The sequence below is a fragment of the Streptomyces sp. NPDC041068 genome, from assembly GCF_040647455.1.
Taxonomy (GTDB): Bacteria; Actinomycetota; Actinomycetes; order Streptomycetales; family Streptomycetaceae; genus Streptomyces.
Map to the genome: position 1 here is coordinate 277,334 of NZ_JBEZCG010000008.1, position 57,305 is coordinate 334,638.

Annotated in this window: 52 protein-coding genes (1 of these 52 cut by a window edge); 35 read left to right on the forward strand and 17 right to left on the reverse strand. The window is 70.8% G+C overall.

The genetic code is table 11. The annotated features are described in order from the left end of the window. The first annotated feature begins 103 nt into the window (after positions 1–103). Positions 104–811 (forward strand): alpha/beta hydrolase, encoded by a 708-nt coding sequence (locus tag AB0B50_RS20655; protein ID WP_362333523.1) that lies wholly within the window; start codon positions 104–106, stop codon positions 809–811. A 39-nt stretch (positions 812–850) separates the two neighbouring features. Here the strand turns inward: AB0B50_RS20655 and AB0B50_RS20660 are convergent, their stop codons facing one another. The 6 genes from AB0B50_RS20660 to AB0B50_RS20685 form a co-directional block, all read right to left on the reverse strand. Then, positions 851–2,962, reverse strand: coding sequence for a DNA topoisomerase IV subunit B (locus tag AB0B50_RS20660; RefSeq protein ID WP_362333525.1), 2,112 nt, complete (start codon positions 2,960–2,962; stop codon positions 851–853). A gap of 108 nt (positions 2,963–3,070) precedes the next feature. Further along, positions 3,071–5,083, reverse strand: a complete 2,013-nt coding sequence (gene gyrB, locus AB0B50_RS20665; RefSeq protein WP_362333959.1) for a DNA topoisomerase (ATP-hydrolyzing) subunit B — start codon at positions 5,081–5,083, stop codon at positions 3,071–3,073. A 406-nt stretch (positions 5,084–5,489) separates the two neighbouring features. Then, positions 5,490–6,257, reverse strand: a complete 768-nt coding sequence (ubiG, locus tag AB0B50_RS20670) for a bifunctional 2-polyprenyl-6-hydroxyphenol methylase/3-demethylubiquinol 3-O-methyltransferase UbiG (RefSeq protein ID WP_362333528.1) — start codon at positions 6,255–6,257, stop codon at positions 5,490–5,492. After that, on the reverse strand, positions 6,238–7,500 hold the full coding sequence (locus AB0B50_RS20675) for an FAD-dependent monooxygenase (protein ID WP_362333531.1): 1,263 nt from the start codon (positions 7,498–7,500) through the stop codon (positions 6,238–6,240). The genes ubiG and AB0B50_RS20675 overlap by 20 nt, the downstream gene beginning before the upstream one ends. A gap of 149 nt (positions 7,501–7,649) precedes the next feature. Next, on the reverse strand, positions 7,650–9,317 hold the full coding sequence (locus AB0B50_RS20680) for a tryptophan 7-halogenase (protein WP_362333534.1): 1,668 nt from the start codon (positions 9,315–9,317) through the stop codon (positions 7,650–7,652). Further along, positions 9,314–9,901, reverse strand: coding sequence for a flavin reductase family protein (locus AB0B50_RS20685; RefSeq protein ID WP_362333537.1), 588 nt, complete (start codon positions 9,899–9,901; stop codon positions 9,314–9,316). The genes AB0B50_RS20680 and AB0B50_RS20685 overlap by 4 nt, the downstream gene beginning before the upstream one ends. Positions 9,902–10,528: 627 nt before the next feature. On the opposite strand from AB0B50_RS20685, the gene AB0B50_RS20690 reads away from it, so the two are divergent. Further along, positions 10,529–11,410 (forward strand): LLM class flavin-dependent oxidoreductase, encoded by an 882-nt coding sequence (locus tag AB0B50_RS20690; RefSeq protein ID WP_362333540.1) that lies wholly within the window; start codon positions 10,529–10,531, stop codon positions 11,408–11,410. Between the two features lie 10 nt (positions 11,411–11,420). Next, positions 11,421–11,600: a hypothetical protein gene (locus AB0B50_RS20695; protein ID WP_362333543.1), complete on the forward strand. Its 180-nt coding sequence runs from the start codon at positions 11,421–11,423 to the stop codon at positions 11,598–11,600. 207 nt (positions 11,601–11,807) lie between these two features. Here AB0B50_RS20695 and AB0B50_RS20700 read toward each other — a convergent pair whose 3' ends face one another. Next, on the reverse strand, positions 11,808–12,455 hold the full coding sequence (locus tag AB0B50_RS20700) for a ScbR family autoregulator-binding transcription factor (RefSeq protein WP_362333546.1): 648 nt from the start codon (positions 12,453–12,455) through the stop codon (positions 11,808–11,810). A gap of 177 nt (positions 12,456–12,632) precedes the next feature. Between AB0B50_RS20700 and AB0B50_RS20705 the strand changes: the two genes are divergently transcribed. Beyond that, positions 12,633–13,637 carry a ScbA/BarX family gamma-butyrolactone biosynthesis protein gene (locus AB0B50_RS20705; RefSeq protein ID WP_362333548.1) on the forward strand — a complete coding sequence of 335 codons (1,005 nt, stop codon included), beginning with the start codon at positions 12,633–12,635 and terminating at the stop codon, positions 13,635–13,637. Positions 13,638–13,671: 34 nt separating this feature from the next. Here AB0B50_RS20705 and AB0B50_RS20710 read toward each other — a convergent pair whose 3' ends face one another. Continuing rightward, complete coding sequence (locus tag AB0B50_RS20710) at positions 13,672–14,919, reverse strand: cytochrome P450 (protein WP_362333551.1); 1,248 nt, start codon at positions 14,917–14,919, stop codon at positions 13,672–13,674. Positions 14,920–15,086: 167 nt separating this feature from the next. Between AB0B50_RS20710 and AB0B50_RS20715 the strand changes: the two genes are divergently transcribed. Then, positions 15,087–15,851 (forward strand): SDR family oxidoreductase, encoded by a 765-nt coding sequence (locus AB0B50_RS20715; RefSeq protein WP_362333553.1) that lies wholly within the window; start codon positions 15,087–15,089, stop codon positions 15,849–15,851. A gap of 52 nt (positions 15,852–15,903) precedes the next feature. Here the strand turns inward: AB0B50_RS20715 and AB0B50_RS20720 are convergent, their stop codons facing one another. Continuing rightward, on the reverse strand, positions 15,904–16,482 hold the full coding sequence (locus tag AB0B50_RS20720; protein ID WP_362333556.1) for a TetR/AcrR family transcriptional regulator: 579 nt from the start codon (positions 16,480–16,482) through the stop codon (positions 15,904–15,906). 467 nt (positions 16,483–16,949) lie between these two features. On the opposite strand from AB0B50_RS20720, the gene AB0B50_RS20725 reads away from it, so the two are divergent. The 14 genes from AB0B50_RS20725 (at position 16,950) to AB0B50_RS20790 (ending at position 31,215) form a co-directional block, all read left to right on the forward strand. Then, positions 16,950–17,660: a response regulator transcription factor gene (locus AB0B50_RS20725; protein WP_362333962.1), complete on the forward strand. Its 711-nt coding sequence runs from the start codon at positions 16,950–16,952 to the stop codon at positions 17,658–17,660. A 346-nt stretch (positions 17,661–18,006) separates the two neighbouring features. Beyond that, positions 18,007–18,336, forward strand: a complete 330-nt coding sequence (locus AB0B50_RS20730) for a TcmI family type II polyketide cyclase (RefSeq protein WP_362333559.1) — start codon at positions 18,007–18,009, stop codon at positions 18,334–18,336. Next, a complete protein-coding gene (locus AB0B50_RS20735) occupies positions 18,333–19,628 on the forward strand; it encodes a beta-ketoacyl-[acyl-carrier-protein] synthase family protein (protein ID WP_362333562.1) in 1,296 nt (431 codons plus the stop codon). The genes AB0B50_RS20730 and AB0B50_RS20735 overlap by 4 nt, the downstream gene beginning before the upstream one ends. After that, entirely contained in the window at positions 19,625–20,839 is a 1,215-nt protein-coding gene (locus tag AB0B50_RS20740) for a ketosynthase chain-length factor (protein ID WP_362333565.1), read from the forward strand. Before AB0B50_RS20735 ends, AB0B50_RS20740 begins: the two co-directional genes overlap by 4 nt. Positions 20,840–20,902: 63 nt before the next feature. Continuing rightward, positions 20,903–21,166, forward strand: a complete 264-nt coding sequence (locus AB0B50_RS20745) for an acyl carrier protein (protein WP_362333568.1) — start codon at positions 20,903–20,905, stop codon at positions 21,164–21,166. Positions 21,167–21,199: 33 nt separating this feature from the next. Further along, positions 21,200–21,982, forward strand: a complete 783-nt coding sequence (gene fabG, locus AB0B50_RS20750; RefSeq protein WP_362333571.1) for a 3-oxoacyl-ACP reductase FabG — start codon at positions 21,200–21,202, stop codon at positions 21,980–21,982. Positions 21,983–22,088: 106 nt separating this feature from the next. Then, positions 22,089–23,039 carry an aromatase/cyclase gene (locus AB0B50_RS20755; RefSeq protein WP_362333574.1) on the forward strand — a complete coding sequence of 317 codons (951 nt, stop codon included), beginning with the start codon at positions 22,089–22,091 and terminating at the stop codon, positions 23,037–23,039. Beyond that, positions 23,036–24,571, forward strand: coding sequence for an FAD-dependent monooxygenase (locus tag AB0B50_RS20760; protein ID WP_362333576.1), 1,536 nt, complete (start codon positions 23,036–23,038; stop codon positions 24,569–24,571). Before AB0B50_RS20755 ends, AB0B50_RS20760 begins: the two co-directional genes overlap by 4 nt. Further along, positions 24,568–25,431: a glucose-1-phosphate thymidylyltransferase RfbA gene (rfbA, locus tag AB0B50_RS20765; RefSeq protein WP_362333579.1), complete on the forward strand. Its 864-nt coding sequence runs from the start codon at positions 24,568–24,570 to the stop codon at positions 25,429–25,431. The genes AB0B50_RS20760 and rfbA overlap by 4 nt, the downstream gene beginning before the upstream one ends. After that, positions 25,428–26,921, forward strand: coding sequence for an FAD-dependent monooxygenase (locus tag AB0B50_RS20770; RefSeq protein WP_362333582.1), 1,494 nt, complete (start codon positions 25,428–25,430; stop codon positions 26,919–26,921). Before rfbA ends, AB0B50_RS20770 begins: the two co-directional genes overlap by 4 nt. A gap of 115 nt (positions 26,922–27,036) precedes the next feature. Further along, on the forward strand, positions 27,037–28,158 hold the full coding sequence (locus AB0B50_RS20775) for a DegT/DnrJ/EryC1/StrS family aminotransferase (protein ID WP_362333585.1): 1,122 nt from the start codon (positions 27,037–27,039) through the stop codon (positions 28,156–28,158). A 62-nt stretch (positions 28,159–28,220) separates the two neighbouring features. Next, positions 28,221–28,823, forward strand: a complete 603-nt coding sequence (locus tag AB0B50_RS20780) for a dTDP-4-dehydrorhamnose 3,5-epimerase family protein (RefSeq protein ID WP_362333588.1) — start codon at positions 28,221–28,223, stop codon at positions 28,821–28,823. Next, on the forward strand, positions 28,814–29,827 hold the full coding sequence (locus AB0B50_RS20785) for an NAD-dependent epimerase/dehydratase family protein (RefSeq protein ID WP_362333591.1): 1,014 nt from the start codon (positions 28,814–28,816) through the stop codon (positions 29,825–29,827). Before AB0B50_RS20780 ends, AB0B50_RS20785 begins: the two co-directional genes overlap by 10 nt. Further along, positions 29,824–31,215 carry an NDP-hexose 2,3-dehydratase family protein gene (locus AB0B50_RS20790; RefSeq protein ID WP_362333593.1) on the forward strand — a complete coding sequence of 464 codons (1,392 nt, stop codon included), beginning with the start codon at positions 29,824–29,826 and terminating at the stop codon, positions 31,213–31,215. The genes AB0B50_RS20785 and AB0B50_RS20790 overlap by 4 nt, the downstream gene beginning before the upstream one ends. A gap of 135 nt (positions 31,216–31,350) precedes the next feature. Here the strand turns inward: AB0B50_RS20790 and AB0B50_RS20795 are convergent, their stop codons facing one another. The 3 genes from AB0B50_RS20795 to AB0B50_RS20805 all read right to left on the reverse strand — a co-directional run bounded on the left by AB0B50_RS20795 (position 31,351) and on the right by AB0B50_RS20805 (position 34,852). Further along, positions 31,351–32,871: an MFS transporter gene (locus AB0B50_RS20795; RefSeq protein WP_362333595.1), complete on the reverse strand. Its 1,521-nt coding sequence runs from the start codon at positions 32,869–32,871 to the stop codon at positions 31,351–31,353. Positions 32,872–32,928: 57 nt separating this feature from the next. Further along, on the reverse strand, positions 32,929–33,567 hold the full coding sequence (locus AB0B50_RS20800; RefSeq protein WP_362333597.1) for an NAD(P)H-binding protein: 639 nt from the start codon (positions 33,565–33,567) through the stop codon (positions 32,929–32,931). Positions 33,568–33,673: 106 nt separating this feature from the next. After that, entirely contained in the window at positions 33,674–34,852 is a 1,179-nt protein-coding gene (locus AB0B50_RS20805; RefSeq protein WP_362333600.1) for a nucleotide disphospho-sugar-binding domain-containing protein, read from the reverse strand. A gap of 364 nt (positions 34,853–35,216) precedes the next feature. On the opposite strand from AB0B50_RS20805, the gene AB0B50_RS20810 reads away from it, so the two are divergent. From AB0B50_RS20810 to AB0B50_RS20865, 12 genes are all read left to right on the forward strand, one after another. Continuing rightward, positions 35,217–35,705 (forward strand): PhzA/PhzB family protein, encoded by a 489-nt coding sequence (locus AB0B50_RS20810; protein ID WP_362333603.1) that lies wholly within the window; start codon positions 35,217–35,219, stop codon positions 35,703–35,705. A gap of 51 nt (positions 35,706–35,756) precedes the next feature. Further along, on the forward strand, positions 35,757–36,932 hold the full coding sequence (locus AB0B50_RS20815; protein WP_362333606.1) for a 3-deoxy-7-phosphoheptulonate synthase: 1,176 nt from the start codon (positions 35,757–35,759) through the stop codon (positions 36,930–36,932). A 51-nt stretch (positions 36,933–36,983) separates the two neighbouring features. Continuing rightward, the gene (locus tag AB0B50_RS20820; RefSeq protein WP_362333609.1) at positions 36,984–37,607 is read left to right on the forward strand and encodes an isochorismatase family protein; all 624 of its coding nucleotides are present in this window, start codon (positions 36,984–36,986) and stop codon (positions 37,605–37,607) included. Continuing rightward, positions 37,604–39,550, forward strand: coding sequence for an anthranilate synthase family protein (locus tag AB0B50_RS20825; RefSeq protein WP_362333612.1), 1,947 nt, complete (start codon positions 37,604–37,606; stop codon positions 39,548–39,550). The genes AB0B50_RS20820 and AB0B50_RS20825 overlap by 4 nt, the downstream gene beginning before the upstream one ends. Further along, a complete protein-coding gene (locus AB0B50_RS20830) occupies positions 39,547–40,446 on the forward strand; it encodes a PhzF family phenazine biosynthesis protein (RefSeq protein WP_362333615.1) in 900 nt (299 codons plus the stop codon). The genes AB0B50_RS20825 and AB0B50_RS20830 overlap by 4 nt, the downstream gene beginning before the upstream one ends. Beyond that, positions 40,443–41,093, forward strand: a complete 651-nt coding sequence (gene phzG, locus AB0B50_RS20835; protein ID WP_362333618.1) for a phenazine biosynthesis FMN-dependent oxidase PhzG — start codon at positions 40,443–40,445, stop codon at positions 41,091–41,093. Before AB0B50_RS20830 ends, phzG begins: the two co-directional genes overlap by 4 nt. Positions 41,094–41,150: 57 nt before the next feature. Continuing rightward, complete coding sequence (locus AB0B50_RS20840) at positions 41,151–42,770, forward strand: amino acid adenylation domain-containing protein (protein WP_362333621.1); 1,620 nt, start codon at positions 41,151–41,153, stop codon at positions 42,768–42,770. A gap of 86 nt (positions 42,771–42,856) precedes the next feature. Next, the gene (locus AB0B50_RS20845) at positions 42,857–43,900 is read left to right on the forward strand and encodes a 3-oxoacyl-[acyl-carrier-protein] synthase III C-terminal domain-containing protein (RefSeq protein ID WP_362333624.1); all 1,044 of its coding nucleotides are present in this window, start codon (positions 42,857–42,859) and stop codon (positions 43,898–43,900) included. A 72-nt stretch (positions 43,901–43,972) separates the two neighbouring features. Beyond that, on the forward strand, positions 43,973–44,311 hold the full coding sequence (locus AB0B50_RS20850) for a phosphopantetheine-binding protein (RefSeq protein ID WP_362333627.1): 339 nt from the start codon (positions 43,973–43,975) through the stop codon (positions 44,309–44,311). Beyond that, the gene (locus AB0B50_RS20855) at positions 44,308–45,711 is read left to right on the forward strand and encodes an FAD-binding protein (RefSeq protein WP_362333630.1); all 1,404 of its coding nucleotides are present in this window, start codon (positions 44,308–44,310) and stop codon (positions 45,709–45,711) included. Before AB0B50_RS20850 ends, AB0B50_RS20855 begins: the two co-directional genes overlap by 4 nt. After that, entirely contained in the window at positions 45,708–48,713 is a 3,006-nt protein-coding gene (locus AB0B50_RS20860; protein ID WP_362333633.1) for a LuxR C-terminal-related transcriptional regulator, read from the forward strand. The genes AB0B50_RS20855 and AB0B50_RS20860 overlap by 4 nt, the downstream gene beginning before the upstream one ends. A 291-nt stretch (positions 48,714–49,004) precedes the next feature. Then, entirely contained in the window at positions 49,005–49,436 is a 432-nt protein-coding gene (locus tag AB0B50_RS20865) for a peptidoglycan-binding domain-containing protein (RefSeq protein ID WP_362333636.1), read from the forward strand. 93 nt (positions 49,437–49,529) lie between these two features. Here AB0B50_RS20865 and AB0B50_RS20870 read toward each other — a convergent pair whose 3' ends face one another. Then, the gene (locus AB0B50_RS20870) at positions 49,530–50,534 is read right to left on the reverse strand and encodes a YafY family protein (RefSeq protein WP_362333639.1); all 1,005 of its coding nucleotides are present in this window, start codon (positions 50,532–50,534) and stop codon (positions 49,530–49,532) included. A gap of 87 nt (positions 50,535–50,621) precedes the next feature. Between AB0B50_RS20870 and AB0B50_RS20875 the strand changes: the two genes are divergently transcribed. After that, positions 50,622–52,004 (forward strand): FAD-binding oxidoreductase, encoded by a 1,383-nt coding sequence (locus AB0B50_RS20875; RefSeq protein ID WP_362333642.1) that lies wholly within the window; start codon positions 50,622–50,624, stop codon positions 52,002–52,004. 125 nt (positions 52,005–52,129) lie between these two features. After that, positions 52,130–52,594, forward strand: coding sequence for a hypothetical protein (locus tag AB0B50_RS20880; RefSeq protein WP_362333645.1), 465 nt, complete (start codon positions 52,130–52,132; stop codon positions 52,592–52,594). A gap of 725 nt (positions 52,595–53,319) precedes the next feature. Here the strand turns inward: AB0B50_RS20880 and AB0B50_RS20885 are convergent. The 4 genes from AB0B50_RS20885 to AB0B50_RS20900 all read right to left on the reverse strand — a co-directional run bounded on the left by AB0B50_RS20885 (position 53,320) and on the right by AB0B50_RS20900 (position 55,107). Further along, positions 53,320–53,745: a VOC family protein gene (locus AB0B50_RS20885; RefSeq protein ID WP_362333648.1), complete on the reverse strand. Its 426-nt coding sequence runs from the start codon at positions 53,743–53,745 to the stop codon at positions 53,320–53,322. A 55-nt stretch (positions 53,746–53,800) separates the two neighbouring features. Further along, positions 53,801–54,154 (reverse strand): TNT domain-containing protein, encoded by a 354-nt coding sequence (locus AB0B50_RS20890; RefSeq protein ID WP_362333651.1) that lies wholly within the window; start codon positions 54,152–54,154, stop codon positions 53,801–53,803. Further along, positions 54,151–54,594 carry an Imm63 family immunity protein gene (locus tag AB0B50_RS20895; protein WP_362333654.1) on the reverse strand — a complete coding sequence of 148 codons (444 nt, stop codon included), beginning with the start codon at positions 54,592–54,594 and terminating at the stop codon, positions 54,151–54,153. The genes AB0B50_RS20890 and AB0B50_RS20895 overlap by 4 nt, the downstream gene beginning before the upstream one ends. 138 nt (positions 54,595–54,732) lie before the next feature. Beyond that, the gene (locus AB0B50_RS20900; RefSeq protein ID WP_362333657.1) at positions 54,733–55,107 is read right to left on the reverse strand and encodes a hypothetical protein; all 375 of its coding nucleotides are present in this window, start codon (positions 55,105–55,107) and stop codon (positions 54,733–54,735) included. Between the two features lie 216 nt (positions 55,108–55,323). On the opposite strand from AB0B50_RS20900, the gene AB0B50_RS20905 reads away from it, so the two are divergent. Together AB0B50_RS20905 and AB0B50_RS20910 are read left to right on the forward strand one after the other, a co-directional pair. Beyond that, a complete protein-coding gene (locus AB0B50_RS20905; protein ID WP_362333660.1) occupies positions 55,324–56,427 on the forward strand; it encodes a phenazine antibiotic biosynthesis protein in 1,104 nt (367 codons plus the stop codon). Next, a protein-coding gene (locus tag AB0B50_RS20910; RefSeq protein WP_362333663.1) for an aldehyde dehydrogenase family protein crosses the window boundary here: on the forward strand, positions 56,427–57,305 show its 5' portion. The gene runs 528 nt beyond the window's last position; only the first 879 of its 1,407 coding nucleotides appear in the window; its start codon is at positions 56,427–56,429; its stop codon lies off the right edge, out of view. The genes AB0B50_RS20905 and AB0B50_RS20910 overlap by 1 nt, the downstream gene beginning before the upstream one ends.

Sequence of the window (57,305 nt, forward strand, 5' to 3'; positions counted from 1 at the left end):
GTCGGAGGCCGAGGCGCCGACGGCGGCCCGCGTCCGTGCGCGGACCCGGCCGGTCAAGGCCCCTTCAAGGGCAACGACGACCCGCCGCGCCGACACTGACGTCATGAAGCTGCACACCCACACCTGGGGCACCGGCGACCGCGTCGCGGTGCTCGTCCACGGTCTGATGTCGGACCACCGCACCTGGCACCGGCTCGGCCCCGCCCTGGCCGGCCGCGGATACCGCGTCGTCGGCGTCGACCTGCGCGGCCACGGGAACAGCCCGCGCGGCGGCTACGAACTCACCGCACTCGCCGACGACTTGACCCATGCGCTGCCCCCGGACCCGGAGCTCGCCATCGGCCACTCGCTGGGCGGCCTGCTGCTCGGCCTCGCCGCCGACCGGCTGGGTGCCAAGCGCTGCGTGTACGCCGACCCGACGTGGGCCACCGCTGCCGCCGAGCGAGCGAGGTCCACCGCCGACAAGGTGGCGGCCATGGGGCAGTTCAAAGGCGCCAACCGCAGTATCGTGCGGGGCTTCAACCGCCGCTGGGACGCGGCCGACGTACGTGTGGAGGCGGAGGCGCGAGCCGCGTGGGACCCGGAGTCGGCAGCGGTGTTCGACGTCGACGACCTGACCGCGTACGTCCCCGAGGCGGCCGTGGTGCCCTCGCTCGTGCTGGCCGCCGCGGACAATCCACTGACGCTGAGCGAGGCGGACCGCGCGGACCTGACCGCCCGCGGTTTCGAGGTCCGGGTGGTGCGCGCCAGGCACTGCATCCATTACGAGGACTTCGACGCCTTCGTGGCCACGCTCGACGACTGGCTGTGACTGGCCCGCGACTTCAAGGGCTGCGGATGCGGCGGTGGCTCACAGGTCGAGCCGGAATCGGTCGAGTCCCACGGCGGAGCGTGAGATGAACTCCTTGCGGGGCGCGACGTCGTTGCCCATCAGGAGGTCGAAGACCCGCTCGGCGGCCTCCAGATCGGTGAGGTTGACGCGGCGCAGGGTGCGGCGCCGCGGGGCCATCGTTGTCTCGGCCAGCTGATCGGCGTCCATCTCGCCGAGGCCCTTGTAGCGCTGGATGGATTCCTTGTACCGGACGCCCGTGCTCTGGAACTGCGCGAGTGTGTCCCGCAGTTCGCGGTCGGAGTAGGTGTACACGTACGTGTCCTGGTCCTTCTCGGGCCGGACGAGCTCGATGCGGTGGAGTGGAGGCACAGCGGTGAAGACCCGACCGGCCTCGACCATGGGCCGCATGTAACGGTGGAACAGGGTCAGCAGCAGGGTGCGAATGTGCGAGCCGTCCACGTCGGCGTCGGTCATCATGATGATCTTGCCGTAGCGGGCCTGGCCGAGGTCGAAGGTACGGCCGGAACCGGCCCCCATGACCTGGATGATCGCGCCGCACTCGGCGTTCTTGAGCATCTCCGTCACGGAAGCCCTCTGGACGTTGAGGATCTTGCCGCGGATCGGCAGCAGTGCCTGGAACTCGGAGTTTCTGGCGAGCTTCGCCGTGCCCAGCGCGGAGTCGCCCTCGACGATGAACAGCTCGCTGCGCGCGACGTCATCACTGCGGCAGTCGGCCAGCTTGGCGGGCAGCGAGGACGATTCCAGCGCCGTCTTACGGCGGTGGGCCTCCTTGTGCCGTCGGGCCGCGACGCGGGCGCGGGCCGCCGCCACGATCTTGTCGAGGACGGTGCGGGCCTGCTGCTTGGCGTCGCGCTTGGCGGAGGTCAAGAACGCCTTGAGCTCCTTGGCCACGACCTGCGCGACGATGCGGGAGGCGGCCGAGGTGCCCAGCACCTCCTTGGTCTGCCCCTCGAACTGCGGCTCCGCGAGCCGGACGGTGACGACCGCGGTCAGGCCCTCCATGACGTCGTCCTTGACGACGTCGTCCTCGGCGACCCGCAGCAGCCTGGTGGCGCGCAGGGCCTCGTTGACGGTCTTGGCCACCGATCGTTCGAAGCCCGCGACATGGGGGCCGCCCTTGGGGGTGGCGATGACGTTGACGAAGGACTGGACGGTGGTGTCGTAGCCGGTACCCCAGCGCATCGCGACGTCGACGCCGATTTCCCGGGTGACCTCGGTGGGGGACATCTGACCCTGCTCGTCGAGTACCGGGACGGTTTCCTTGAAGCTGCCCTGCCCGCTGAAGCGCAGGACGTCGCAGATACCTCTGTCGTCGGCCAGGTACTCGCAGAACTCATTGATGCCGCCGTCGAAGCGGAAGACCTCTGTGCCCTTGCTGCCGTTTGCGCCGAGTCCGTACTCGTCGCGGACGACGATGGTCAGCCCGGGCACCAGGAACGCGGTCTGACGAGCGCGCCGGTGCAGCGTGTCCAGAGAGAGCTCTGCTTCCTTGAGGAAGATCTGGTGGTCGGCCCAGTAGCGCACGCGTGCACCGGTACGCGACATGGGGATCTCGGCGGTTCGGCGCAGGCCCTGAGCGGGGGTGAAGGGGGCATCGGGCCCGGGGGCCGTGTAGGTGCCGGGCACGCCGTGACGGAAGCTGATGGCGTGGGTGTGTCCGTGGCGGTCGACCTCGATGTCGAGCCGGGCGGAGAGCGCGTTGACCACCGAGGCACCGACGCCGTGCAGACCGCCGGACGCGGCGTAGGAGCCGCCGCCGAACTTTCCGCCGGCGTGGAGTTTGGTGTAGGCGATCTCGACGCCGGACAGGCCGGTGCGGGGTTCGGTGTCCACGGGGATGCCCCGGCCGTTGTCGTTCACCTGCACCGACCCGTCGCTGTGGAGGACGACCTCGATACGGGTGCAGACGCCGGCCAGGGCCTCGTCGACGGCGTTGTCGACGATCTCCCACAGACAGTGCATCAGGCCGCGGCTGTCGCTGGAGCCGATGTACATGCCAGGGCGCTTGCGCACGGCCTCGAGTCCGTCGAGGACGGTCAGGTGCCGCGCGGTGTAGTCGGAGCCGTCCTGGACGCGGCTGCCGGGGGACGGGACGGGGAACGTACTCACGCAGTGCTCTCTTCGGCTGCGGGCGGGCAAGGGCGGGCCGCCCAGGCCGCGGGTGCGGCCTGGGCGAGTGGTTGGCCGGGGCGAGTGGGCGGCCGGGAATCGGCGCGATCAGATGTCGAGGAAGCGCACGTCCTTGGCGTTGCGCTGGATGAAGGAGCGCCGGGCCTCGACGTCCTCGCCCATCAGGACGGAGAAGAGAGCGTCGGCGACGGCGGCGTCGTCGAGGGTGACCTGGCCGAGGACACGGTGCTCCTGGTCCATGGTCGTGATGCGCAGCTCCTCGGCGTTCATCTCACCCAGGCCCTTGAACCGCTGGATGGAGTCGTCCTTGACCCGGCGGCCGTCCTGCCGGCCCCGTTCCAGCAGGAGGTCGCGTTCGCGGTCCGAGTACGCGTACTGGAAGTCGTCGCGGGTCCACTTGATTTTGTAGAGCGGCGGGCGGGAGAGGTAGACGTGTCCGTGCTCGATCAGCGGTCGCATGAAGCGGAACAGGAAGGTCAGCAGCAGGGTGTTGATGTGCTGGCCGTCGACGTCGGCGTCCGCCATCAAGATGATCTTGTGGTAGCGGAGCTTCTCGATGTCGAAGTCCTCGTGCACGCCCGTACCGAACGCGGAGATCATCGACTGGACCTCCTGGTTGTGCAGGATCTTGTCGATACGGGCCTTCTCGACGTTGAGGATCTTGCCGCGGATGGGAAGGATCGCCTGGTACTGCGGGTTGCGGCCGGACTTGGCCGAGCCGCCGGCGGAGTCGCCCTCGACGATGAAGATCTCGCTCTTCGCCGGATCGTTGGACTGGCAGTCGGACAGCTTGCCCGGCAGGGCCGCTGACTCCAGCAGGCCCTTGCGTCGGGTCAGGTCCCGCGCCTTGCGGGCCGCCATCCGGGCGGTGGCCGCCTGTGTCGCCTTGCGGACGATGTCGGCCGCCTCGCCGGGATTGCTGTCGAACCAGTCCGTCAGGTGCTCGTGCACGACCTTCTGCACGAACGTCCTGGCCTCGCTGTTGCCCAGCTTGGTCTTCGTCTGGCCCTCGAACTGCGGCTCGCCCAGCTTGACCGAGATGATCGCGGTCAGACCCTCGCGGATGTCCTCACCCGTGAGGTTGTCGTCCTTCTCGCGCAGCAGCTTCTTCTCGCGCGCGTACCGGTTGACGACCGTGGTCAGCGCCGTGCGGAAGCCCTCCTCATGGGTGCCGCCCTCGTGGGTGTGGATGGTGTTGGCGTACGAGTAGACGCTGTCGGCGAACTGGCTGCTCCACTGCAGGGCCACCTCCACCGACAGCAGCCGCTCGGTGTCCTCGGCGGCGATGGAGACGACGGAGGGATGGGCCGGTTCACCCTTGCGGGCGTTGAGGTAGGCGACGAAGTCGGTGATGCCGCCGTCGTAGCGGTAGGAGACCGTCTTCGCGGCCCGCTCCCCGACGGTGCCCGGACCCGCTTCGTCGGCCGCGGCCGACGCGCGGGCCGACGCGCGCTCATCGGTGAGGGTCAGGGTCAGCCCTCGGTTGAGGAAGGCCATCTCCTGGAAACGCCTGGCCAGCGTCTCGAAGGAGTACTCGGTGGTCTCGAAGACGCCGCCGTCCGCCCAGAACGTCAGGGACGTGCCCGTCTCCGAGGTGGCCTCGTGGCGGGCCAGCGGCGCTGTCGGCGCTCCGCCCTCGTACTCCTGGGTCCACCGGTGGCCGTCGGTCCGGATCTCCGCCGACAGCCTGGTCGACAGCGCGTTGACCACCGACAGGCCCACACCGTGCAGACCGCCGGAGACCGCGTACCCGCCGCCTCCGAACTTGCCGCCCGCGTGCAGCACCGTCAGGACGACTTCCACGGCCGGTTTCTTCTCCACCGGGTGCATGCCCACCGGGATGCCGCGTCCGTTGTCGACCACTCGTACGCCGCCGTCGGCCAGGATCGTCACGTCGATCCGGTCGGCGACCCCGGCCAGCGCCTCGTCGACGGAGTTGTCCACGATCTCCTGCACCAGATGGTGCAGACCTCGCTCGCCGGTGGAGCCGATGTACATGCCGGGCCGCTTGCGTACGGCGTCGAGTCCGTCCAGGACGGTGATCGCGGTGGCGTCGTACGCACCGGACCCGGCATGGCCGTTCTGCTCGGCGCCGGAGATGTCGAAGGCGGCGTGAGTGCCGGAAGTCGTCACAATGCTCTCTTTTCGGGCACGGCAAACCGCGCTCCCGCACGCCATGGTGCGAGAGCGGTCGGATCGCTGGACGGAAAACGTGTCGCGGGTAGGCCTGAGAAGGCCCTCGGGGCCCGCCGGTCCCGACGCCGGGGAGGCGGCGGGACGTTCTCCAAGATACCGAAAGTCCGACGTGAACCTAGGGCGGGAAGCCACCCGTGCGCCCGCCTCGTGGCCGTGGAGCCCTCCAGTCAATCCCCCCTGCCCGCATGTCGAGAAAACCCCTGAGAGTGGCGCATGGAGCCTTTCCGGGCGCTTTGCTGCGCCGGGTTACAGGGGCTTTCTCAGGCGTGACGCTCCGGGGCCGAAGGCGCCCTCCCGGGACTTCGCCGTGTCAGCGCCGGGCCGCGCCCATGTAGGTGCACGAGAGGTCCCGGGTCGGCACGATCCGTGCACTGCCGTCGTGGCGCTTCCCGAGGATCGCCATGCCCGACATCCGGCCGAGCGAGGTGAACCCGGCCGCTCCCAGATGACCCACCATCTCGGCCGGGGTGATGAAGTCGTGCCAGTCGTGGGTGCCCTGCGGGACCGCGCGCAGCAGCCGCTCGGGCAGCCAGATCATCATCAGCCGGGCCGCGGTGGTCCGGTTGATGGTGTCGTAGAGGAAGACTCCGCCGGGCGCGAGGACCCGGTGGACCTCCCGCACCACCTCTCCCGGACTTGCCACGTGCTCCAGCACGTCGACACAGGTGACCACGGAGAACGAGGCGTCGGGGTAGGGGAGCCGCTCGGCCCTGCCGACGGAGTAGTCGATCTTCAGGCCGGCCTGCCGGGCATGCCGATCGGCCGCGGCGACGAGGTCCGGCGAGACATCCACGCCCGAGACGTCGGCGCCGCGTTCGCCGAGGAACTCCGTGGTGAACCCGCCACCGCAGCCCACGTCGAGGACCTTCTGATCCGCCCAGTCACCGTCGACGAACTGGTCGAAGTAGGCGAAGCGCGGGGCGTTGAACGAGCGCAAGGGCGCGGTGGGGCAATCGTTCGCCCACCAGTCGTCCGCGAAGGTGGCGAAGAAGTGGTCGTGGTCGCGGACGAGTTCGCGCTCCGGCTCCCGGTCGAGTGCGCGGCCGGTCGTGGCGGAGTCAGATATGGGTCGGGGCATCGCCGGTCTCCTCGGTAGAGCGGTGGGCTTCGGACGGTGGCTGTGGTGCCGGTGCGTGCGAGCGCTGCGGGTGGGCCCATCGGGTGCCGTAGGCGATGTGGCTCCTCTCGGCGGCGGCGAAGACCCGGGTGTCCCACAGGCGCCGCATGGCCGCCTCGCGCAGACGCACCGTCCAGGGGTTCGCCCATGAATTGACCCGGCCGATCCACCGGGCCTGGCGTTGCATGGCAGCCGTACGGGCGCGGCGCTCGGACTCGTAGGCGCGCAGTGCCTCTGCCGGGGCCCAGGGGCGGCTGCCGAGGCGGTCGGCCAGTACCAGGGCGTCCTCCAATGCCTGGCAGGCGCCTTGCCCGATGTTGAACGTGATGGGGTGCGCGGCGTCCCCGAGCAGGGTCACGCGGCCGTGTCCCCAGCGCCGGTCGGGGGCGCGGTCCACTACGTCGTACCGCGTGACGTCGCTCTCCGGTGTGGCCGCCAGGAGGTCCTGGATCGGGGCGGGCCAGCCGCGGTGCCGCTCGGCGAGCACGGCCAGGACCCCCGGGGCGTCCCGGCCGCCCTGCGGCGCGTTGGCCACGCTCATCCAGTGCACGATGCCGGGCCCGACGTCGTAATACGTGAATCGGTCGCCGCGGCCGATGAGGCCGTTGAAGGTGCCGGGCGGGATCAGCTCGTGCCGGAGGCGGGCACGGCCGCGCCAGGCGACGTAGCCGGTGTAGTGCGATGCGCTGGGGCCGTGCAGCGCATCGCGGACGGTGCTGTACACACCGTCGGCCCCGATCAGTACGTCCCCGGTGGCCTCGGTGCCGTCGGCCAGTCGCACCCGTACCCCGTGCCGGTCCTGGGCGATGCCGCACACGCGGGCGCCGGTGCGCAGGGCGGTGCGGGGGAGTGCGGAGCTCAGGATGCCGTGCAGGACGGATCGTTCGACGGCCACCGTGGGCTGCCCGTAGCGCTCCGCGAACCGGCCGACGGGCCAAGCGGCGAGCACCTCGCCCGTCCAGCTGCTGAAGTGGCACACGCGCTGCGCCGGGGCTGTTTCGAGGACCTTGTCGGCGAGGCCGAGGGCGTCAAGGGCGAGCATGCCGTTGGTCCAGACGTGCAGCCCGGCCCCGCCGTCCCGCAACTCCTGCCCGCGCTCCAGGACGAGGACGTCGAACCCGCGCTGCCGCAGCGCGACAGCCGCCGCAAGACCGCCGATGCCTCCTCCCGCGATGAGTACGCGACGGACACGCGTGTCGGACATCGGCTCGCCCTCCTCTTGTCTGCCGAATCTGCCGAATCTGCGGTTCTGCGGTTCTGCCGGGTCTGCCGCGGTCCGTGGCCGCGGTGCCAGCGGAAGTCTCGGCGTGCGGTCTCGTCGTACTCCTTGATGACGACTTGAACGACGGGGCCTCAGCGCCGCGTCGCCGCAGGGCCGAAGAGCGGCTTGATCTCCTCCGGGGCCTCGTTCCTGCCCCACTCGGCGGCCTGTTCCATCAAGGCGGGGGTCGCCTCGAAGCACCGGTTGTCCGGCTCCCCGAGGCGGAACGGCGCGGGCAGGGACGGGGTCTCGCGGACCCGGGTGAGGATGTCGAGCGCTGCCTGCTTCGGCGTGACGGAGCCCGCCTCCACCTGCTGGCACAGCTCCCGCGTGTGGGTGAGCAGCGCGCTGATGTCCCGGCCGACGGGGGCGGGGAGCCCGGGGGTCTCGGTCTTCTCCAGGTCGCGCAGGTCCTGGTCGTCACGGCTCTCGAGAAAGGTGCGGTAGGCGCTTTCCAGAGTCATCGTGGGCAGGATGCTGGTCGCCTTCCACACACGGGAGACCGCGTTCCACAGGTCGTAGTCGCGGAAGCTCACAAAGGAGCTGTAGACCACGTCGTCGTGTACGTCGAACAGTCCTTGCTGCAGGGCGTCGATGTAGGCGAACCGCTCGGTGGACCAGTCGCCGTCGCGTGTCGCCTCGATCAGGCGCCAGGCAAGGGAGTTGACGACCTCGAAGGTGTTGGTCAGGCCGCGTGAGTACAGCGCGTCGATGAAGCCCGCCGCGTGCGCGGTCAGGGTGTAGCGCTCGCCGACGGTGTTCGTGGCCGAGTACTGCAGCCGTCCCGTGCCCACCCACGGCCGGACCGCCTTGGCCTTCTCGAACTGCTCGGCGATCTGCGGATAGCGGCGCAGGAAGTCGTCGAACTCCTCCTGCGGCGATATGCCGTCCGGCTTGGGGAAGACCCGCTCGTCCAGGGTCAGGCCCACACTGCACAGGGTGCTGATCGCGCCCTCGTGGTTGTCGAACGGGATCACCCAGAGCCAGCCGCCGTCGAAGACGTGGTGCAGGGTGCCGTTGTGCCAGGGGCTGGGGTTGTCGTGGGCGGCCGCGGCCTCGGTGTCGTCGAAGGGGGTCACGCCGACCATGTGGGTGAACAGGGTCCGGGAGTGGTGCCGGGCCCGCGTCGGCTGGTCGCGCAGGCCGAACTTGTCGGCGACCGGCGAGCGGAAGCCGCTGCCGTCCACCAGGTACTCGGCGTGGAACGTCTCGCCGTTGTCCGAGCGGAGCACGACCCCGTCCGGGCCGGTCTCGATGTCCTCGATGCGGGTGGCGAGCCGCGGCTCGGCGCCGTAGCCGACCGCGAGGTTGAACAGATAGGCGTCGATGTCCTGGCGGAACAAGTGGCTCTCGGTCCGCTGCCACGCGGGAATCACCAACTGGTTGATCTCCTGGGGGTCCTGCGCCTTGCCCTCCCGGTGGTAGACGAAGCCGAAGTTCTGCTTCCGGCCGCTCATCGGGGAGATCTTGTCCTGGATGCCGCGGAAGGTGGCGAGCGGGAGCAACTCGGGTACGTCGTAGCGCTCGGCGATGACCTTCGTCATGGTCGAGGTGTACGGGATGGTCGACTCGCCGACGGCGAAGCGGGGGTGGATTCCCGCGTCGATGAGGAGGACCTTCACGCCGTGGCGGGCGAGCACGGCGGCCAGGACGCCGCCGGCCATTCCGGCGCCGAGGATGGCCACGTCGTGGCGGTCGGTTTCGGTGCCGGTGCCGTCCGTGTCGGTGGCCTTGTTGTGTGCTTCAGATGCGGTGCTCATGAGTGAATACGCCCTTCGGAGTGGACAACTGGAAAGGTGTCGAGCGTGTGCGCCTCGCTGCCGCCCCGCAGGGGACCGAGCTCGCCGCGGAAGAAGACCAGCGGATCCGGGCTTTGGTCCGGCAGGCCGAGCTCCACCACCTCGCCGACGAAGATGGTGTGGTCGCCGCCGTCGACGGAGTTGACGAGACGGCAGGCCGCATGGGCGAGCGCCCCGCCGAGGAAGGGCACACCCGTCGCCGAGAGTCCGTACGGCACGTCCGCGACCCGGGCGGTCTCCTTGCCCGCGAACGCGCGGGCCAGCGGCTCCTGTCGGGCGGCGAGGAAGTTCACCGTGTACGCGCCGGTTTCCTCGACCACCGCGTGCAGCCGGGACCCGCGGTGCAGGCAGAAGAGCACGAGGGGCGGCTCCAGCGAGACCGAGGTGAAGGAGTTGACGGTGGTCCCGGCCGCGCGCTCTCCCCGCCCGCTGGTGATGACGGTCACGCCGGTCACGAAGAGCCCGCAGACGCCGCGCAGCAGGCCGGGTTCGACGGCGCCGGCGGATTGCTGCCGGTCCGGGATGTCGAGCGACGTCGCAGTCATATGCGCCCCCTGGATCGAAGTCGGTGAAAAGGGGCTCACAGCGTCGCCGGGGAGTAAGTCGTCGAGAAGGTCCGCGGGACGTGCCGCGGGTGTGCGGCAGCCGCGCGGCAGTGCCGCAAAAGGCGGATCGGAAAAGGACGGAAAGGCGGATCGGAAAGGCGGGTCAGAAAGGCGGACCACGGCGAAGAATTGCTGTTCCCCCAGGATGGGAGCCCTGCGCCAAGACTCTGCCGTCGGCGGTGTACGGGTTCAAGTCGCGCTGTGACAGAACTCTGTCAGATCTGCGCGGGTGAATGACAGCAGCCGGTCAAGGAGGTGGTGCTGAGCGATATCGGTCGAAGCGTCCTACGCCTTGGTCACGAGCGCGGTGACGAAGGCTTGCCCGCCTCGGCTGCGAAGCCGCACCTCCCCACGATCACTTACGGCACTCCAGGAACGCGGCCACGCTCAGCACCGAGTCACCGGAGTGCTGAGAATTCAGGGGCGGTGATCCGGAGGTGCGGGAGGCCCTGAACGGTGGGACGGGTTCAGATGCAGATCACGGTCTTCCCCCGCGTGCGTCCGCGCTCGGCGACCGCGTGCGTCTCCGCGATCTCGTTCTTTTTCAACCCCCTGTACGGCCAGGGGATGACCGTCGCCATTCTGGAGGCGCTGGAATTCGCGATCCGACCCCGGACAGTCCCCTGTACCAGAAGTCACCGCCGTGGTCCAAGGGCGAGTACAAGGGGGTGGGACGGCGCCACCGCGTACTTCGCCGACGCGTTGACGTACCTGGACCAGGCCAAGTTCGACTTCGAGGAACTGCTTCCCTCCGGCGACCGGGTCACCGCGTTCGGCTGGTGGAGCGGGCGCTTCAAGGAGACCGGCAACGAGTTCAACGTGCGTTTCGTGCACTTCTGGCACATCCAGGACGGGAAGGTGGGCCGGGCCGAGGGAACGGTGAAGCGGGAGACCCCGTGGCCGGGCGGCGGCGAGTTGGGACGCGATTTCTACCGCACCCTGGACCCCGTGGTGTCGCTCATCGCGGCCGCGATGGTGACCGAGCGCCTGATCCTGGGCGGAGGCGTATTCCAGGTCACCCAGCGGGACCTGATCGCCCTGGCCAAGGAGATCGCCTCGCTCGACCTGATGTCGGGAGGCCGCGTGGTCGTCGGTGTGGGCGCGGGCTGGAACCGTGAGGAGGTCCGCAACCACGGGACCGCCCCGAGGATGCGTATGTCGGTGCTGCGTGAGCATGTCCTCGCCATGAAGGCCCTCTGGACGCGGGAAGAAGCCGAGTTCCACGGCGACTTCGTCTCCTTCGACCCTGTGCTCTCCTGGCCCGAGCCCGTCCAGCGTCCGCATCCAACGATCATGGTGGGCGGCAACCCATCCGGCCGCCGTCGAGCGGGTCCTGGACTTCGGCGACGACTGGGGGCTCATCTGGCTGCCGATGATGCTGGAGGGCGCGACCGGCCTCGCGAGCCTGGTCGCCGACTTCCGGCGACGCGCCGAGGAGAAGGGCCGTGAGTATGCCCCGGTGACGGTCTATCAGGTGCCGCCGAACGCCACGGTGGTGGAGTCGATCGTCGAGGCGGGCGCGGATCGGATCCTCTTCGCCCTGGACACGGCTCCGGAGGCGGAGACGTTGCGAGGCCTGGACGCGATGGCGAAGCTGATCGGCAGGGCCGGTTCCGGTAGTTGGCACGGCGGACTGTGAAGTGGTCAGGGGCGGTCGATCGTCGGCTGCCCCTCGATCGCGTGACAACGGCGCAGGTGATGACAGCGGCGGGCGACTGCCTGGCGTCGTCGGCGTCTTCCTCGCCCAACTCGCGGTGTCGCTCCACCCGTTGGCATCGATCGTGCCTTCTCAGCTACGAAGCCAGGCCCATGGTCCGTCGTCGTGCTCGGCTGCTTCTCCGCAGGGTCAGTCGTTCGTCTCCTCCCTGGGGTGGCCCAACTCCTCGTACACCTGGCGGGCTCGCCCGGGCGAGATGTCGATGACGCCCAGGACGCCCGGAGTGGCGAGCGCGGGCATGAACATGCTGGTCCAGCGGGCGACGAGGCCGACCAGGTCGTCCGGGTCCGTGGTGGTCAGGGAGGAGAGCTGCAGTCCGGTGAAGGCGCCGACCAGGACCCGGGCGGTCTCGGCGGGGGCGATGTGCGCGAAGACCTCGCCCCGCTGCTGCGCTTCGGTGATGAGGTCCGTGAAGATCTCCTGCCACTGCCCCCAGGGGCCACCGAAGAAGGGGCCTGCGCTCTGGTCCGCCGCGAGCCGCGCGGCCCCCCGCAGCAGCGCCTCGCGGGGGAGGCGGTAGGCGAGTACGAGGCCCATGTCCACCAGGGCCTGGAGCTTGACCGACCGGTCGAACGTCTCGGTCACCGCGTACTGCAGAACTCCCTTGGCTAGAGCCTCCTTCGAGGGGAAGTGGAAGTACAGGGCGCCCTTGGTGACTCCGGAGAGGGAGAGGACCTCACTGATCGTCGTGCCTTCGTAGCCGCGCTGCGCGAACACCTCCGCCGCCGCTTCGAGCACCGCTTTGCGCGTTCTGACCGCCCGTTCCTGTCGTGCCACCGCGCGACCCTCCTACGGATTTCGGCGTTGTCACCTGACCCCCTGGAGCCCCTGTCGCCCCAAGGGATTGCAATAAAAACCGACCTGGCCGTATGTTACATCAGCTGCTACATCGGCCGGGGGGAACCGACCCTCCGATGACCGCTGCTCACTATCTATCTGTCTCTCGGGGGCAAGATGGCCAGCGCGACCACAGATGTTCAGACCGTTCGCATACCGCGCCAGGGGGTCCAGGCAGCACCATCGGCCCAGGACACCGCGGCGTTACGGCGGGGGAGGGGCAACCAGTACGGCGCCCTCGTCCCGCAGCCCGCACCTCCCGCTCCCGCCGTCCATCGCGTACGCGGTGAGGACGTGCTCGTCAGGGACTGGCGCCGCACCGGCGAGGGCGAGTTCGTCGTCGGCCTGGACTGGTCCGGCGAACACTGCTTCTTCGGGCCCGGACCGGGGTCGGCGCACCCCGAGATGCTGCTCGGGCAGACGCTCCGTCAGGTGGGGTTCCTCGTGGCCCATACGGGGCTCGGCGTCCCCCGCGACAACGAGTTCCTGATGCGCGACCTCTCGTACGAAGCAGACCCGCACCGCCCGACGGCACGTCGGGCACCCCGTGACCTGAGCGTCAAGGTGCGGATCGTCCTGGCGGCCCGCCGCACGCTCGGCCTGCGGATGAGCCTGGAGTGTGACGGCGAGCCCTTCGCCACTGGCGGGGGCACCTTCGACTGGGTTCCCCGGCAGGTCTACCGCCGTATGCGGGGGGACTTCCTGACGGCCCGTCCGGGCCCCTCGCCCGCGCCGGTGGCGCCTGCCCTCGTCGGCAGGGAGCGGCTCGACGAGGTCGCCCTTGCCCCTTCCGGGCGACCGGATAGGTGGCAACTCCGAGGCGACACAGGCCACTTGGCCTTCTTCGACCACGGCGTCGACCACATGCCGGGCCTGGTCGTCGCCGAGGCGGCTCAGCAGGCCGCGTACGCCGTGGCCGCGGACCGCGCCTTCTGCCCGGTGCGGCTCGATCTGAAGACCTGGCGTTACGTCGAGTTCGACGCCCCGTGCTGGGTCGAGGCCCATGAGGTGGCCGCGCGCACCGCACGCGCACGGGGCATCGAGGTCATCGGCCGGCAGCGCGGCGAGACCGTCTTCGAATGTCTCGTCGAAGGCGTGCGCTCCCCGCTGGTCGGCGGCTGAATCGATCAGCCGCCGACCGGCCGATCCCCGAGGGTCACGCCCCGGTCAGCACGGGGAGTCGGCGGTGGCCGTTGGAGATGAACGAGGGCAGGGGGAGCAACTCCCGCGGCGGCACGGCCAACCGCAGTCCCGGGAACCGTTCGAACAGGGCGGGCAGGGCGATCGTGGCCTCCATTCGGGCCAGCGGAGCGCCCATGCAGAAGTGCACCCCGTGACCGAACGTGAGATGGGTGTGCCGGGTCGGCCTGGTGATGTCGAAGCGGTCCGCGTCCCGGCCGTGCACCTTCGGGTCACGGCCGGCCGCGGCGACCGAGACGAGGATGGCGTCGCCCCGCCGGATGGTCGTCTCGCCCAGGGCGATGTCCTCCACGGCGAAGCGGAGCATCAGATGGGCCGCGGGTGCCTGCCAGCGCAAGGACTCCTCCACCACGTCCGACCACGACGCCCGTCCGGAGCGGGCGAGTTCGAGCTGCTCGGGATGGGTGAGCAGGGCGTGCACCGCCTGGTCGATCAGATTGACCGTGGTCTCGTACCCCGCTGACAGGAGGTGGACGAGGGTGTCACGTATCTCCAGGTCGCTGAAGCCGCCGCGGGTTTCCTGGGACTTGATCAGACGGCTCGTCAGGTCGTCTCCGGGGCGGGCGCGTTTGTCGGTGATCAATTTGCCGACCAGGGCGTGGACGCGTTCGACGAGCATGCCGGCCTCGGCACCGTCGGCCGAGGTGTCGAAGAGGCGGTGGAAGAGCAGGGACAGCTCGGGGCGCAGGGATTCCGGTACGCGGAACAGCTCGCCGATCACGGCGGCGGGAAGCGGACCCGCGAACTCCCTGCGCAGATCGAGGGGTTGGCCCGTCGGCAGAGCGCCCAGGCGGTCGATCAGCTCACCCGTGATGCGCGCGACGGCGGGGCGCAGGGCCTCGGTCCGGTGCTTGGTGAAGGAGCCGGATACGAGCTTGCGCAGGCGGGTGTGCTCGGCGCCGTACGCCGTGAACATGGAGCGGATCGTGACCCATGCCGCGAGGGGCCAGTCCGCGGGGACCGCGCCGGAGGTCCAGGCGGGCCAGTGCCTGCGCGGGTCCTTGGAGACCCGCGGGTCGGCGAGGAGCCGCCTGCCGGTTTCGAAGCCGGTCACGGACCAGGCGGGGACCGCGCCGGGGAGTTCGACCCGGACGACGTCTCCTTGCTCCCGGAGCGCGGCGACTTCGCCGAGGATGTCGCTGCCTTCCGGGTCGATGACGAACGGGCGGCTCTGATGGGGAAGTTGGTGCGTCTGCGGGCTCACGTGCTCGGCCTCCGGTCTCTCTGCGCGCAGGCATGCGCGTACGCGCGGATGGTGGGGGATGGCGAAGTCGTGCGGCTCGCGATATTTGCAGATATTCATGATCATTTGCCGTTACCGGCGGTAAAAGCAATGAATTCTATATAAAATAACGGAATGGGGAATTTCGGATGCTGGCGCTCGCGGGGAAGACCGCTCTGGTGACAGGGGCCGGACGGGGCATCGGCAGAGGCATCGCCGAACGCCTCGCCGCGGACGGGGCTCTGGTCGCGGTGCACTACGCGCGCAATGACGCGGCGGCACGGGAAACGGTCGGCGCGATCCGGGAGAGCGGCGGGCGATGCTTCGCGCTGCGGGCCGAACTGGGCGTGCCGGGCGATGTCGAGGAGCTCTACGGCGCGTTGGACGCCGGCCTTGCCGAACAGGGCGCGGGTCGCGGGCTCGACATCATCGTGAACAACGCGGCGGTGAGCTCGTCGGCGCGGATCGGATCGGTCGAGGCCGACACCTTCGACAGGATCATGGCGGTCAATGCCAAGTCGCCGCTGCTCGTCATCCAAGAGGGTCTGAACCGGCTGCGTGACGGCGGCAGGATCGTCAACGTCTCCTCGGCCGTCTCCCGGCGTGCCCTGCCCGAAACACTCGTCTACGCGATGAGCAAGGCGGCGGTGGACACGCTCACCCTCACCCTCGCCAAGGAGTTGGGCGCAAGGGGCATCACCGTGAACGCCGTGGCCCCCGGATTCGTGGCGACGGACATGAACGCAAGGCGCCGGTCAACTCCCCAAGGGGAGAAGGCACTTGCCGCGCTCTCCGTCTTCAACCGCATCGGCCGGCCCGCTGATGTCGCGGACGTGGTGGCCTTCCTCGTGAGCGACGACGCCCGATGGATCACCGGCCAGTACGTCGACGTGTCCGGCGGCAGCATGCTGTGAGGGTGCGCCGGACGGTCGCCCCCGGTACGGGCTCTGCCGCGGTGTCGCCCGCTCAGGCGGGCGGGAGGGCGCCGGGGCTCGCGGTGTCGACCAGCTCGGTCAGGAGTGCGCAAATCCCCTTCACCGTCTCCTCCTTCCACCAGTAGGGGTCGTTGTGGCCGAGGGCCTCCAGGCCGGCGGAGAGCGCGCACAGAAGATCGCTCACGGCGCGGTCACCCGCTGTGGAGGTGAAGTGCTGCTGCAGGTAGTCCAGCCATTTGGCGCGCAGCGGGGGCGGTCCGCTGAAGTCGTGCGGCCGCTTCTCGGACTCCAGTCGCAGCCCCGCGCGCAGCACGGTGTCCGTGCGCATCTCGCCGAAGAGCTCGACGAGGAACCCGGCTATGCTCGCCGCGTCCGGTTCCTTGCCGCGCAGATGACGCTCCGCCAGGCGGGAGAGTCGTTCGTGGGTCTCGCTGTGCAGCGCGTCCGCGAGGTCTTCCTTCCCGGAGAAGTGGAAGTAAAGCGCGCCCTTGCTCACCCCCGCACTGGTGTGGATCTCCACAAGTCCTGTGTCCTTGAGCCCTTTTGTGCTGATCAGCTCGGCTGCCGCGGCGATGAGCGCCTGACGGGTCTGCTCGGCGCGTAGCTGCATGGGGCGGTTCCTCTTCTTCTCTCCCGGCAGAGATGGGTGAACCCGGCGTCTTTCGGCGGTCACCGGCCGTAACTCTAATGGACGATGCAGAAACCAGCAATCCGGTCTGTTTGCTGACCTCCCAGTAATGAAAGCGCTGTATGCGGTACTTGGCGCTCCGGTTGGCGTACCCCTCCGTAGTCAACCCCCGGGATCGGGTCGCCTCCCGGGCTGTCGGGGTGAAGATCCGTGCGAAGGTTGCGTAATCGTTGACCTCCCGGACATAAAAACAGCGCGGATGGTTTGTTATGCTGACGGCGTTGACCGAGGGACACCGTCCGCTCGGCGGGGGATCGGTTCCGCATGTCGTGAACTCCCATGTGTCCTGCGCCTGTTGAGGGACGATCCAGCAAGGGGGCACCGTGATCAGCACAGCTCAGGCGGATACCTATGTGTCCGGCGTGTACGGCGGCGCGAGGACGGGGTTGATGGGTGACCCCGTCGTGGCGGCCCCCGCGCGCCCAGGGCGCGAGCCGTCCGCCGCGTGGCGGGTGCTCGTGGTCGAGAGCAACAGCGAGGATGCGGCAACTCTGGTCAGGGGGCTGCAGCGGCACGGGCACGAGGTGCAGTGCGTGGACACCGGCGTGGCCGCCCTGCGGTCGTTCGAGAGCGCCGACATTCTGCTGCTCGATCTGGAACTGCCCGATCTGGACGGCCTGGAGGTGTGCCGCAGGGTCCGTTCGGCGGGGGCCACCCCGATGATCGCGGTCACCGCCCGCGGGACCGAGCTCGACTGCGTGCTCGGGCTGCAGGCGGGTGCCGACGACTATCTCGTGAAACCCTATGGGTTCCGGGAGTTGATGGCCCGCATGGAAGCGGTGATGCGCCGGGTGCAGACACAGGTGCCCACTGCCCCCGTCATCATGCACGGCCCCTTGTGCATCGATGCCGCCGCCCGCCAGGTCCTCCTGGACGGCCGCCGGATCGAGGTCACCCGCAAGGAGTTCGACCTGCTCCACCTCCTCGCCTCCCACCCCGACACCGTCATCCCGCGCAAGCGGATCATGCAGCAGATCTGGGGCGACGTCTGGTCGCGGAGGACCATCGACACCCATGTCAGCAGCCTGCGCAGCAAGCTCGGCGCCAGTGACTGGATAGTGACGGTCCGGGGCGTCGGCTTCCAGCTGGGGCGCGTCTGACCACCGCGTATCGGAACCACGCCTCAAGGGCCCATCCGCAGTATGCGGCTGGGCCCTTGACGCATGGCCGGACAATTTCCGCGCCGTCATCCGAGCCCCGACCTTGCGGAGCGGGAATGGCCCCAACCGGATGCCGCTCCTTTGCTTTGACACTCCTCTGACCTGCCGATGACGGGTGCCGCACCCTGATGCAACGGGGCCACCGAATCTGACGGAACTTGTCCCGGGTCTGAATGAGCCTTTCTTGTGAGGCCGCCTGGACATTTGAAAACTTGTGGGCCCGGGATTCCGGACTTCTGTCTTATGGACGCGCGTCGTGACGTCGCGAGGTCACGAAGGAGAGAGAATGCCCAGCACTTTGATCGTGGCTCGAATGCACCCCACCTCCGGCGACGACGTCGCCAGGCTGTTCACCGCATTCGACGACACGGACCTGCCGCACCGGATGGGGACGCGACGTCGCCAGCTCTTCTCGTACCGGGGCCTCTATTTCCACCTCCAGGACTTCGACGACGACAACGGCGGCACCCGGATCGAGGAGGCCAAGACCGACCCGCGCTTCATCCGGGTCAGCGAAGACCTCAAGCCGTACATCGAGGCGTACGACCCCACCACCTGGCGCTCACCGTCCGATGCCATGGCCACTCGCTTCTATCACTGGGAGGCCGGGGCGTGAGCGGCAGGCGCGTCGTCATCACGGGCATGGAGGTCCTTGCTCCCGGCGGGGTGGGCACCAAGGAGTTCTGGAACCTGCTGAACGAGGGGCGCACCGCGACCCGCGACATCACGTTCTTCGACCCGGCTCCGTTCCGCTCCAAGGTCGCCGCCGAGATGGACTTCGACCCCGGGGCACACGGGCTGAGCCCGCAGGAGATCCGCCGGATGGACCGGGCCGCGCAGTTCGCGGTGGTCGCGGCGCGCGGCGCGGTCGCCGACAGCGGCATCGAACTCGGCCGCCTCGACCCCCACCGGGTGGGCGTCACGGTCGGCTCCGCGGTCGGCGCCACGATGGGCCTCGACCAGGAGTACCGGGTCGTCAGCGACGACGGACGGCTCGACCTGGTCGACCACACCTACGCCGTGCCGCACCTCTACGACCACCTGGTGCCCAGCTCCTTCGCGGCCGAAGTGGCCCGCGCCGTGGGCGCCGAGGGCGCCTGCTCCCTGGTGTCGACCGGCTGCACGTCCGGCATCGACTCCGTCGGCCACGCCACCGAGCTGATCCGCGAAGGCACCGCCGACGTCATGATCGCGGGCTCGACCGACGCCCCGATCTCCCCGATCACCATGGCCTGCTTCGACGCCATCAAGGCGACGACGCCCCGCTCGGACGACCCCGCGAGCGCCTCGCGGCCGTTCGACCACACCCGCAACGGCTTCGTTCTCGGCGAGGGATGCGCCGTCTTCGTACTCGAGGAGCTCGGCAGCGCGCGGCGCCGCGGCGCGCACATCTACGCGGAGATCGCCGGCTACGCGACACGCAGCAACGCGTACCACATGACCGGACTGCGCGCGGACGGCGCGGAGATGGCGGAGGCCATCCGGGCGGCCCTGGACGAAGCCGAGGTCGACGTCGACGCGATCGACTACGTCAACGCCCACGGCTCGGGCACCAAGCAGAACGACCGGCACGAGACCGCCGCGTTCAAGAAGAGCCTCGGCGAGCACGCCTACCGGACCCCGGTCAGCTCCATCAAGTCGATGGTCGGGCACTCCCTCGGCGCGATCGGCTCCATCGAGATCGCCGCGAGCGCCCTGGCGATGGAGCACCACGTGGTGCCGCCCACCGCGAACCTGCACACCCCGGACCCCGACTGCGATCTGGACTACGTACCGCTGATCGCCCGCGAACAGCTCACCGACACCGTCCTCACGGTCGGCAGCGGCTTCGGCGGCTACCAGAGCGCCATGGTCCTGGCCCGGCCCGACCGAGCCGTAGGAGCGGTGGAAGTGAGGGCCCACTCATGAACGCACCGGTAGTGGTGACGGGACTGGGCGTGGCCGCGCCCAACGGCCTCGGCACCCACGACTTCTGGGCCGCCACCCTCGCGGGCAAGGGGGCCATCGGCCGCATCACCCGCTTCGATCCGGCGTCCTACCCCTCCCGCCTGGCCGGCGAGATACCCGGCTTCGAGGCGGCGGCGCACCTGCCGAGCAGACTGCTGCCGCAGACCGACCGGATGACCCGCATCGCGCTCGTCGCCGCCGACTGGGCGCTCGCGGACGCCAGGGTGGATCCCGGGCAGATGCCCGCCTACGGCATGGGGGTCATCACGGCCGCCTCCTCCGGCGGCTTCGAGTTCGGCCAGAACGAACTGCGGAAGCTGTGGAGCAAGGGCAGCCAGCACGTGAGCGCGTACCAGTCCTTCGCCTGGTTCTACGCCGTCAACAGCGGCCAGATCTCCATCCGCAACGGCATGAAGGGCCCGAGCGGTGTCGTGGTGAGCGACCAGGCGGGCGGACTCGACGCCGTCGCCCAGGCACGGCGGGCCGTCCGCAAGGGCACCCCGCTGATCGTCACCGGCGCGGTCGACGCCGCGATCTGCCCCTGGGGCTGGACCGCACAGATGGCGAGCGGCCGCCTGAGCACCTGCGACGAACCCACCCGCGCGTACCTGCCGTTCGACGCGGAGGCGTCCGGATACGTGCCGGGCGAGGGCGGCGCGATCCTCGTCCTGGAGTCCGCGGCGGCGGCACGGGGCCGCGGCGCCCGCATCTACGGAGAAATCGCCGGGTACGGCACCACCTTCGACCCGGCACCGCGCACCGGACGCCCGCCGGGGCTGCGCAAGGCCATCGAACTCGCCCTGGACGACGCCGAGATGACGGCCCGCGAGGTGGACGTCGTCTTCGCCGACGGAGCCGCGGACCCCGAGCGGGACCGGGCCGAGGCCGAGGCGATCAACGGTGTCTTCGGGCCCCTGGGCGTACCCGTCACCGTGCCCAAGACGATGACCGGACGCCTGTGCTCGGGCGGGGCGCCGCTGGACCTGGGTGCGGCCCTGCTCGCGCTGCGCGACGGCGTCATCCCGCCCAGCGTGAACACCGAACCCGCCGCCACGCACGCCCTGGACCTCGTCACGCACCAGGCCCGCACCGCGCCGCTGCGCACCGCCCTGGTCGTCGCGCGCGGCCACGGGGGCTTCAACTCGGCGATGGTCGTGCGCGCGGTCGCGTAGCACCCGATCCAACCAACTCCCCAGCCCACACGGGATCTTGGGGTCGAATGAGAAGAGGGCGGCATGACCACCGGATTCACCGTGGACGACCTCAAGCGGATCCTCCGGGAAGGCGCGGGTGCCGACGAAGGGGTGGACCTCGACGGAGACATCCTCGACGCGGCCTTCGACGAGCTGGGCTACGACTCCCTGGCGCTGCTGGAGACGAGCGGCCGCATCGAGCGCGAGTACGGCATCACCCTCGACGAGTCGTTGCTCGCCGACGCGCCCACGCCGAGCGCGCTCATCGACGCGGTCAACGCGCACCTCGTCGCTGCCGCCGCCTGACCGGCTACCCCCCGAACGGAAGGAAAAGCAAGCATGTCCCAGCAGCCGCGCACCGCCGTGATCACCGGTGCCACCAGCGGCATCGGCCTCGCCGTCGCCCGCACCCTGGCCGAAGGCGGGCACCGGGTCTTCATCGGCGCCCGCGACGCCGAGAACGTCGCCCGCACGGTGAAGGAACTGACCGAGGAGGGACACGAGGCGGACGGCACCGTCCTCGACGTGTGCGAGGCCGGCAGCGTCAAGGCCTTCGTGCGGGCCGCCGTCGACCGCTTCGGGCCGGTCGACGTGCTGGTCAACAACGCGGGCCGCAGCGGTGGTGGCGCCACCGCCGACCTCACGGACGAGCTGTGGGACGACGTCATCGACACCAACCTCAACAGCGTCTTCCGGATGACCCGCGAGGTGCTCAACGCCGGCGGCATGCGGCACCGCGAGCGCGGCCGGATCATCAACATCGCCTCCACCGCGGGCAAGCAGGGCGTGGTGCTCGGCGCCCCCTACTCGGCGTCCAAGCACGGCGTCGTCGGCTTCACCAAGGCCCTGGGCAACGAGCTCGCGCCGACCGGCATCACCGTCAACGCGGTCTGCCCCGGCTACGTCGAGACCCCGATGGCCCAGCGGGTCCGGCAGGGCTACGCGGCCCACTGGAACACCTCCGAAGCGGCGGTCCTGGAGAAGTTCCAGGCCAAGATCCCGCTCGGCCGCTACACGACGCCCGACGAAGTCGCAGGACTCGTCGGCTATCTGGCCTCCGACACCGCCGCGTCCATCACCGCGCAGGCGCTCAACGTCTGCGGCGGCCTGGGCAACTTCTGACACCGCCGATGACACCGGACCGCCCGAGTCCCCGCAGTCCGGACCCCCCGAATCCCCCAGCCCGAAGAGCCCCGAGTCCCCGCAGCCCTGAAAAGAAGTGAGAGCAATGACAGCGAACGGCCCGCGTGAGGTGGAGCACGAGATCACGGTCGAGGCACCCGCACAGGAGGCCTACCGGCTGATCGCCGACGTGGGGAACTGGCCGCGCCTCTTCCCGCCCACGATCTTCGTCGACCAGGTGGCGACCGGCGCCGACCGGGAGCGCATCCGTATCTGGGCCACCGCGAACGGCAAGGCCAAGACCTGGACTTCGCTGCGCACCCTGGACCCGCGGGCCCTGCGCATCGGATTCCGCCAGGAGGTCTCCGCCCCGCCGGTCGCCTCGATGGGCGGCGCCTGGGTCATCGAGCCGCTGTCCGGGACGACCTCGCGGATCCGGCTCCTGCACCACTACACGGCCGTGGACGACGCTCCGGACGGGCTCGCCTGGATCGACCGGGCCGTCGACACCAACTCCCGGTCGGAGCTGGCAGCCCTGAAGACGAACGTCGAACTCGCCCACAGGGCCCAGGCGGTGACCTTCTCCTTCGAGGACACCGTCACCGTCCACGGCGCGGGCAAGGACGTCTACGACTTCGTCAACGAAGCCCAGCTGTGGCCCGAGCGGCTCCCGCACGTGGCGAGCGTACGGCTCACCGAGGACGAACCGGGCCTGCAGCTGCTGCGGATGGACACCCGCGCCAAGGACGGCTCGACGCACACCACCGAGTCCCACCGGGTCTGCCTGCCGCACCACAGAATCGCGTACAAGCAGGTCACGCTGCCCGCCCTGATGTCCCTGCACACCGGGTACTGGACCTTCGAAGAGACCCGGGACGGGACCGCCGCCTCCTCCCAGCACACCGTCGTCCTCAACACGGAGAACATCGAGAAGGTCCTCGGCCCCGGCGCCACCGCCCAGGACGCCCGCGGCTACGTCCAGGAGGCGCTGAGCACCAACAGCCGCGCCACCCTGGGCCACGCCAAGGCGTACGCCGAAGGAAGGCGCCGACCGTGAGCGCCCACAGCGCCCAGGTCCTGGTCGTCGGCGGCGGCCCCGTCGGGCTGATGCTCGCGGGCGAACTGCGCCTGGGCGGAGCCGACGTGGTCGTCATCGAGCGGCACCGGACGCCGACCACCGAGTCCCGGGCCTCCACCCTGCACGCCCGGACCATGGAGATACTCGACTGCCGCGGCCTGTGCGGGATGCTCGGCACCGTGCCGCGCGAGCCGCGCGGACACTTCGGCGGCATCCCCTTGGACCTGACACTGCCGAGCCCCGTTCCCGGGCAGTGGAAGGTCCCGCAGACCACCACCGCGGAACTCCTTGAACGGTGGGCGCTCTCGCTGGGCGCCGACATCCGCCGCGGCCACGACCTGCGCGCCCTGACCGTGACGGAGGACCACGTCGAGGCCGAGGCGATGGGGCCCGGCGGTGCCCCGGTCACGGTGCGGGCCGAGTACGCCGTGGCCTGCGACGGCGAGGACAGCACCGTGCGGCGCCTGACCGGAGCCGCGTTCCCCGGGCACGACGCGCGGCGAAGGCTGCTGCGCGCCGACATCGCCGGCATCGACATCGCGCCCCGCCGCTTCGAGCGCCTCGCGGACGGCTTCGCGGTCGCCGCGCGGCGACCCGACGGGGTGACCCGCGTCATGGTCCACGAGTTCGGATCCCGCTTTCAACTCGGCAGTGGGGAACCGGAGTTCGATGATGTGGTCGAGGCGTGGAAGCGGGTCACCGGCGAGGACCTCAGCCATGGCACCCCGCTGTGGATCGACGCGTTCGGCGACGCCGGACGCCAGCTGGCCCACTACCGCGACGGGCGGCTGCTGTACGCGGGCGACGCGGCGCACCAGCAGATGCCGATCGGCGGCCAGGCCCTCAACCTCGGCCTGCAGGATGCGGTCAACCTCGGCTGGAAGCTCGCCGCGACCGTACGGGGCGGGGCCCCGGCGGGGCTGCTCGACAGCTACCACGCCGAGCGGCACGCCGTCGGCAGCCGGGTCCTCGCCAACATCGAGACCCAGGCCGGGCTGCTGCTCGGTACGCACAGCGAGGCGACGCCCCATCGGACGATGCTGAGTGAGCTGATCGTGCTGGAGGACGTGCGCGCCCACCTGGCCGGGATGATCTCCGGGCTCGATGTGCGGTACGAGATGCCGGGCGCCCCTGCGCACGAGTTGCTCGGCGCGCGGATGCCGTGGGCCCGACTGGCCGTGGACAAGGGTGAGTCGAGCACCTTCGAGCTGCTGCGCGCGGGGCGAGGCGTCCTCCTCGGGCTCGATCTCGGCGTCGATCTCGGTCCCGGTCCCGGCGGACAGGACCTGGCCGCGATCGCGGCGCCCTGGGCGGACCGCGTCGAGGTGATGTCCGGCGCACTCGTCGGCGTACCGGAGGAGCGAGGGCAACTGGGCGGGGCGAGGGCCCTGCTCGTGCGCCCCGACGGACACGTGGCGTGGGCCGCCCGGGAAGGCGCCGCCGGGCTCACGGACGCGCTGAGCACCTGGTTCGGGAAGCCCTTAACGACATCAGGAGAGGCGGGAGCGTGAAAGGCATCATCCTGGCCGGAGGCCACGGCACACGGCTGCACCCCATCACCCTCGGGGTCTCCAAGCAGCTGCTGCCGGTCTACGACAAACCCATGATCTATTACCCGCTGTCGGTCCTGATGCTCGCCGGGATCACCGACATCCAGATCATCGCCGCACCCGGCGACGTCTTCGGTTTCCAGCGGCTCCTCGGCGACGGCTCCACGCTCGGCCTGACGCTCAGCTATGCCGAACAGGACGAACCGCGCGGTCTGGCCGACGCCTTCGTCATCGGCGCCGAGCACATCGGGGACGACAGCGTGGCCCTGGTGCTCGGCGACAACATCTTCCACGGGCCCGGCTTCGGAGAGCTCCTGCGGACCAGCGCCGCGCACGTCGAGGGCTGCGTGCTGTTCGGCTACCGGGTGCGTGACCCCGAGCGGTACGGCGTCGGTGAACTCGACGAGCGGGGGCGGCTTGTCTCCCTGGAGGAGAAGCCCGAGAAGCCCCGCTCCAACCTCGCTGTCACCGGCCTGTACTTCTACGACAACGACGTGGTCGACATCGCCCGCGGCCTGCGCCCCTCCGAGCGCGGCGAGTTGGAGATCACGGACATCAACCGCGTCTACCTGGAGCGCGAGCGGGTCGACTTCGTGGAGCTGGGGCGCGGCTTCGTCTGGCTGGACACCGGCACGCACAACGCCCTGACCGAGGCCGGGCAGTACGTGCAGATCCTGGAGCACCGCCAGGGCGTGCGCATCGGCTGCGTCGAGGAGATCGCCTGGCGCATGGGCTACATCGACAAGGACGCCTGCTACCGGCTCGGCCGGCGCCTGTCCAAGTCCCCCTACGGGCAGTACGTCATGGAAGTCGCGTCATGAGAAGCAGTCACGCGGTCATGGAGAGGGCGGACGTCGTCGTCATCGGCGCGGGCCCCACCGGCCTGATGCTCGCGGGCGAACTGCGCCTGGGTGGCGCGGACGTCATCGTTCTGGAGCGGCTCACCGAGCCCACCGGGCAGTCCCGAGGCCTTGGTTTCACCGCGCGGACCATGGAGGTGTTCGATCAGCGCGGCATCCTGAAGGGCTTCGGGCCCGGCCTCGAGACCAGCCCGCAAGGGCACTTCGGCGGCCTTCTCTTCGACTACTCCGTGCTGGAGGACGCCCACTTCGGGGTACGCGGCGTTCCGCAGTGCCGCACGGAGGAAGTGCTGGAGGAGTGGGCCGGCGCACTCGGCGCGGACGTCCGGCGCGGCTGGGAACTGACCGGTCTCGCCGACCGGGGCGACCGGGCCGAGGTCACCGCCCGTACCCAGGACGGCGAACGGCGGCTGTGCGCCGCGTACGTGGTGGGCTGCGACGGTGGCCAGAGCACGGTGCGTGCGGCCGCAGGGTTCAGCTTTCCCGGTACCGAGGCCCGGCGCGAGATGTATCTGGCCGACGTCGTGGGGTGCTCGATACGCCCTCGCCACCTCGGCGAGCGGCTGCCCGGCGGCATGGTCATGGCCGCACCGCTCGGCGAGGGCGTGGACCGCGTCATCGTCTGCCCCGACGGCACGCCCGCGAGTGACCGCTCCCGTCCGCCCCGCTTCACCGACGTGGCCGCGGCCTGGCTCGCGATCACGGGTGAGGACATCAGCGGCGGGAGCGCGCACTGGGTCAGCTCGTTCACGGACGCCACCCGGCAGATCACCGAGTACCGGCGAGGCCGGGTCCTGCTGGCCGGAGACGCGGCGCACATCCATCTGCCCGCCGGGGGCCAAGGGCTCAGCACCGGCGTGCAGGACGCCGCCAACCTGGGCTGGAAGCTGGCCGCCACCGTCCAGGAACGGGCCCCCGAAGGGCTGCTCGACACCTACCACGACGAGCGGCATCGGGTCGGCGCCCGGCTCCTGATGAACACACGGACCCAGGGGACGCTGTACATCGGCGGCCCGGAGACCGACTCGCTCAGGGCGCTGTTCGGTGAGCTCATCGCGTACACGGACGTACGCCGTCATCTCGCGGGCGCGGTCAGCGGGTTGGACATCCGCTATGACGTCGGGGGAGGGGAACACCCGTTGCTCGGGCGGCGGTTGCCGCCCCGCCGTCTGAGGACCGCCGCGGGCTCCGTCACCACGGCGAGCCTGCTGCACTCCGCCCAGGGCGTGCTGCTCGACCTCGGTGACGACGCCGGGGCGCGCGCGACGGCCGCCGGGTGGAAGGACCGCGTGATCGCGGTGTCCTGCGCCCTCGCCGACGCCGACGCGGACCTCGGCGGCAGCAGGGCCCTGCTCGTGCGGCCCGACGGCCACATCGTGTGGGCCGCCGAGGACGGCACGCCCCTGGAAGACGCCCTGCACCGCTGGTTCGGCGCGCCCTCGGCTCTCTGAACGCGGCCCCGCGTCAGGTCCAACCTCGCATCCACACAAGCCCGTTGCCGCATCGGACCCACTCGCGCCGGCCACAGACAGCGGAACACACGAACAGCGGAACAGAGGAGTACCCATGTCCATCAGCGTCTGGGACTACCTGCCGGAGTACGAGAAGGAGAAGGACGACCTTCTCGACGCCGTGGAGAAGGTCTTCAGCTCCGGCCGACTCGTGCTCGGCGAGAGCGTCGAGGGATTCGAGGAGGAGTTCGCGCGGTACCACGGCACAGCCCACTGCACCGGCGTCGACAACGGCACCAACGCGCTCGAGCTGGCCCTGGAGGCGCTGGGCGTCGGGCCCGGGGACGAGGTCATCACGGTCTCCAACACCGCCGCGCCCACCGTCGTCGCCATCGACGGGACCGGCGCGACCCCGGTCTTCGTCGACGTACGCGAAGAGGACTTCCTCATCGACCCCGATCTGGTCGAGGCTGCCGTCACGCCCCGCACCAAGGTCATCCTGCCGGTCCATCTGTACGGCCAGTGCGCCGACATGGCCCCGCTGGAGGCGATCGCCGCGCGGCACGGACTGAAGATCGTGGAGGACTGCGCGCAGGCCCACGGCGCCCGCCAGCAGGGACGGTTGGCCGGGACCAGGGGAGCCGCCGCCGCGTTCTCCTTCTACCCGACCAAGGTGCTCGGAGCGTACGGCGACGGCGGCGCGGTCCTCACCGACGACGAGGAGACCGACCGCGACCTGCGGCGGCTGCGCTACTACGGCATGGAGGAGACCTACCACGTCGTCAGGACACCGGGCCACAACTCCCGTCTGGACGAGGTGCAGGCCGAGATCCTGCGCCGCAAGCTGACCCGCCTCGACGCCTATATCGAGGGCCGGCGCGCCGTCGCCCGCCGCTACGAGGAGGGGCTCGGCGACCTCACGGCGACCGGCGGGCTCCAACTGCCCGTCACCAACGAGGGCAACACCCACGTCTACTACGTCTACGTCGTCCGCCACCCGAAGCGGGACCAGATCCTCGAAGCCCTCAAGGCGTACGGCATCCACCTCAACATCAGCTACCCGTGGCCGGTGCACCGGCAGTCCGGCTTCGCGCACCTGGGCTACGGCGAGGGCTCGCTCCCCGTCACCGAGAAGCTGGCGCGCGAGATCTTCTCGCTGCCGATGTACCCCTCGCTGCCCGAGACCGTCCAGGAGAAGACCGTCAGCGCGCTGCGCGAGGTGCTGGCCGCGCTGTGAGCGCCGCCTGCCGATATTGACCACCGAGCCGACACCGACCACCGACAGAAGGAGTGAGTACTGTGCAGGTGCGCAAGCTGGGCATCGAGGGTGCCTTCGAGTTCACGCCCCCCGTCCACAGGGACGACCGCGGCACGTTCTCGTCCCCGTACCAGGACAGCCCGTTCACCGAGTCCAAGGGCGCGTCGCTCTTCCCGGTGCGCGACATCAGCCACAACGTCTCCGCGCGCGGCGTGCTGCGCGGCATCCACTACACGACGACGCCACCGGGCCGCGCCAAGTACGTGTGCGCTCCCCACGGCGAGGTGCGGGACTTCCTGATCGACCTGCGGCTCGGCTCGCCCACCTTCGGGCGGTGGGAGACGACCGTGCTCAGCGGCGACACCTGCAACGCGGTGTACATCCCGGTCGGCGTCGGGCACGCCTTCCTCTCCCTCCAGGACGGCTCGATCGTCCAGTACGTGATGTCGGAGGGGTACGTTCCCGAGCACGAGCTCGTGGTCTCGGCCTTCGATCCGGAGGTCGGCCTGCCCATTCCCGAGGGCTACCCGATCGTCCTCTCGGCGCGGGATCGCACGGCGCCCACGCTGGGCGAGGCCAGAGCCCGAGGGCTGCTGCCCGAGTACGAGATGGCCAAGAAGGTGGAGGCAGCGCTGTGGGAGTAGGAACTTCGGGCGCCCGCCACCCCCTGATCGCCCTCCTCGGGGCCACCGGATTCGTGGGCTCCGCCGTCCTGCGCGAGCTGGCCGGACGCGATGTGCGAATCCGGGCCGTCGCGCGACATCGCGCGGCCGTCCCCGCCGGGGCTCGCGCCGCCATCGAGGTCATGGAGGCGGACCTGACCGAGCCGGGCGCGTCCGCGGCGGCCGTCGAGGGCGCCGACGTGATCGTCCACGCGGTCCTGTACAGCGCCGCCACGTCCACCTGGCGGGTGGAGCACGGCGACACGGCCGCCGAGCGCGTGAACGTCGGCCTGGTCCGCGACCTCGTGACGGCGCTGGAACAACGCGGCGGCCCCCTCCGCACGGTGGTCTTCGCCGGGGCCGCCTCCCAGGTCGGTCCTTGCGGCAAGGACGTGCTCGACGGGTCCGAGACCGATGCGCCGAGGGGGGAGTACGACCGGCAGAAACTCGCGGCGGAACGGCTGTTGCTCGACGCCGACCGCCGGGGGGTGCTGCACGGCGTGTCCCTGCGGCTGCCCACGGTCTTCGGCCCCGGACACGGATCGGCCGCGCGGGACCGGGGCGTCGTCTCCGCCATGGCGCGCAGGGCGCTGGCCGGGGAGCCCATCACGATGTGGCACGACGGCACGATCAGGCGTGACCTGCTGTACGTCGACGACCTCGCTCGGGCCGTGGTGGCGGCCATCGACCACGCCGAGGCGCTCGCCGGGCGCCACTGGCTGCTCGGCACCGGCGCGCGCACGCCCCTCGGGCCCGTCTTCGAGCAAGTGGCGGATCTGGTGGGCGAGCGCACCGGCAAGGAGCGGGTAGCGGTCTGCTGCGTGGCGCCGCCGGACCATGCCGAGGCCGGGGACTTCACGAGTGTGACCATCGACTCCACGGCGTTCCGTTCCGTCACCGGCTGGGCTCCTCAGGTGCCGCTCGTCGCGTCACTGCGCCGCACGGTGGACGCCCTGGCGGCCGAGACCGACAGGGGCAGGCGATGAGTACGGCTGCCCCGGCGCTGCTGCGCCCGCGCGCGGCCCCGGCCCTGCCGGCCCGCCTCGCCAGGTCGGCCGCGGTGACCGGGGCCGGACACCACATGCGTACGGACGAGGTCGTGGGGTGGCTCGCGCGGCGCACGCGCGCCCACCGCTTCCGGGTGGAGAGGGTGCCGATCACCGAGCTGGACGGGTGGTCCTTCACGCCCGGTACGGGAGATCTCGTGCACCGCAGCGGCAGGTTCTTCTCCGTGGCCGGGGTATGGGTCGATGTCCCGGGCGGGCCGACCGGACGGTGGCGGCAGCCGATCGTCCACCAGCCCGAGGTGGGCGTACTCGGCGTCCTGGCCAAGGAGTTCGACGGCGTCCTGCATTTCCTGACGCAGGCGAAGATGGAGCCGGGCAACCCGAACCTGATCCAGCTCTCGCCGACCGTCCAGGCCACGCGCTCCAACTACCTCCGCGTCCACCGGGGCGCGGAGGTGAGGTACCTGAGCCACTTCATGCGGCCCGAGCGGATCCTCACGGATTCGCTGCAGTCCGAGCACGGCTCCTGGTTCTTCCGCAAGGCCAATCGGAACATGCTGGTGGGGACGGTCGAGGACGAGGTCCTCCTGGCGGACGACTTCTGCTGGCTGACGCTGGGCCAGATCGGCGAGCTGCTGCGGCTCGACCATGTCGTCAACATGGACGCGCGGACCGTGGTCGCGTGCTTCCCCATGGCGGTCCCGGAGGCGGGCGCGCTGCACTCCGACGTGGAACTGCTCTCCTGGCTGACGGGTGAGCGAGCCCGCCACGACGTCGATGTCGCCGCCATCGGCCGGGCGGGCGTGGACGGTTGGGAGCACGACACCAAGACGCTCGGCCGCCCCTACGGCCGCTACTTCCGCATCACGGGAGTAGCCGTCGAGGCGGGCAGCCGCGAGGTGACGGGCTGGTCCCAGCCGCTCCTGGAACCGAGCGGCACGGGCATCGCGGCTTTCCTGTACCGGCACATCGGCGGGGTCCCACACGTCCTGGCACACGCGAAGGTGGAGGCCGGACACCTGAACACCGTGGAACTCGCACCGACGGTCCAGGCGACGCCCGGCAACTGGGAACACCTGCCCATCGAGAGCCGACCGCCGTTCCTGGACTCGGTGCTGACGGCGGCGGAGCGGGGCCTTGTCCGGTACGAGGCGACGCACTCGGAGGAGGGCGGAAGGTTCCTCGACGCGGACATCCGCTACATGTTCGTGCCGACCGACGAGGAAACGGCCCCGCTCACACCGCGCGCCGGCTACCAGTGGCTTACGGTCGGCCAGCTCAACTCACTGACGGCACACGGACATTACGTGAACGTCCAGGCTCGGACACTGCTGGCGTGCCTCAACTCCGGGGCTGTGCGGCTGTGACCGGCTCTGCTTGAGCTGTGCTTCGTCTCCAGGAGGACCGTCAACGTTGAGCGAAGGCGGTCCCTGGGGCGACATGCTCGATTCGAAGCGGCGTCGCAACGCGGTCAGCGACTCACCTGCACGGCCACACGCTGCTCACACAGGAATTGCGTGCGAGCCGTTCGGGTCGACGTCGACCCTTCCGCGCCGGTAGACCACGGAGCAGATGATCGCCCCCGCCGCGAACAGCGCCGCCGACCACCAGTAGGCCGCCGCGTAACCCCGCAGAGCGGCCTCCGCCACCGTCGCCTCCGATCCTCCGTGGCGGGCGATGTGCTGCGATGTGGCGTCCGTGGAGACGGTGTTCAGGAGTGCCACGCTGACCGAACCGCCCACCTGGATCGTGGTGTTGACGGCTGCGGACGCCGCCCCGGAGTCCTCGGCTGCCACGCCGAACGTGGCCAGGTTGATCGCCGGGGCCATCGCGCCGCCCAGGCCCGCTCCGACGACGACCAGGGCAGGCAGCACCCCGGTGACGTAGTCGCTGTCGAGGTCGAGGGCCGTGAGCCGGGCGAGCCCCGCCGCGGTCAGGAGCAGCCCCGTGGGGACGACCGGGCGTGGTCCCACCTTCGGGACGAGTCCGGCGGCGATCACCGGGGCGATGCCCATCGCCCCGATCATCGGCAGGAACGCGAGCCCGGTCCGCAACGCCGAGTACCCGAGGCTGAGTTGGAGGTAGTACGTCAGGAACAGGAAGATTCCCATGAGGCCGCAGCCGATGACGAGGATGCCCAGGAACGACGCGCCCCGGTTGCGGTCGAGGACGACGGGCAGCGGCAGCAGCGGGTTGGCGGCTTTGGTCTGCCACCAGACGAAGACGGCGAGCAGCAGCAACCCCGCGACGAGCAGGCCCCACGCCGACGGGGCGGCCCAGCCGTCGGTTTCCGCGTTCGCCGAGCCGAAGACGAGGGCGAACAGACCGATGGACACCACGACGGTGCCGGGCAGGTCGAGCCGCGGCCGCCGGGCCGTGCGCAGGGGGCGGCTCAGGACCGCGAGCCCGCCGAGGAAGGCACCGAGGGCGAAGAGCAGGTTCACGTACAGGCAGTAGCGCCAGTTCAAGTACTGGGTGAGGACGCCGCCGAGCAACAGGCCGATCGCCCCGCCGGCGCCCGCGATGACACCGAACACGCTGAAGGCCTTGGCCCGTTCGCCGGGGTCGGTGAACGTCGTGGTCAGGAGCGACAGGGCGGCGGGGGCAAGGAGAGCACCGCACACGCCCTGACCGGCGCGGGCGGCCACCAGCATCTCGAAGCTGGTGGCCGCTCCGCCGGCCGCGGACGCCACGGCGAAGCCGGCCAGGCCGATCAGGAACGCCTGCCTGCGGCCGAACAGGTCGGCCAGGCGCCCGCCGAGCAGCAGCAGGCTGCCGAAGGGCAGGGCGTAGGAGGTGAGGATCCACTGCCGGTCGCCGTCGGTGAAGTGCAGCGACTCCTGGGCGGACGGCAGGGCGATGTTCACGATGGTCGCGTCCAGGACGACCATCAACTGGGCCAGGCCGATGACGACCAGCGCCCACCAGCGGCGCGCGTGTGCCGCACCGTGCGGGGCCGCCGGTCCTTGAGGTAATGCCTCGGTGGGCGCCGGGGATACGTCGGGTACTTGGGGACGGGGCACAGTCTCTTCTCCAGGGGCGGTCCGTGCGTCGCGACGCTGCGACGCTGCGGTGGTGGCCTAGGCGCCGGTCACTCCGATGGCATGGCGGACGGAGACCGGGTCGTCCAGGACGTCCAGCAGGGCCTGGGCCAAATCGGCCCGCGGGAGGCTGGAGCCGGCGACATTGGCGTCGAGCGCGCTGCGGTAGCTGCCGCTGCCCGGCTTGTCGACCAGGTAGGGCGGGCGCAGGACGGTCCACTCCGCCTCACTGGCGGAGAGGAGCTGCTCCATCTCCTCCAGATCCGCGTACGTGTTCTTGTAGATGGCCCGGATGATCGGTGTGACGGTGGTGCGGAACCAGAAGGGTTCGCCCGCCCCGGACCGCAGCACCGGCTGGGCGCTGACGGCCACGATGCGGCGCGCCGCGGCCTTCTCCATCGCCGTGAGGACGGAGCGGATGCCGCGCGCACAGACGCGGCTGGTGTCCTTGCGTCCCGCAGGGCCGAGTGCGGAGATGACGGCGTCGGTTCCGTCGAGCACGGGGACCAGGGCCTCCGGCGCGAACAGGTCGGCCTGGTGGACCGTCAGGTTCTCGTGCACCGTGGTGAGTTTGCCGGGTGTGCGGACGACGGCGCGGATGTGGTGACCGCGGGCGAGGGCCTGCTCGACGACGAGACGGCCGGTGCCGCCGGTGGCTCCGAAGACGGTGAGGTGCATGGAAGTCCCTGTCGGTGAGGTGAGGTGTGGCGAGATGAGGTGTGGCGAGGTGAGATGAGGTGGCGGTGTCTGGGGAGCCGTGGGGTGGGGCCGGAAAGCAGGTTGGCTACGCGCGTCGCGCCGCCGCCGGCCCCGCGAGCCGAGCGACGGCGTCGAGCGGGTCCGGCATCGCGGCCAACTCGGCGGCGACGTCCTGGCTCGCCGCGCGGAAGCCCGGCTCCTGGACGACCCTGCGGACGGCCTCACCGACGGTGGCCGCGGTGGCCTGGGCCGGGTCGAGCCGCAGGCCCGCGCCGCGTTCGCTGATGACCTGCGCGTTGGTGAGGGCGTCACCCTTGGTGGTGGGGACAGCCACTTGAGGGACGCCCGCGGTGAACGCGGCGAACATCGTGCTCATGCCGCCGTGGTGGACGACCGCCGCGCACGTCGGCAGCACGGCGCTCAGCGGCAGGAACTCGTCCAGCAGCCGCACCCGTTCGGACCCCTCGCCGAGCTTCTCCCGCAGGGTGGAGCCGCCCGAGGTCACCACGACCTCGGCGTCGATCTGCTCGGCGCCCTTGATGATCTCGCGGAGCAGGTCGACCTGGGTGTCGTTGTGGGCGGGCACCGAGCCCAGTGTGACCAGGATGCGCGGACGGTCCTGTGCCTTGAGGGCCCACTGCGGGACGCGGCCGCCGCCGGTGTACGTGGCCGGGCGCACCGTCACCACCTCGTGCGGCACCGCGGCCTTGGGAGCGGTGGGGTTGATCGCCTCCAGGGACGCCGGGCCCAGGCTCACCTCGGCGTCCGGGTGGCGAGGCAGTTCGGTGACGCCCGCCTCGGCGACGACTCGCGGCACCTCGTCCGTGCCGAGCGGGAACAACGGGTGGCGCAGACCGATCCCGTGCACCACTGCGAGGGCTCCGGCGGCGCGCGCCGCGAGCAGGCCGACGGGCAGCATCGGCGGGTAGAGCACGGCGTCGGCTCCCCAGTCGCGGGCGATCCGCACCAGGCCCGGCAGCATCAGGTCACCGATCTCCCCGAAGGCGCCGAAGACCTGCCGCATCACGTACTCCGCCGACAGCTCCTCGCCGATCGCGGTGGCGGCGAGGCGCACGTAGGGCGCGGTGACGTCCTGGCCCGGCGCGGGGTCCACAGCCGCCAGGCCCGCGTCGGCCGCGGCGTTCAGAGCCGGGCCGCTCGCGGCGAACAGCACCTCGTGTCCGGCGAGCCGGGCGGCGTGCGCCAGCGGAACGAGCGCGACCGTGTGGGAGAAGCCGGGAGTCGTCGTGAAGAGAAAACGCATGATGACCGGCGAGCCTTTCGTCTGGCGATCGGGGCAGTGCGATGAGCAGAGCGAGGGGTAGCGCGAAGAAACAGTGCGAGGGGTAGGGCGAAGAGCGGCGCGAGGGGCAGTGCGAAGAGCCGGTGGCAGCGCGCCCGCTGGAGCGAATTCTCTGCTCCACGACGACGTACTTCCGCTGTCCGCACGCGATTTGTCGCCGAGTTGACATCGCTCTGACGTAGCAGGATTTCGCCTGCCGGATCTTGGCAGTGCGTGACGCTGTCTGACCCTGATCTGAACCGGTATTTCTTGTACGGAACTCGGTGCGGTGACAACACTTGGGCTCGTTGAATCCCTTTCCCACCGAAGAATGTGGAGGACCGGCATGCCCGAATCCGCTGCGCACCAGGGCTTCACCGAGGACGTGAGCCTGCGTGAGCTCAACCGCCGGACGGTGGAGACCTATATGGCCGCCCTGGGGGAGGCCCGGCTCACGCGTCATCTGCTGTTCACCGAGGACGGCGTGGGCGGCCTGTGGACCAACGACACCGGCGCGCCGATCGCCATCACGGGCCGCGACCGCCTGGGAGAGCACGCGGTGTGGTCCCTGAAGACCTTTCCCGACTGGGAGTGGTACAACGTCGAGATCTTCGAGACCCAGGATCCGAATCGTTTCTGGGTCGAGTGCGACGGGCGCGGAAAGATTCGATTCGCGGATTACCCCGAAGGTTATTACGAGAACCACTTCCTGCACTCCTTCGAGTTGGCGAACGGAAAGATAAAGCTCCAGCGGGAGTTCATGAATCCCTTCGAGCAGCTGCGCGCCATCGGCATTTCCGTTCCCGAGATCAAACGGGCAGGCATACCCACCTGACGGGCGGCCGGTCATCAACCGGCCGCCCCCGAGGCCCCATTGGAGAATCCTGTGGACGAAGTCCTGCGCGACATACGGATCCGCGAGGCGCTGCAGCAGCCCGAGTGGACCGACAAGCCGCAGGTGGAACGGGTGGGAGAGGCACTGGCCGCCCGGCCGCCGCTCGTCAGGGCCGTGGACCTGCGGCACCTGCGCTCCTTGCTGGCCCGTGTGGTCAGCGGCGAGGCCATGGTCGTCCAGGCCGGGGACTGCGCCGAGGACCCCGCCGAGAGCACCCACGCCGATGCCGAACGCAAGGCCGCGGTCCTCGATCTGCTCGCGGGCACGCTGCGGATGACGGCGCACAAGCCCGTCATCCGCGTCGGCCGCATCGCCGGCCAGTTCGCCAAGCCCCGGTCCCGCTCCACCGAGACCGTGGCCGGCACCGAACTGCCCGTCTTCCGCGGGCACATGGTGAACGGCCCCGAGCCCGACCCCGAGACCCGCCGCCCCGACCCGCTGCGCATCCTCACCGGCTTCATGGCGGCGGGCGACCTCATGGAACACCTCGGCTGGCGCAGCCGTGCCGCAGGGGTCGACCCCATCGGCCCCCTGGTGTGGACGAGCCACGAGGCGCTCCTGCTCGACTACGAGATCCCGATGCTCCGCACCGATGAGCGCGGCGAGCTCTTCCTCGGCTCCACCCACTGGCCCTGGATCGGCGAGCGCACCCGCAGGCCCGACGGCGCGCACGTCGCGCTGCTCGCCGAGGTGAACAACCCGGTCGGCTGCAAGATCGGTCCGGGCACGGAGCCCGGCGAACTGCTCGACCTGTGCGCGCGGCTCGACCCGGACCGCGTGCCCGGCCGCCTCACGCTGATCGCGCGCATGGGCGCCGACCTGGTCACCGAGCGGCTGCCGCGCCTGGTGAAGGCCGTGCGCGCGGCGGGCCACCCCGTCATCTGGCTCACCGACCCCATGCACGGCAACACCGTCGTCGCCCCCGACGGCAACAAGACCCGGCAGGTGGAGACCGTCGTACGCGAGGTGGTCGGTTTCCAGGAGGCCGTCACCGGCTCCGGCGGCGTGTGCGGAGGGCTGCACCTGGAGACCACCCCCGACGACGTCACCGAGTGCGTCACGGACGACTCCGACCTGGGCCGCGTCGGCGACAAGTACCTCACCTTCTGCGATCCGCGGCTCAACCCGCGCCAGGCCGTCTCGGTCGTCTCCGCCTGGAGCACCTGACCGCGCGGCCCCGGCCCGTACGACTACTCAGAAAGGACTGAAGGCGACGCCATGCCCGGCATACCTGCGATCGCGCCCTATGCCCTGCCGGCCGCGGGCGACCTGCCCGGCAACACCGCCCGGTGGACACCGGACCCGGACCGCGCGGTCCTGCTCGTGCACGACATGCAGCGCTACTTCCTCAAGCCTCTCCCGGACGACGTTCGCGCACCCCTGGTCGCCAACGCGGCCGCCCTGCGGGACCGCTGTGCCGCGCGCGGTGCGCAAGTCGCCTACACCGCGCAGCCCGGCGGCATGACCGACGAACAGCGCGGGCTGCTCAGGGACTTCTGGGGGCCCGGCATGCGCCCGCGGCCCGCCGACCGCGAAGTCGTCGACGAACTGGCGCCCGTCGCGGCCGACTGGATGCTCACCAAGTGGCGCTACAGCGCCTTTTTCAACACACCGCTGCTGGAGCTGATGTGCGACAGCGGCCGGGACCAGTTGATCGTCTGCGGCGTGTACGCCCACGTCGGGGTCCTGGCGACCGCCGTCGAGGCGTACAGCCACGACATCCAGACGTTCTTCGTGGCCGACGCCGTGGCCGACTTCTCCGAGCACTACCACCGGCTCGCCGTCACCTACGCCGCCGAGCGGTGCGCCATGGCCGTCACCGCCGAGGAGGTCTTCGCATGAGCGCACTCCATCCCGCCCCCGCGCCGGGGGAGGACGACCTGCTCGACCGGGTCCTCGCCGGGCGCCCCGGCGCCTTCGCCCTGCTGCACCGTCCCCAGGCGGCGGGCGCCGACGTCCTGGACGTGCTCGTCGGCGACGTGTCCGAGCCCGCGACGCTCGCCGACATCCCCCTGCCCACCGAAGACCTGCCCACCGAGGATGTGCCCACGGAGGACCTGGCCCCCGAGGACCTGGCGGCCCCCGGTCCGCGCCACGAGGTCCTCACCCTCATCCCCTACCGCCAGATAGGCGAGCGCGGCTTCGAGGTGCCCGACGACGGCGCGCCGCTGCTCGCCCTCACCGTCACCGCCCAGGAGCGGGTGCCGCTGGCCACCGCGCTGCCACGCCTCCCGCAGGTGGAGACCGAGCTCAGCGGCGTCCACTTCGACGTACCCGACGACGCGTACGAGAAGACCGTGCGGGCCGTCGTCGACGACGTCATCGGCACGGGGGAGGGGGCCAACTTCGTCATCAAGCGCTCCTTCGTCGCCGACATCACCGACTACGGCCCCGACAGCGCCCTGTCCTTCTTCCGCTGCCTCCTGGAGCAGGAGGTGGGCGCTTACTGGACCTTCCTGGTGCACACCGGCGAGCGCGTCCTGGTCGGCGCCTCACCGGAGCGGCACCTCAGCCTCGACCGCGGCACCGCCGTGATGAACCCGATCAGCGGCACCTACCGCTACCCGCCGGGCGGACCCACCCTGCCGGGCGTCATGGACTTCCTCGCCGACCGCAAGGAGGCCGACGAGCTGTACATGGTCGTCGACGAGGAACTCAAGATGATGGCCCGCATCTGCGAGGGGGGCTGCCGCGTCACCGGGCCGTACCTCAAGGAGATGGCCCGGCTCGCGCACACCGAGTACTTCGTCGAGGGACACACCACCCGCGACGTGCGCGAGATCCTGCGCGAGACCCTGTTCGCGCCCACGGTCACCGGCTCGCCGCTGGAGAGCGCCTGCCGCGTCATCAAGGCCTACGAACCCCAAGGGCGCGGCTACTACAGCGGAGTGGCGGCCCTGATCGGCCGTGCCGCCGACGGCTCGCGCGCCTTGGACAGCGCCATCCTCATCCGCACCGCCGACATCGACGGCCTGGGGCGGGTGCGCATCGGCGTCGGGGCCACCCTCGTACGCCACTCGGACCCCGCCTCGGAGGCGGCCGAGACCCGCGCCAAAGCGTCCGGTCTGGTGGCCGCCCTGGAGACCGGCTCCACCCCCGGCTTCGCCGGGCACCCACGGGTGCGGGCCGCCCTGGAACAGCGCAACGACTCCATCGCCGGCTTCTGGCTGCGCGACACGGGTCCCCTGGTGCCTCTGCCGGAGATCGAGGACCGCACCGTCCTGGTCGTCGACGCCGAGGACACCTTCACCTCGATGATCGGCCACCAACTCCGGTCCATGGGCCTGGAAGTGACGGTACGTCGCTTCGACGAGGAGTACAGCTTCGACGGCTACGACATCGTGGTGATGGGTCCCGGCCCCGGCGACCCCGGGGACACCGGCCACCCCAAGATGGCCCGACTGCACGCCGACGTACGCGAGTTGCTGCGCCGCGGCGGCCCTTTCCTGGCGGTGTGCCTGAGCCACCAGGTCCTCAGCCTCGCACTCGGCTTCGAGCTGAACCGGCTCCCTGCGCCCAACCAAGGGCTCCAGAAGGAGATCGACCTGTTCGGCGTCCGCGAGCGCGTCGGCTTCTACAACACGTTTGCCGCCTACAGCCACGACGACAAGCGCGACGTCGAGCCGGTCGGCGTCGTCGAGGTCAGCAGGGACACGGCCACCGGGGAGGTCCACGCCCTGCGCGGGCCGCGCTTCATGTCCATGCAGTTCCACGCCGAGTCCATCCTCACCCAGGACGGCCCGCGCATCATCGCCGCCGCGATCCGGGATGTGCTCGGCGGATGACCCCGATGAACTCGATGAACCCGATGGCCCCGATGACCCCGCACCCCGAGGAGCAACGGATGCATCCCTACGTCGTCGTCGACGCCTTCGCGACCGAGGCGCTCCACGGCAACCCCGTGGCGGTCTACTTCGACGCGAACGACCTGACGGGCAGCCAGATGCAGGGCATCGCCCGGGAGATGAACCTCTCCGAGACCACGTTCGTGCTCAGGCCGAAGCAGGGGGGCGACGCGCACATCCGGGTCTTCACCCCCGTCAACGAACTCCCCTTCGCCGGACACCCCCTGCTCGGTACCGCCATCGCCCTCGGCAACCGTTCGGACGCCGATCAGCTGAAGCTGGAGACCGCGATGGGGCTCATCCCCTTCGAACTCGTACGTGAGCACGGCACCGTCACCAAGGCGTGGATGCGCCAGCCGGTGCCCACGTGGCGACCCTACGAGCACCGCGAGGAACTCCTCGCCGCGCTCGGGGTGCGCGAGACGGCGCTGCCGGTGGACATCTACCGCAACGGCCCCCGGCACGTCCTCGTCGCCCTGAAGAGCGTCGAGGAACTGTCGGCTCTCCGGCCCGACCACCACGCCCTGTCGGCTTTCCCCGACATGGCCGCCAACTGCTTCGCCGGGGCAGGCACACAGTGGCGCAGCCGCATGTTCTCGCCTGCCTACGGCGTCGTCGAGGACGCGGCGACCGGCTCCGCCGCCGGGCCCATCGCCATCCACCTGGCCCGCCACGGTCTGATCGACTACGGGCAGCGCATCGTGATCACCCAGGGTGTCGAGATGGGCCGCCCCTCCCCGATGCACGCCCTCGCCGAGGGCGCGGGACAGCGCGTCGACTCCGTCGAAGTGGGCGGCGACGGCGTCGTGGTGATCGAAGGGACGCTGCGCGTATGAGCGACAACCGGTCGGAGACCCTCACCGGGTCCGTGGACGTCGGCTTCCCCGAGTTCGTGACGCCGCCGCCCGAGCCGACGGGGCTGCTGCGGCACTGGCTCAAGGAGGCGCAACGGCTCGGGGTGCGTGAACCGCGCGCCCTCGCGCTCGCCACCGCCGACGCCCGCGGGCGCCCCTCGTCGCGGATCCTGGTGGCGGGCGAGGTCACCGAGCGAGGCATCGTCTTCATCAGCCACGAGGGCAGCCGCAAGGGCCGCGACCTCGCCGAGAACCCCTGGGCGTCCGGCGTCCTGTACTGGCGCGAGACCAGCCAGCAGGTCGTCGTCGCGGGTCCGGTCGGCAGGCTCTCGCGCGCCGAGACCGAGAAGCTGTGGCAGGCCCGCCCCGTCTTCACACACGCCATGACGACGGCGGCACGGCAGAGCGAACCTCTCGCGGACCTGCAGCATGTGGCCGAACTCCGGGATCGTGCGCGGCAGTTGGGAGAGAGCGGACAGTCGCTTCCGATGCCGGACACGTTCGCCGCGTACGAACTGCGCATCGACAGCGTCGAGTTCTGGGCCAAGGGCACCGACCGCCTTCACGAACGCCTGCGTTACGACATCGAGGGCGACGGCACCTGGCACATCAGCAGGCTCCAGCCGTGACGACCGCATCACTTCGCAGCACCCGCAACCCCACCGACCGCAGATCGCGAGACAGCCATGCCTGAAAGCTCCGCGCCGGAATTCCTCCACACCGGCTTCCGCACCTCGGCCCGGCGCCACCCGGACCGCCCCGCCCTGCGTCTGGCCGAACACACCTGGACCTACGCCGAGATGGACCGCACGGCCCGCATCTGGGCCGCGGCGCTCACCGCCGAGGCGGGCGGCCGGCCACGCCGGGTGGGTCTCCTCGGGCACCGCTCCCTCGTCACCTACGCGGGCCTCCTCGCCGCCCTGTACAGCGGGGCCACGGCCGTGCCGCTGAACAAGAAGTTCCCCGCGGCCCGCAACCAGGACATCGTCGAGCGCGCGGGCCTCGACGTGATCCTCGCCGACGCAGGATCCGTCGAGCAGGCCACCCGGCTGCTGCGCGACGTGGCGGACCCGCCCACGGTGATCCTCGCGGAGAGCGACGAGATACCCGACGGGCTGCCCGAGGGCGTCACCGTCCGCACCCGGGCCGACCTGACGGGGCAAGTCCCCCTCGCGGAACCGGTGTTCGGCGACGGTGCCGACATCGCGTACCTGCTGTTCACCTCGGGCTCCACGGGCCGTCCCAAGGGAGTGCCGATCTCCCACGCCAACGTGGGCTGGTTCCTGCGGGTCAACGCCGATCGGTACGACTTCACTCCGGACGACCGCTTCACGCACACCGCCGACCAGACCTTCGACCTGTCGGTCTTCGACCCGTTCATGGCCTGGCGCAGCGGGGCGCTCCTGATCCCCATGGACGGTCACGAGCTGCTCACCCCCGGCGACTTCATCCGCGACAAGCGCATCACCGTCTGGCTCTCGGTGCCCTCCATGGCGGTGCTGCAGCACCGCCGCGGCCTGCTGGCCCCGGGTAGCCTGCCGAGCCTGCGCTGGAGTCTGTTCTGCGGCGAGGCGCTGCCCGCCTCCGCCGCGCAGGCCTGGCAGGCGGCGGCGTCGCACTCCACCCTGGAGAACCTGTACGGACCCACCGAGGCGACCGTCGCGTGCCTGGTGCACCGCTGGGATCCGGCGGCCACGCCGGAGGACTGCGAGAGCGGGACCGTGCCGATCGGCGCGCCCTACCCGGGCATGGGGGCCGCCCTCCTGAACGAGGACGGCACCGTCGTCGCCGACGGAGACATCGGGGAGCTGTGCCTGCGCGGCGAACAGGTCTTCGCGGGCTACTGGAAGGCGCCCGAGCTCACCGAACGGGCCTTCCACGCGAACGTCCACGCCGACGGCGGCACCCACCGCTGGTACCGCACGGGCGACCTGGCGCGCCGGGCGCCGGGCGGCGAGTACCACTACGTCGGCCGGCTCGACACCCAGGTGAAGATCCTCGGCCACCGCATCGAGACCAGCGAGGTCGAGGCCCACCTGCTGCGGCAGGACGCGGTCGCCCAGGCCGTCGTGTTCGCCGTGCCGGGGGAGCAGGAGGACACCCAGGCGCTCGCCGCGGTCGTCTCCGGCGACGGGATCGACATACCCGCCGTGGAGAAGGTGCTGCGCGCCACGCTGCCCCCGTACATGATCCCGCTCACCTTCCATCCGCTCGACGTCCTCCCGCTGAACAGCAACGGGAAGGTCGACCGCAAGACGCTGCGCGAGCAGGTGATCTCGGGGGAGCTAGAACCGTACCCCTGGTAGGCGGGCGGCGGCCGGGCCGGTCCACGGCCGGGACGCAGCGGACAGAACACCAGCGAAAGCGAAGAGGCACCAGTGAAGGGGCACCAGTGAAGGTCGGCAATATCCATCTCGCGGGCATCGGCAGCCATGTGCCGACGACCGTTCCCGTCCACGACGCGGTGCGCGAGGGACTCCTCGACCGCACCGCCGCCGAGGAGTCGGGCATCATCTCCGTCGCCGTCGAGAGCGAACTGCCCGCGGTGGACATGGCGGTGGCAGCGGCGCGGCGGGCCATCGCCATGTCCGGGCACAGCGCGGAGGACTTCGCCGCGCTGCTCCACGGCGGCGCCTACCACCAGGGCCCCGAGGGCTGGTCCGCGCCGCACTACATCTCCCACCGGACCATCGACCGGCCCGTCACCGCCTTCGAGGTGCGGCACGGCTGCCTGTCCGTGCTCAGCGCGGTGCGCATGGCCGCGGCCCTGCTCGACGCGGAGGCGGACGGCAAGGCGGCGCTGATCACCGCCGCCGACAACTTCTCGACCCCGCTCGTCGACCGCTGGCGGGACTCCGAGCACGTCTTGTACGCGGACAGCGGCTGCTCGCTCGTCCTGTCCGCACGGGGCGGCTTCGCGCGGCTCCTCGCGGTCGGATCCCGATCCGAACCCTCCCTCGAAGCCATGCACCGGGGCGGCATCTCGCTGTTGCCGCCCGAGCGGCACCCGGAGCGGCCGATGCTCGTCGAGCCGCGCCTGAAGGCATGGGCCGAGCGGCCGGGTGCCGAGCCGCTCGACATGATCACATCGGTCGCGCGCTACGGCGAGCTGGTCGCCGAGACCGCCGAGCAGACCCTCGACGAGGCCGGCATCGGCTGGGACGACATCACCCGCGTCGCCCACCTCGGCCTCAACGAGGACGCGCTGCACAACCTGCTGCTCGACCCCATCGACATCGACCCGGTCAAGCAGGGCATCTGGGAGTACATCCGCACCATCGGCCACGCCAGCGTCAGCGACATGGTGCTCGGCCTGGAGCATCTGTGGACCACGGGGCAGGTCGTCGTGGGCGACCACGTCCTGCTCGTCGGTGGCACCGAAGGCATGGAGGCGGGCTGCGCCGTGGTGCGGATCACCGCCCCGCCCTGCGGCTGACGCCCCGAACCTGCCCTTGCCCCCCGAACTCACCGCTGACGCCCCGAACACACCCCTGACGAAAGGCAGCTGATGACCAGCACGGCCAGCACGACCGGCGCGACCAGGACGACCGGCGCGACCAGGACGACCGGCGCGACCAGGACGACCGGCGCCACCGGCACCGCACCGCCCTCCCTGACCATCGACGACGTCAAGGAGACCGTCGCGGAGCTCCTCTCCGTGGCCCCCGACGAGATAGCCGACGACACCGACCTCGCCCGACTGGGCCTGGACTCCATGCAGTTGATGCGGCTCAGCGGCCGCTGGCGCCGCAGCGGGCTGAAGGTCGACTTCGCCACCCTCGCCGTCGAGCCCACCGTGCGGGCCTGGGCCCGGCACCTCGGCGGGCAGGCACAGGCCGGCGCATGAGCACGGCAGCAGCGGTGCGACAGCTCGAGGACCGGGTACGAGGCCGGGTGCTCCTGCCGGGCGAGGGCGGGTTCGACACAGGGTGCGCCGGTTTCCAGACCGCCTACCGGCACCGGCCCTCCGTCCTTGTACGGGCGGCCTGCGCCGAGGACGTCGCGGCCGCCGTCGCGTACGCCGCCGAGCGCGGGCAGCCCGTGGCCGCCCAGGCCACGGGGCACGGCCTTGCGCTTCCGCTGGACGGCGGCGTACTCATCAGCACCGCCGACCTGACGGCGGTCACGGTGGGCGCCGCCGGCACCGCGTCCGTCGGAGCCGGCACGCGCGCCGCCCGGGTCGTCGACGCGGCGGCGCGCTACGGCCTCGCCCCGCTCAACGGCTCGTCCCCGACGGTCGGTGTCGTCGGCTACACCCTCGGCGGCGGACTCGGCCTGCTCGCAAGGCAGTTCGGCTACGCCGCCGACCACGTGCGATCCGTCGACGTCGTCACCCCGGACGGCCGCGCGCGGCACGTCACGGCCGACAGTGACCCGGAGCTGTTCTGGGCCCTGCGCGGCGCGGGCGCCAACTTCGGCGTGGTCACCGGCATGGAGCTGGAACTGGTCCGGGTCACCCGGATCTACGGCGGCGAACTCGTCTTCGACGCGGGCCGCGTGCCGGGCCTCATGGAGACCTACCGGAAGTGGACCGCCGACCTGCCCGACGAGCTCACCTCGTCGATCTCCCAACTCGCCTACCCCGATCAGCCGGGACTCCCGGACCGGCTGCGGGGGCGGTACGTCACGCACATCCGGATCGCCTACACCGGAGACGCACGTGACGGCGCGGACCTGGTGGCGCCTCTGCGCGCGGCCGGGCCGCGGCTGAGCGACACGGTCGCGGAGATGCCGTACACGGAATGCGCTGCGATCTACAACGACCCCGTCCGCCCCCACGCCTACCTCGGCGACAACGTGCTGCTCGGCGAGTTCGGGCCCGAAGTCGCCGCCGCCGTCGAGGAGTTCGCGGGCCCCGGCGCACCGGTGCCCTGCGTCGTCGACATCCGGCACCTCGGGGGCGCCCTCGGCCGGGAGCCCGAGGCGGCCAACGCGGTGGGGCACCGGGAAGCGGCGTGCCTGGTACGGCTGCTGACCCCGCTCGCGGGAGACGGCGGGAACAGCGCCACGGCGCGAGCCGTGCACCGCAAGTTCTTCGCGGCACTGGAGGCGGGCCGGACCGGGCGCTTCCAGAACCTCGTGTACGGAGGATGCGAGGACGCAGCGGACACGGCACCGGCCGAGGACTTCTGGGAGCCGGAGGCCTACCGGCGGCTGGTCGCGCTCAAGTCCCGCATCGACCCGGACAACATGCTGCGCGCCAACCGCAACATCGCACCCGCCACCAGGACGAGGCGCTCCGCATGACCGCACCGCACCGCACCGAGCCCTGGCCCCTGGTGAACCGGGAGGCCGAGCTGAAAGCCGTCGAGGCGCGCGCCGCAGCCGGCCGGTCCAGCCTGATCGTCGGGGCGGCAGGCACCGGTCGCACCCGGCTGCTTCAGGAGGCGCTGCGCCGCCTGGAGCGGGAGGGCGTCGCCGTGCACCAGGTGCACGACCTGGGAGCGCTTCCTGTGCTCCTGGAGCGGCACGCGGCCGCCGCCGGGACCGCCAGGGCGGGGCTGCCCGTGGTGTTCGGCGTCGACGGCGTCCACCTGCTCGGCGAGGAGCTCGCCGCCGGCCTGGCCGAGCAGGTACGAGAGGGGCGGGTGCTGCTCCTGGCCACCGCCCCCGCCGGGCTCGCCCTGCCCGCAGCCGTCCACGAGCTGCGGCGCGCACGTCTCGTCGGCGAGGCCCGGACCGCCGCCTTCGACCTTGCGGCCGCGGTGCAGGCGCTGCGGGCCCGGCTCGGCTCCCACGTCGCGAGCGATGCCGCGGCGCGCCTGTGGGAGGCCACGGGCGGCAACCCGCTGCTGCTGTCCGAAGTCACCGAACAGGCAGTCGGGGAGGGCACGTTCCGCCCCGTGCGGGGGCTGTGGCACTGGCAGGGGGAGATGCCCGTACGGCAGCCGCACGGCCGGGTGGCCGGGGCGGCCCGCCGTCTCCTGGAGCCGCTCGACGGGGAGGAGCGGGAACTGGTCGCGACGCTGGCGTTGACGGGCCCGGTCCCGGGCCACTTGGGCAGGCTTCCCCAGCTCGCCGCGGCTGCCGAGCGGTTGAGTCACAGAGGGGTCGTACTCGCCGAACAGGCGGGCGGCACCCTCAGGCTGTGCCTGGCCCAACCGCTGTGCGGCCAGGTGGCGGTGGCAGACCTCCCCGAGCCGACGGCGCAGGCACTGCGCCGACAGCTGGCCGACGAACTGGAACGGCTGGCCGCGGCGGAGAGCGGGGCAGCAAGGAAGACGGGGGAGGGGCGGTGCGCTGACGGCGGGGGGAGTTCTCGGGGCGGAGTGAGTTCCTCGGGTAGAGCGAGCCCTTTGGGCGGAGCGAGCGCTTCCGGCGGGGTGAGCTGCTCGGGTGGGGTGAACGTTTCGGGCGGAGCAAGCGCCTTGGGCGGGGCGAGTCCCTGGGGCGGGGCGAGTCCCTTGGATGGGGTGAGTCCTTCTGGTAGGGCGAGGCGTTCTGGTGGGGTGAGTTCCTTGGATGGGGTGAGTTCTTCTGGTAGGGCGAGGCGTTCTGGTGGGGTGAGTCCCTTGGATGGGGCGAGTTCCTCTGGCAGGGCGAGCCGTTCTGGCGAGGCGAGTCTCTCGGACGGAGCGAACCCCGCTGGCGGGGCAAGCCTCTCCGCCGGTGGAGCCGCCCTGCTGCGCGCCGCGCGTCTGCGGATCGAGGCGGGCAACACCCCGCCCGCGGCCCTGCTGTATCCGGCCGCCGAAGTCGCCCTGCGCTGCCATGACTTCGGCTTCGCCGAGCGACTCGCGCGGCTCGCCGTCGGCCCCGGGGCCAACCCCGCCGCCGACCCCCGGGCCACGCTCCTGCTCGGCCGGGCCCTCGCGGGGCAGGGACGTGCCGCCGACGCCGAGGTGGTGCTCGCGGGCACCGACACCCGCTCGCCCGAGGCGCTCCGTGCGCGGGTGCGCAATCTCGCCTGGGGACTGCACCGTGTGACCGATGCCGCTGCCCTCGCGACGCGTGCGTCCGGTAGCGCGGCCCGCGCCCAGAACAGCGTCGTGGACCTGCTGCGGGACCACCTCGGCGACGTGACGACCACCGGCGATGCCGTGCTGCGCGAGACGTCGGGCTCCATGGCGTCGCCCGCGCTCCAGTCCTGCTCGCCCCTGGCCGCCTTCGCCCACGTAGAACTGGGCAGGCCCGAGCGGGCGTTGACGCTGCTCGACAGCTGCCGCACCGTCGCGGGCTGGCAGGAGGAGGCACGGCACACCCACCACGCCGTGCACGCCCACGCCGCCCTGGCCGCCGGGGACGACGTCCGCGCGCAGGCCGCTCTCGACAGGCTCCGCGCCACCGACGCCCCCTATGACCTGAGCCGCCGCCTGCGCGCCGACGTGTTGCGGGCCGCGCTGCACCGCGCCGCGGGAAGGCTGCCGCAGGCGCTCGCGCTGTTGCGCCGGGCCGCCGCCGTGCGGGACGGCCGGGACTGGTTCATCACACGCCCCTGGGTGCTGGCCCAACTGGCCGCCGTCCTGGCCGAGTCAGGACAGTCGACGGAGGCGACACGCACCCTGATCGAGGTCCGCCTGGCGGCCCGCGACGTGCTGCCCTACCCCCTGGCCGACGACCACACCGCGCTGGAGGAGGCACGAGTGCTCGGCAGATCCGGTGACGTACCGGCCGCCGTACGCCGTGCGAACGAGATCGCCGTGCGTGCCGCCGAGGCACAGCGGAACGCCACCGCCCTGGCCGCGCTGCACCTGACAGCACGGCTCGGCGAGGCGGCGCAGGCCGCAGCGCAGGCGGCACAACTGGGCCTGGTGGACGCGGACGATACGGGCGTCGGCCCTCTGCACACCCTGCGCGCGGCCCACATACACGCCCTGGCCCGCCGCGACGCCGACCGACTCGACGACCTGGCCGAGCAGTTCGCCGCACTCGGCCGCCACCCGCTCGCCGCGGAGTGCGCGGGTCAAGCCCACCAGATATGGCGGGACGGCAGGCGCTACCGCAACGCTCAACTGTCCCTCGCGGCCTGCCGAGGCCGTCTCGACGCCTGCTCCGGGGTGCCGCTGCCCGCACTGCCGACCGTCACGGGCGGTCCGATGCCGGACGCGGACCCGGCCACATTGACCACCCGGGAACGGGAGGTGGCCCTGCTCGCCACGTCCCGCCTGACCAACAGGGAGATCGCGCACCGTCTGACGGTGTCGGTCCGCACGGTCGAGAACCACCTCTACCGCGTCTACACCAAGCTGCGCGTCACCTCACGCGCAGGCCTCGCCGACCACTTCGGGCCGCAGCTCACGCACAGCTGAACCAGCGTCGTACAGGGCCGGACCCGGGGCATCCCGGGCCCGGCCGCGGCATGTGCCGCCGGATCCACGGCGATGGGCAGATCCTCGGACGGCGAACCGGGCCCACAGTGACAAGCTCCACGACGGCTGCCGTGGTGGCGTGACGTCGTCGGCTCCTACCGCCAACGTTTACCCGTCCCTACCGCCAGGGTTTACGCGAATCTCCAACCCTCGCCTCACGCACACCCCGCGTGGCCTCACTAGCCTCCTGACTCGACCGACCGACAACGCAACAAACGGGGGATCATGCTTATGTCCATACGTCTGCGCGGCCTCGCCGCCTCCGGAGCAGCCACCGCCCTGCTCACCACCGGACTTCTCGCCACCGGCGCCACCGCCGCGCATGCCGCGACTCCGGTGTGCACCAAGACCAAACTGATCACCAAGGGCGCCTACTACGCCGAACTTCCCGTGTCCGCCGGCGGCTCGACCACGTGCCAGATGGGCCCCGGAAACACCAGCAGCGCCGTCAAGCAGCTCCAGTTCGTCCTGACGGTCTGCCACGGCTTGGGTGCGGGAGGCAGCGACGGCATCTACGGCAACGGAACGCGAGCGGACGTGCGCACCGTACAGAGGGCAGCCGGTATCAACGCCGACGGCCTCTACGGGCCGAACACCCGGAACATCATCAAATGGCGCTGGTACGGCACCAGCAACGAGACGCCGAAGTGCGCCAAGCTCTGAGGCGCACCTGGCACGGCAGCGCCCTGTCCCTGGCGGCTTCGGTCTCCGGGGACAGGGCGTCACTGACGACGACCGCAGGTGTGTCAAGGTTTCTCAGGTGTGCCCGTCCCCGTACATCCCCGCCAGTTCCGCCACAGCCCACGCCACCTCGCCCACCGCCTCCGGAGGTTCGAGCACCTCCACGTCCGTGCCGAACTGCAGCAACTGGCATACGGCGGCAGGCACCGGATAGCGCAGCTCGGCCGTCACCCACTCGTCCTTCTTGCCGTCCGCTTCAGCCCCGCCCTCTGCGGACTGCCCGGAGTCCTCGATGCGGCCGACGAAGTGCGAGGTCGTGATCCGCTCCAGCATGTCGATGCGGACGCGGCGCACCCGCACCACGACCCGGATCCCCGCGGGGCGCTCCTCCACCCCCTGGCGCAGGTCTTCCCACACCCGCGCAAGCTCCGTGCCGTCCCGGCGCCGCACCGCCTCCGCGGTGACGGTGGCCTCCTTGATCCGGTCGGCGCGGAACAGCCGGGGCACCGCCTCGTGGTCGGCGACCAGATACCAGTCGCCCGCCTTGGAGACCACGCCGTACGGATCGATCGTGTACGTCTTCAAGGAAGCGCTGCCGCTGTGCCGATAGGCGATGCGCAGGCGCCGGTCGGCGAGGACCGCCGTGTGCAGGGCCTCCAGGTCGACCTCCTCGCGTCGCCTGGCCAGCCAGCGTTCCGGGTCGATCAGGACGCGGCGGCTCGTCTCCTCGGCGGCGGGCCGGTGCGGAGCGGGCAGCGCGCTCATCATCTTGCGCAGCGCCGAGGCCAGCGCCCGGTCGAGTCCCAGGTCGGAATGGGCCCGCTGGCTCACCAGGACGAACAGCGCCCGCGCCTCGTCGGCGGTCAGCCCCGTCATGTCGGTGCGGAATCCCGGCAGCAACCGGATGCCGCCGTACTTGCCGCGTTCGGCATAGACCGGGATGCCGGCCGCGGACAGCGCCTCGACGTCCCGGTAGACGGTGCGCACCGACACTTCGAGCCGTTCGGCCAGCTCAGTGGCCGGAACCAGGTCGCGCTGCTGCAGCAATAACAGGATGGAGAGCAGTCGATCGAACTTCACCCGAGGAGTCTCTCCCATACCTGTCGGCCGGTGTCAGGTTTGAGCCTCATGCTCATGGGCGCTGGACGAAGCAGAACGGAGAAGACAGTGAAGCACGCAGACATTCGACAGCTCGTCTCCCAGGTGGAGGGCCCGGTACTGCTCCCCGAGGACGAGGGGTACGACGAGGAGCGCACCGGCTTCAACCTCGCCCTGCGGCACCGGCCCGACGTGATCGTCGGTGCCTCCCGCACCGAGGACGTGCAGGCGGCCGTCCGCTTCGCTGCCGAGCGCGGACTGCCGGTCGCCGTACAGGCCACCGGCCACGGATACTCCCTTCCCGCCGAGGGCGGCCTGCTCATCACCACCGGGCGCATGGCCGGCGTACAGGTCGACCCGGAGCGGCAGACCGTCACCGTCGACGCGGGCGTCCGCTTCGAGCAGGTGATTCCGGAGACGGCGCCGCACGGACTGGCCCCGCTCAACGGCTCCGCTCCGCACGTCGGCGTGGTCTCGTACGTCCTGGGCGGCGGCGTCGGCCTGTTGGTGCGCACCTACGGCTACGCCAGCGACCGAGTGCGCTCCCTGGACGTGGTCACCGCCGACGGCAATCTGCTCCACGTCACCCCCGAGACCGAGCCCGACCTGTACTGGGCGTTGATCGGCGGCCGGGACAACTTCGGCATCGTGACCCGGCTCGAGATGGGCCTGGTCCCCGTGGCGACACTGTTCGGCGGTGGCCTCTTCTTCGACGCCGAGGCGGCCCCCGATGTCCTCCAGGCCTATGTGCGCTGGACCGAGGACCTTCCCGAGGAGATGAACTCCTCGGTGGCGCTCATCCCCTTCCCCCAGGACCCGGACGTGCCCGAGCCGATGCGCGGACGGCACATCTACCACGTACGCATCGCCTACACCGGTACCCCCGAGGACGGCGAGCGCCTGGTGGCGCCGCTGCGCGAGGCCGCGGGCCCGGTCCTCATGGAGGTGCTGCGGGAGATGCCGTACGCGGAGAGCGCCTCGATCCACGACGATCCGCCGGTGGCGGCACCGTTCCTGCGCGAGGTCGCCCTCTTCCGCGACTTCGACGAGGACGCGGCCCGCACCGTCCTGGAGCACGCGGGTCCGCAGGCACCGCTGCCGGTCGTGTTCGAACTGCGCCACCTGGGCGGCGCGTTCGCCCGCGAGCCCGAGCACCCCAACGCGGTCGGGCACCGGGACGCGCGGTATCTGCTGTCCGTGGTCACCCTGCTGTTCGGGGTCACCGAGGACGACACGCGCCCGCTGCTGACGCGGCTCTTCGACGCGCTGGAGCCCCGTTCGACCGGGACCAGCCTGAACTTCATGGGGCACGGCGAGAACGCGGGCGACAAGCAACTGCGCGCCGCCTACGCCCCGGCGGACCTGAAGCGGCTCGCCGAGCTGAAGGCCAAGCACGACCCGGAGAACCGCTTCCGGCTGAACTACAACATCCCGCCCGCCTCCGGCAACTGATCGATCGCTGCCCCAGCTCCCCTCCCGGCGGCACATCCCCCGACCGCCGGGAGGGGCCGCGGAGCCTGCCTCAACCGCCAAGTCCCGTACGGCTGTTCAGCCAGCCATCACTGTTGGAGTCACCGATGGACAACCCTTCCGCCTCTTCTTCCCTCGCCGGTCTCGGTGCGCCCGCAGCCCTCGACGCGGAGCAGGACGGCGCCACCGTGCGCACACTGCGCCGGGTACTGACCCTGGACGCGGTCGGCATGGCGGTCGTCGGCGTCGGCTACCTGGCCGCGGCCGCGCCGCTGAGTGACCTGTTCGGCCCCGGCGCCGCGCTCGTCGCGGGGGTCGGCGGTGCCATGCTCGCCGCCGGAGTCGGCATCGGAGCCGTGGCCCGGCGCCGACGGCTCACGGCCGGCGCCGTGCGTGGTGTCATCGGCGGCGGCGCCTTCTGGATCCTCCTGAGCCTCGCCACACTGGCCTTCGGTTGGCTGGAACTGACCACGGCGGGTCTGCTCTGGACGTGGCTGCAGATCGCCCCGGTCGCAGTGTTCGCCACCTGGCAGACGCTGGTGCTGCGGGCCCATCTGCGGTCGACTTCGTGAGGGACGGCTCGGCTCCTGACCTGCGAGCGGGTTCCGACGATGCCGCCGCAGTCGGAAACCCCGGTGGGTTCGCCCCGGGCAGGTCGGCCAGGATGAGCTTTCCAAGCGATGGGGGAGGGCCCTGGGGTGAGCTATCAATTGCAGGCAGTGATCGCGGGAGACGAGTTGCTCCGCGCCGCGGCACGAGACGTTCCCGGCGCCGGAGTGGCGCCTCTTCGCCAAGGCCTGTCGCTGATGCCGATGACGGATGAGGCCTTCGACTCCGATACGGACGGCAGCGCCGAGGGGGCTCTGGGCTTCTGGCGGCTGCCGAAAGACTTCGAGGGTCTGCTCGCTCTAGTGGTCCGCCTCGGGTCCGGTCGCCTATGTGGAGGCTGAGTACTTCGGAGGCGTCGGCGAGCAACGAGCTGCCGTCTGGGCGCACAGGACACTGGTGTTGGGGCCGCTGGACGAACCGACGAGGAGCGGACTCTCGCAACCAATCAGCCCGATTTCGCAGGCCCTTCGGCGCCTCGGCGCGAGAAAGGGCCTGAGCCGGGACGAATTCGAGGCCGTGGGATTGAACCGCCACCGAAGCAACGACGGTTGGATCTCCGCAGGTGCGCCACGACTTCCGTAGCCGGGAGGAGCCCGGTGCCAAGGCCACCGTGGGCTACCAGGGCACCGGATCGTTGATCCCGCACCGCCGGAGCAAGGGAAGGGCGACCGCGTTCACATCGCCATGCTCAGTCGATGCAGAACTCGTTGCCCTCGATGTCCTGCATCGGGATGCACGAATCGGTGCCGTCGTACAGCGTCTGCACGTGTACCGCGCCGAGCGGGACCAGCCGTGCGCACTCGGCCTCGAGGGCGGCGAGGCGCTCTTCCCCCACGAGCCCGGTGCCGACCCGCACATCGAGATGCAGCCGGTTCTTGGCGGCCTTTCCTTCGGGGACGCGCTGGAAGTACAACCGCGGGCCCACGCCTGAGGGATCAACGCAGGCGAACGATGAATCCCGCTGCTCAGGCGGCTGCGAACGCTTGAACTCGTCCCAAGTGGCAAAGCCCTCCGGCGGCGGTATGACGTACCCCAGTACCTCGCACCAGAAGCGGGCGAGGCGCTCTGGTTCCGCACAGTCAAAGGTGACTTGGAACTTCTTGATCGAAGACATCGGCGTACGGTAGCAGGGGACTTGGCCACGCACGGGACAACCGCAGGGCTGATCGTCACCGCGCAGGTTCCTCGCGGATGTAGCCCTGGTCGATGAGCCACTGCACCGAGATGCCCTCCGGGAGCATGAACTGCGTTCCGCCCCCGGGCTGTTCGAACCAGGGAGCGACCTTGCCCGCCTGGATGAAGCCGTACTTTTCGACGTCCTCCTGCGTCCAGGGCCGGATCCAGCTGTACACGTGGTACCCGCACCCCACGTAGAGGGGAGGCAGGGACCGCTGGGCGAACGGCGTCCCCTCGGGGTGCGCGAACCTACCCAGAGGACTCCCGAACCGGTCCCACACCTCCGCTTCCCCCGCCGACCGTGCCTGCTCCTGCTCCTGCTTTCGACCGCGCCGCCACAGCCTCACGACCGTCCCTCCACCGGATAGGCGTCCACGTCCTCGATGCGCACTCCCGGACACTGTTGCGGGATCTGTGCCCGGAACCTGTCCGCCCACTCGGGCCGGACCAGCTTCATCAGCTGGACCTGTCTGGCCAGCCACCCCACCCGGGTGTCGCCGCAGCCGGGCAGCAGACCGCGGTGGTCGAGCTCCCAGCGGGAGGCGGCGTCGCGGGTGGTGTGCAGCGCCGCCCAGTACAGAAACTCGTCCAGATCCTCGGCTGTGCGGCGCTCCACCACCTCGTTCCGCTCCAGCACCACCCAGTGGACGGCGCCGTCACGTACTTCGGCATGGGGGAAGCCGGCATCGGGCGGGCCGTCGCCGACGACGTCCGCGCCATCGAGCCCTTCGATGCCGGACAGCATGCCGCGGACGGCGGCGTAGACACCCTCGAGAGTTGTCGTCATGTAGACGATTATTACAGCAGGTGCGGGCCCCGGCGGTGTGGACCCCGCCACACGGCAGCTGGCGCGCACCTGCTTCGTCCCTGGTCCGCGGCTCGCAGGCCAGCCATCGAGGCCTACGACGAGCTGTGGTCGGCGGGATCAGAAGGTCTCTTCCTCGCTCGCCCCGCCCTCGTCGGCCCCCAAAGCCGGCCCGAGCCCACTGAACGAAGGCAGCCCGTGCCCGCCTTCGACCGTTGCCTCCACGTCGAACCACTTCCGGAACTCCAGCGGAAGGCCGATGAGCTCACCGGCGCTGCGCGGCAGATGAGGGCGTGCCGCCAGGGCCGCCTCCTCGGACTCCCACAGGAGGACCGCGCCCCAGCGGTTGGTCTCCGGGTCGGAGATCCAGAACTTCAGGAGCAGTCCCGGCACCTTCGACCAGTTCTGCTCGGCCTCCTCGCGCAGGAAGCCGCGCAGCGATCCGGCGTCGTGTGCGGACTCGGTCAGATCCCACCAGGCGATCATCGCTCTCATGTACGCCACTCTAGGAACCCTCGCCGCGGCCGGGCATGGGTACTCACGTCCTCCAACAGGCCGCGCCGGCGCGGCAGATGAGTAGTCGATGCCCCTGTGGCGTGCCGTGCCCGATGCTCGGGTGCCGTCGGATGTGCAATGACGTACGGACGTCACAGGCGTAGAGCCGCACATCCGACTGGGCCTACTGGCACGGACGTATGAGAAGGAGGACACGTGGCGCGCGCCGATCTGTCGATTCTGGACCTGCCCCACGATGTGAGCCCGGACCCCGACGACCTGGTCCGGGCCGCGATGCGGTGGCACTTCGGCCCCGAGACCGGTTCCCCGTTCTGGCTGAGGCGGGCGGCTGACCTGGACTTCGATCCCCTGGCGGACGTCAAGAGCTACGACGATCTGCGGCTGTTCCCCAATGTGGCGGCGGAGTTGCGCGATGTTCCCGCCGCCGACCTGGTGCCCCGCGGCTACGGCGACAGCCCCGATGTCGTCGGCGTCTTCGAGAGCGGCGGCACGACCGGCGCTCCCAAGCGTGTGGTGTGCCCGCGGGACTGGCTGGAGAAGCTGGTCGGCTGGTCCAACGCCAACCTGGACGTGCACGGCTTCCCGCGCGGTGCGGACTGGCTCGGGCTTACCCCCTCGGGCCCGCACATCGTGGGCGAGATCTTCCGCCGCTCCGCACTCACCCACGGCCGCCACGGCTTCCAGGTCGACCTCGACCCGCGCTGGGTCAAGCGGCTGATCGCCGACGGCAAGGGCGCGCAGGCCGACGCCTACGCGGAGCACGTCATCGACCAGGCCGCGCATGTCCTGCGCACCCAGCCCATCGGTGTCCTCACGGTCACGCCGCCGCTGCTCGAACGCATCGCGCAGCGCGAGGAGTTGGTGGAGATCATCAACGACAAGGTGAAGGCGATCCGCTGGGGCGGTACCCAGATGGACGCCGACACCGCGGCGCTCTACTGCAACGACATCTTCCCCGGCGTCACGCTGTACGGGCACTACGGCAGCACGATGATCCTCGGCATCGCGGGCCAGCGGCACGGCACCCCGCTGGGCGAGCCGTGCGTCTTCGACACCTTCTCGCCCTGGATCACCTTCCAGGTCGTCGACCCCGACGACCCCGCCGAGCCGGTGGCGTACGGCACCCGCGGCCAGGTCGTCATGCACCACGTCAGCAAGGCGCTGCTGCTGCCCAACAACCTGGAGCGCGACACCGCGATCCGCGTAGCGGCGCCCGAAGGCCGGATCGGGGACTCGGCGGCGGGCATCGCCCCGGTGGCACGCTTCGAGGACCGGGCCGTCATCGAGGGGGTCTACTGATGGCCCCGGAATCCGTGTCCCCGGAGCCTGTGTCCGTAGCTGCCGAACCGCGGCCCGTCATCGACGCCTTCGGCCCCTCGGGCCCCTACCGCACGCACCACCGCGAGGACGTCACCGACGTGACCGGCGCGGTCATGGCCGAGATGAGCCTCGCGCCCGCCTTGTTCGTCAACCGCACCATGAAGGCCCTGCACGCCGCCGGGCCGCTGCCCGCCACCGACCGGGCCGCCGCGCTCAGCCGGGCCGCCGAACTCTTCAGGACCGGCACGCTCGGCGGACTGACGGTCCAGGAGTACGAGGCTGCCGTCACCCGCGTCTCGGGGTTGCCGATCGGCGTCGTCCGGATGGCCACGCAGACCTGCGCGGACCGCGTCGAGCAGGCCTACCGCGGTGTGCAACTGGCCCGCCCGCACGGCGCGGTGGCCGACTGGCGCGACCCGCTGGTCCGCACCGGGCAGGCGGTATGGACCCGCCGCGGCGAGGTCCTCGCCGTACACGTGCCGGGCAACCACCCCGCCACGCACGGCTTCTGGCCCGAGGCCCTGGCGCTCGGCTACCGGGTGGCCGTACGGCCCTCGCGCCGTGAGCCGTTCACGGCGCACCGCCTCGTCCTGGCCCTGCGCGAGTCCGGGTTCGGCACCGACCATGTGGCGCTGCTGCCCTGCGGCAACGAGGTGGCCGTCGCGCTCGTGCAGGGTGCCGACCTGGCGTACGGAGGCGACGAGGTCATCCGCCGGTACGCGGACGATCCCGGCGTGCTCTCCATGCAGCCGGGCCGCTCAAAGGTGCTGCTGACCGCGGACTCCGACTGGCGCGACCATCTCGACATGATCGTCGACTCGGTCGTCCGGCATGCCGGCACCGGCTGCGTCAACGCC

Bases quoted from the DNA above. Each gene is read 5' to 3' on its own strand.
- AB0B50_RS20655 (WP_362333523.1), top strand. From the start codon at position 104: ATGAAGCTGCACACCCACACCTGGGGCACCGGCGACCGCGTCGCGGTG.
- ubiG (WP_362333528.1), bottom strand. From the start codon at position 6,257: ATGCCCCGACCCATATCTGACTCCGCCACGACCGGCCGCGCACTCGAC.
- AB0B50_RS20675 (WP_362333531.1), bottom strand. From the start codon at position 7,500: ATGTCCGACACGCGTGTCCGTCGCGTACTCATCGCGGGAGGAGGCATC.
- AB0B50_RS20680 (WP_362333534.1), bottom strand. From the start codon at position 9,317: ATGAGCACCGCATCTGAAGCACACAACAAGGCCACCGACACGGACGGC.
- AB0B50_RS20685 (WP_362333537.1), bottom strand. From the start codon at position 9,901: ATGACTGCGACGTCGCTCGACATCCCGGACCGGCAGCAATCCGCCGGC.
- AB0B50_RS20690 (WP_362333540.1), top strand. From the start codon at position 10,529: ATGACCGTCGCCATTCTGGAGGCGCTGGAATTCGCGATCCGACCCCGG.
- AB0B50_RS20705 (WP_362333548.1), top strand. From the start codon at position 12,633: ATGGCCAGCGCGACCACAGATGTTCAGACCGTTCGCATACCGCGCCAG.
- AB0B50_RS20715 (WP_362333553.1), top strand. From the start codon at position 15,087: ATGCTGGCGCTCGCGGGGAAGACCGCTCTGGTGACAGGGGCCGGACGG.
- AB0B50_RS20720 (WP_362333556.1), bottom strand. From the start codon at position 16,482: ATGCAGCTACGCGCCGAGCAGACCCGTCAGGCGCTCATCGCCGCGGCA.
- AB0B50_RS20725 (WP_362333962.1), top strand. From the start codon at position 16,950: ATGGGTGACCCCGTCGTGGCGGCCCCCGCGCGCCCAGGGCGCGAGCCG.
- AB0B50_RS20730 (WP_362333559.1), top strand. From the start codon at position 18,007: ATGCCCAGCACTTTGATCGTGGCTCGAATGCACCCCACCTCCGGCGAC.
- AB0B50_RS20740 (WP_362333565.1), top strand. From the start codon at position 19,625: ATGAACGCACCGGTAGTGGTGACGGGACTGGGCGTGGCCGCGCCCAAC.
- AB0B50_RS20745 (WP_362333568.1), top strand. From the start codon at position 20,903: ATGACCACCGGATTCACCGTGGACGACCTCAAGCGGATCCTCCGGGAA.
- fabG (WP_362333571.1), top strand. From the start codon at position 21,200: ATGTCCCAGCAGCCGCGCACCGCCGTGATCACCGGTGCCACCAGCGGC.
- AB0B50_RS20755 (WP_362333574.1), top strand. From the start codon at position 22,089: ATGACAGCGAACGGCCCGCGTGAGGTGGAGCACGAGATCACGGTCGAG.
- AB0B50_RS20770 (WP_362333582.1), top strand. From the start codon at position 25,428: ATGAGAAGCAGTCACGCGGTCATGGAGAGGGCGGACGTCGTCGTCATC.
- AB0B50_RS20775 (WP_362333585.1), top strand. From the start codon at position 27,037: ATGTCCATCAGCGTCTGGGACTACCTGCCGGAGTACGAGAAGGAGAAG.
- AB0B50_RS20790 (WP_362333593.1), top strand. From the start codon at position 29,824: ATGAGTACGGCTGCCCCGGCGCTGCTGCGCCCGCGCGCGGCCCCGGCC.
- AB0B50_RS20800 (WP_362333597.1), bottom strand. From the start codon at position 33,567: ATGCACCTCACCGTCTTCGGAGCCACCGGCGGCACCGGCCGTCTCGTC.
- AB0B50_RS20805 (WP_362333600.1), bottom strand. From the start codon at position 34,852: ATGCGTTTTCTCTTCACGACGACTCCCGGCTTCTCCCACACGGTCGCG.
- AB0B50_RS20810 (WP_362333603.1), top strand. From the start codon at position 35,217: ATGCCCGAATCCGCTGCGCACCAGGGCTTCACCGAGGACGTGAGCCTG.
- AB0B50_RS20820 (WP_362333609.1), top strand. From the start codon at position 36,984: ATGCCCGGCATACCTGCGATCGCGCCCTATGCCCTGCCGGCCGCGGGC.
- AB0B50_RS20825 (WP_362333612.1), top strand. From the start codon at position 37,604: ATGAGCGCACTCCATCCCGCCCCCGCGCCGGGGGAGGACGACCTGCTC.
- AB0B50_RS20830 (WP_362333615.1), top strand. From the start codon at position 39,547: ATGACCCCGATGAACTCGATGAACCCGATGGCCCCGATGACCCCGCAC.
- phzG (WP_362333618.1), top strand. From the start codon at position 40,443: ATGAGCGACAACCGGTCGGAGACCCTCACCGGGTCCGTGGACGTCGGC.
- AB0B50_RS20840 (WP_362333621.1), top strand. From the start codon at position 41,151: ATGCCTGAAAGCTCCGCGCCGGAATTCCTCCACACCGGCTTCCGCACC.
- AB0B50_RS20850 (WP_362333627.1), top strand. From the start codon at position 43,973: ATGACCAGCACGGCCAGCACGACCGGCGCGACCAGGACGACCGGCGCG.
- AB0B50_RS20855 (WP_362333630.1), top strand. From the start codon at position 44,308: ATGAGCACGGCAGCAGCGGTGCGACAGCTCGAGGACCGGGTACGAGGC.
- AB0B50_RS20860 (WP_362333633.1), top strand. From the start codon at position 45,708: ATGACCGCACCGCACCGCACCGAGCCCTGGCCCCTGGTGAACCGGGAG.
- AB0B50_RS20865 (WP_362333636.1), top strand. From the start codon at position 49,005: ATGTCCATACGTCTGCGCGGCCTCGCCGCCTCCGGAGCAGCCACCGCC.
- AB0B50_RS20880 (WP_362333645.1), top strand. From the start codon at position 52,130: ATGGACAACCCTTCCGCCTCTTCTTCCCTCGCCGGTCTCGGTGCGCCC.
- AB0B50_RS20885 (WP_362333648.1), bottom strand. From the start codon at position 53,745: ATGTCTTCGATCAAGAAGTTCCAAGTCACCTTTGACTGTGCGGAACCA.
- AB0B50_RS20895 (WP_362333654.1), bottom strand. From the start codon at position 54,594: ATGACGACAACTCTCGAGGGTGTCTACGCCGCCGTCCGCGGCATGCTG.
- AB0B50_RS20900 (WP_362333657.1), bottom strand. From the start codon at position 55,107: ATGAGAGCGATGATCGCCTGGTGGGATCTGACCGAGTCCGCACACGAC.